Source organism: Lysinibacillus sphaericus (assembly GCF_006864135.1).
In the GTDB taxonomy this organism is placed as follows: Bacteria; Bacillota; Bacilli; order Bacillales_A; family Planococcaceae; genus Lysinibacillus.
Window position 1 is genome coordinate 1 of sequence record NZ_SADV01000002.1, and the last position, 57,671, is coordinate 57,671.

Here is a 57,671-nt window from a genome sequence, read left to right on the forward strand (position 1 = left end):
AAGTACAAAAAAGCACTTAATAAAATTCACTCTTGAAAACATTTTATTTTCATCAAATTCCTTACTATTATCCAAAAGAAGGTATGAATATACTGGAAATGTAAATGCTAGTACTATCCAATATTTCAATTCCCCAGTATTTCTAATTCCATCCATTATTCCATTCAAAATCGGAAACAATATCGCAAATAAAAAACCTTGTGTATATTTTTTAATATATCTCTTCATTTTTATCCTTCCTAAAAATAAATATTTATCCCTTCGTTCGGAAAATTTCCCATTGAATATTTAACCTATCAAATCTTAACAATATATTGCCTTAATTCATATATGTAATTTTTTCCTCATTCAACTAAACTGCCTCGTTAGTTGAATAAGAACTAAAGGCCTCTACTCTTGATTAAAATGCAATAATTTATATAATGGCATATCTGATTCTTTAAAACCATATTTCGTTAACATCATTTGCTCTATAGCTTTTTCAGGGTTCTCTTGATAAATCTTTATAATTACTTCACAAAGTGCCAAAGCTAAGTGTTCTGTAAGCATTTGTGCAAATTCACGCAGTATTTCTTTATGTTCATCTTTAACAGCTTCATCGGAGAAATATGTAGCAGAGACATAGTTTGCACGTTGGTCATCTTCTTCATAAATTAAATCTGGAATATCAAAATCATCAAATGTGGCAGGTCGAAATTCATCTAAAATGGCTAAAGCATAATGTTGGTCGCCAATTCGAACATCCCACACTTCAAAGTCCCTTAATCTAATTTTACGTTCAAAATAATCAATCAAACTAAAACGTCCCCTTTCAATTTATTTTACTGCTGGTAATCAATCAAAATTACATCTTCTTATTCAACTATTCTGCCCCGTTAGCCATCCATGTCGCGTACAATCAACACTACACCACAGAAAATGAAAGATTATTACGTTCTTTCATGGGAGTTGAATAAGGTACTATTTTACACCCAATAATACTATAATAAATTTTAAAAAATATTCCTAAATACGATTTTAATCACAAATAAAAGCTGAACTAATGCAGAAATTAGTTCAGCTTAAAAATAACTCGTTATAATGTTGCACATTTCATAAAGAATACTGATGTTACAAGCAAATTACTTTAACTCTTGACTTTTAATAAAATTTTATAGTCACCTTTTCACTTGTAAGTAGCAATTTAGTTATTGAATATTTGCTCGTAACGGTGGAAGAATGCCACTGTGTGCGCTCTTGTTAGAGAATCATTTGGTTTAAACTCTTCATTTGTTTTAGTAGTTGTTAAACCATTATCACGAAGGAATTTAATAGCTTCTGACTGAGATACAGTCTTACCATAATGCATTGAAACTAAGATACGAGCGAAGTTACCCCGTGTGATATCCTTACCTGCAATGGCTTGTTTGGATGCTGTGTTTGCACCTAGAACTGGTAGAGAGTATTTCGTAGCCAGTCGGTAGTTTACGTCACCATACCATGTAGTATTAGCATTCGTTGAAGCTAGTTCTGATGGTTTGAAGTAACGGAATAGGATAGTTAACATTTGGTTTTCCGTTAAGTTAGTGTACGGTTTAAGTAAGTTTTCGTACTTGCCTGTTGATGGGTTTTTCACGTTTAGGTAACCACTAATGATACCGATGTTGACTGCCCACTTAAAATCCTCAGCCCAGTATTGGTTTGCATTGTAATCAGCAAACTTTGATACATCAACGTTTCCCGTTGTTGGCGGTGTTACTGGAGGTGTTGGCGTTGGTGTTGAAGCTGAGTAGTTTAAATAACTTGATGCTACATACCCCTTTGTCCCGTCATTTCTTTTCACAGGATACCAAACAAAATGGTTTTTCTTCGTTGATACTTCTTCATATTCAAAAGGACCCGTAATGGTAACAATTTCGCCTTCACGTAAAGTACCCATAGAAGGACTATCAATAGAAGGTCTTGTCCTAAATTTTACGTTAGTTGTTGTTGCACTAACTTTCTGATTTGTTTTAAAAAAATACTTTGATTTTGTTAATGGTACATCAAATTTATAGTTCATCGCTGAAAATTTAATATTTTCCTTGCTGTTAGAATCATATTGAAAATGTTCGCGTTTAAAAGGCAGCACTGTTAAGTCTATTAATTCCAATTTCTCAATAATTCGAAGAATTCTTTCTTGATAGGCATTTGCATTTCTTTCATCAGTTGCTTGGACAATTGGACTATTTACTGGTTTAGTACCGTTATAAGCCATGATAGCGAAGTACCAATGTTCCAATACATCTCTTTCCCCACCGTTGATGCTAGGCAAATCCTTCCGCTTAAACATATTATCTAGAGTCTTTACACCAGCTTGAATATTATAGACAATATCGCTTTTTAGTTTATCTTGATCGTAGCCAGCTTGATTTGTAATTTGCATAATGCCAATTCCATTATCTGCTGTCACAATCGCTTCACCTTTACTATCGAAATGACGCCAATTTCCACTTTCACCTTCCGCTATTGCCTTCACAATTTCAGGTGGAACATTATAACTCAGTGCTGTTTCGGTTAACAAACAGTTCATTGTGGAATAATCAGGGTTTACATTCGATGCCGAATCATACTCACATGTATTTGCAATATTATTAGCTAATACATTTTTATCTATGTTTATAGATAGAGAGAGGGTACCAATGGCAATCACACTAATCAATGGTTTCAATATCTTTTTCATATGTGATTATTACACTTCCTTTCATATTTTTTAAAGATAAAAGATTCAGATATATATTATCATAAACCCAATATTTGAGATAGGGGTAATAGTCAACATTTCCTTCATTTAACATTTTTGAGCAATAAATGATAGCTCAAACATATATTGTTTAATTTTAATTCGGTGTAAATAGCGATTGTTGGATTTTTACTTTTTTGTGAAATAGGTAAGCTTCCTAAAGTCCATTGAAACAAGCCCAAGCAAAATCTATCACGCTCTGTAAGCTTTCTACGATTGTTGTTGTAAGCTGACTCAAAGTTGAAACAATTGAGTTACTTTTGGAATCTAAAAGCAACATACCAAAATGTCACCTTCGTACTTTAGTGGTATATAAAAAGAGGGAGGAATTGCCTCCCCTTATGTATGATTTTATAGGTATTGCTCTTAGCAAAAGAACCATCTTTCTTCGAAACCTTTCTATCAACCTCAATCAAACCTGCTAATTCTAAATTCTGAATCAATGCACGAATTCTTCTCTCATTTCACAAACAACGTCAATAATCTCATTGTTGAATACAGTTGCAGGAGCATAACCAAACATCTTGCTACGATATTTCAGATAACAGTAAATCATAAACCCATCAACCTCGATTTCATCACACAATACACAACGAGCAAATTCAAATACCTTATAGGTAATGTATCATCCCTTGAGAAAAATTAGACCTTCTTCTCCCTCTCGATTGTATTGTAGAAGTGGTTTCTTACATGTATATCGCCCACTATATCTTTTAAGAAATTCCTTCGATTGAGATTCGTCAATATCTGATAATTGTGTTACCTTAATACCATCTTTCCCTGTTTGGTCAGTGTATATTGCTTAAATTCTGTAACTCTTTCATATCTAAAAAATCTGCAATTGCAAATTTAAGCAACAAAAAACACCTCCTAGACTTTAACAGTCCAATGAGGTGTCATTACTTGAACACTATCCTAAATCAAACTTTATTCTCGAAATTAACTCATATACATGGAACGCTGATGATGAATCCATTTACGCATTGTTGTGAATAGTAATGCCATGATGATAGTAATTAAAATACCTTTCACAATGTTAAATGGCAAAATACCAGCTACGATCATTTTATATAGTGAATCACCTACAACAGGCTCCATACCTAAAAAGTAAGTGTACATAGGTAAAAATACAACATAGTTAAGAATGCTCATTCCTACTGCCATTACAATTGTTCCAGCAGCTAAACCTCCGACAAGGCCTTTAACTGTTTTGGAGCGATTAAATACAAAGCTCACTGGTAGAATAAATAAAATACCTGTTGCAAAGTTCGCGATATGTCCTACCGGTACTCCCGTTGGCGTGCCTGAGAAAACCCAGTCCAACACATTTTTAAATAATTCTACTAAAATACCGGCTACAGGTCCCATAGTAATCGCCGCTAGTAATGCTGGCATATCACTGAAGTCCACTTCCAAAAACGCTGGAAACGGCGGAATCGGGAAATTAAAAAGCATTAATAAAAACGAAATACTACTCAGCATGCCAATCGTAATATACGATTGAAGTTTAACATTTTTCTTCATTGAAAACTCTCTCCTCTTTGCTGATTCAATCTCGCAAGAAGAAAGGTTACGACCTAATCGATCATCATCATGAAAAAACCCTTATGCAAAAGAGCATAAGGGAGAATAGGCAAGATTAAAAAACGCCATTAACTAACTATTTTCTGAGCATACGCTGTGTGAAATCACATCGAAAAAACGCTCGTACATAGTTAAATTCATAACAATGAATGACGATCGTACCTCCATCTTCTCCCATCCAGACTTTAACTGTCGGCCTTGGAATCGCACCAAGTCAGCCATGCAAAAAATTTTTACACAGGTCGCGGGCTGAAGAGCCTTTCGTAAATATGCGAGCTAATATGTCCTAAAGGAAACATTAGCGATTTACAACTCTATTACCGCCGGTCGGGATTTTCACCCTGCCCCGAAGATGAATCATTATTTTTTTGTTTCATAGCCTTACTATAATGAATTATTAGAGAAAAGTAAATAGCTTTGCTTAAAAAAATTCCGATTAAACTTGTATGCTTTAAGCGCGTGAAAAGTAGCTTAAGTCCATATCCATCTCACCACCTATTGAGGTGAGAGACACTTCTATACAGGATGCTTTGCTTTCACTACAAAAAAATGGCAATAACAAGAGCATTCACGCACATATTGCGGCGAGAATGCTCCAAAAATTTCTTTATTCTATTTTTGTTGTTAGGCTGTTTATGGCATATAACGTTTATTGGCTCCTACAGGCTTTGGCAAGAATTTTTTTAAATCAAATCCTTCCCAGCTTTCCTGTACAACATTGTCTAGACGTATTTGTTGTTCAAAACTTGCGGCAGTAAGCATCATAGCTTCTATCATTTGAGTTGCACGAACAGTATCCATGGTCGTTAAATCAAGCGGCTCATCAAATGTAACAATAACACCTTCTGCTACTTCTTTCACAGTGTATGTTAAATTTTCCGGCACAACTGGAACGTATACATCATCATTTTTATTTCGCATAACGGTAAGCGCTTCTGTTACAGTGGAAAAAGTTTTACGAGTATCGGGTGATAAATATTCAGCTCCATTTTCATCTTTATATAAATAATAATTAAAATGATTTGAGCTTGTTAAGACCATAGGCTTACTTGACTCTTCATCCTTAGAAAATTTGTAGGCTGTACCATCAGAATTTTCAAACTCAACATCTTTATACTCTGAATCTGAGAATGTATCCTGTAAAGTGTCTAAATATTCATTCGTATCTGCTGAAGCAACATCATAATCATTTTTCTTCGGCAATACATGAACTAGTTTATCGCCCTTCTCCTTCAATTCTCCTTTATATGGATGATAGTTAGTAAAACCATTTGCTTTCTCATCAATTTGCGGCGCATACTTTTCATACATTTGTAATGTTGTAGGCTTTTTCTTCGGAAAATCAGTAGCAACTCGTTCATTTGGAATGATATACGTCATCGGTACGCTATTCTTATCACGATTTGCCAAACCAATATGAAACACTACTGCATCTGTTAAATCTTCCTCATAAACAGATGATCGTAGAGACATGATCCTTGAATGTTCTGCTACGATGTTGTTGGATTCCATCATCTTATCGTGGTTGACAGAGCTTTTCGCTACATGACTGTCTGGCGATGTTGAATATTGAGAGGTTTCAGGCGCATTAGCCTGGTCTATTTTTGCATCATTATGATTTAGCAACGTCGAGCTTGTAAATACTGTTAAAGCGAAAACTGCTGCAACACTCATAAAGATCGGCCATTTATGAACTTTCTTCTTTGTTGCTGTCTCTGTACTTTCTTGTTGTGTAGGATTACCGTGTTGTTGCTCTTGTGATATTATTTCATCATCTATTGGTTGTTGTATAGCTCCTTGAAGATGGGTATTATCCTGCAAGCGAGCATCTGTCAGTAATCGATTTAATATTTCTTCTTTCGAACGGCGGTCAGAAAGCTTAGGGGCATTATTTAATAGATGCTCAAGTTGGTCATCATCAAATTGGTTATGTGTCATTGCCATTTCGCCTCCTGTTCTCTAACCTGTTGTAGCTGTTGCCTTAAAAATTTAATAGCACGGTGCTGAGTAGTTTTTACCTTCGCTTCTGTCCAATCTAGTATTTGTGCAGTTTCTGCAATCGATAAATCTTGAAAGTAGCGCATAATAATGACCATTTTTTGATCACCAGTACAGTGTTCAAGCGCTGATTGTACCTGTATAAATTCATCACTGGCCTGCAGCACGTCTTCCGGTGATGGTGTGGTTGAATGCAGCTGTTCCGTTTCCCAATCAAAAAAATCAAGTGAATGTTTTTGGCGTACAGCCTGCTTTCTAAAATGATCAATAGCGACATTTTTAGCAATAGCAAAAAGCCAAGTCTTTTCGCTACTATTTCCTGCGAATTGATCATATGAACGCAATACACGAACATAAACCTCATGCGCTAAATCCTCAGCAAGTGTACGGTTTTTTACTAAATAAATAAGAAACTGGAACACATCTTGATGATATGCATCGTATAATCGATGGAACACGGAGTCATTCAAAGCACTCCACCCCCGTTCTCTTTATATTTGTCGTCTAAATGTCCACAGAAGTTACATCCAATTAATACCACTCTTTATTAGTATGAATCAAAAGGTAAATAAAAGGTGAAGGTAGTCCCCTCTTTCAGCACACTATCTACCATAATATTGCCTGAATGTGCCTTGACAATATTTCTAGCAATAGCTAAACCTAGGCCAGTTCCGCCTTTAGAACGTGTACGCGCCTTGTCTGCTTTATAGAAACGTTCAAAGACATATGGTAAGTCCTCTTGAGGAATACCATGCCCTGTATCCTGGACAGATATTTTGGCAAAGGTTGGCTCCTGCTCAACCTTCACTGTTACTGACCCTTCATCAGTATGACGGAGAGCATTATCAACTAAATTCGTTAATACTTGTTCAATTCGATCCTCATCTATACTAATCGAAGCTTCGTCATTAAATTCACTGTCAAATATTAGACAAACATGTTTCTCTTTTGCAACCTGTGCAAATTTTTGAGTAATACGTTCAAATGTTGAATTAATTGGGAGCTCATCCTTGTAAAGCGTCATATGCCCCGATTCCATACGCGCAAGGTCTAATAAATCTGTTACGAGACGGCCCATACGTTTCGATTCATCATAAATAATTTTTGTAATCTCATTACGTTCTTCTTGATCCTGTATAAAATCATCATCCATTAGAGCCTCTGAATAACCTTGGAGCATCGAAATTGGCGTCCGTAGCTCATGAGACACATTGGCAATAAAGTCTGAACGCAGTTTTTCTAAACGATGCTGTTCCGTCATATCACGAATAACCGCAACCGCTCCACGTATCGATTCCTCACTATAAAGAGGGCTAATCGTAAACGTATAGTAACTTCCATCCATCTCAATTTCTTCTTCAAGCTTATCCTCAAACATCAGTACATGATCGAGCATATGATAAAGCTCTGGCGGAATTGGTTTCGCACTTTGTGACCCCTTAGTAACAAACCATTTTTGCATTAAACGGTCCGCTGGTGGATTACTTAATAATATTGTACGGTCACGATTAAATGTAATAACTGCGTCTGTCATCGATGTTAATATATTGGAAAGCTGTTCATTTTCTTGATTGATCACTTCTAGATTGTGTTTCAATTGACGCCCCATTTGATTAAAGGCAACTGCAAGCTGGCCAATTTCATCATTTTGTGTAGTCGGCATCTTCGCTTCAAAATTCCCTTTAGAAATTTCAAACGCCAGCTCACGCATTTTACGTAATGGTGACGTAATACGAGATGAAAGGAAAAACGCAAAAAATGTCGTCAATACAAAGGCTATGAAAGCTGATAGAAAGACAATTTTCGTCGTCTCTTTCGATGTTTTATGCAGCGCATCTGGACTTTGATAAATAAAGACAGCTCCGTGCACAGCATTTTCCACATTTAGCGGGAAACCAAGCACAACATACGATTCCAATTTCTCTTCGTCCGTGGAAGAGGGCATCATCATTTCCTTAATAATCGGTTTATCTGATTGAAAAACTTCTTGGAACGATTTATTGGCTAAAATCATATCCTGTATTTCTTTTTTATTGACACCTTCCTGCATAGCGAAAGAAACTCTATCATGGTTAATAGCAATAAGTGCATTTGTACTTTCAGGTAAAATATCTTTTAATAATTCCGAAGTCGACTCTGCTGTTTCATTATCATCTATTATACTTGCAACTGTTGCTGCAGTTTGACGCAAGGAGCTTTCTGCTTGTTGCATATGGTAATTTTGAAGAAACTCAAGCATTAAAACCGTGAAAACAAACAATACAAATGAAACGAGAAGCAATATGGTTACCCATAGCTTCCCGACAACACTATTCCATATTCTATTCATTGACAACCTCAAATTTGTAGCCAACGCCCCATACAGTAACAATCATTTTTGCAGCGTTTTCAGATACACGGTTGAGCTTTTCGCGTAAACGTTTTACATGTGTGTCAACTGTACGTAAGTCGCCAAAGAAATCATAATGCCAAACTTCTTTTAGTAATTGTTCACGGTCAAATACTTTGTCTGGTGATTTAGCTAGGAAATAAAGCAATTCATACTCTTTAGGCGTTAAATTTACTTCAATACCCTCTGCTGTTACACGGTGAGCATCATGATCGATCATTAAATGTTGGAAGACAACTAAATCTTTTGAAGAAGAAGCATTTGTCGAAGGTGAGAATGCTTGTGAACGACGTAATATAGCCTTCACACGTAACACAACCTCACGAGGACTAAATGGTTTTACAATATAATCATCTGCTCCAAGCTCAAAGCCTTGTACACGATTCGCTTCCTCGCCTTTTGCAGTTAATAAAATAATTGGTGTTGCTGCTCGTTCACGGATTTCCGCACAAACTTCAAGTCCGTCTTTTTCAGGCATCATAATATCTAATAAAATACAGTGATACTCTTTTTCCAAAGATTTTTCGATCGCTTGTTCACCATTTTCTGCCTCGTCAACAAGGTACCCTTCTCGCTCTAAATACATTTTTAATAAGCGTCGAATACGATCCTCGTCATCTACTACTAATACTGAAATATTTTCTGACACTTTCACGATCCCTCTCTTCTAATCTTTCTCTACCTTCTATTGTACATGGTACAGCACATATTGAAAAGAAAAGAAAAGAAAGCCTTCTTGCCACAGCAAGAAGGCCTCTTCTTTCCAATACTAGCGACGTAAAAAATTTCATATGTGCTCAAAATCAACTTAGTCTATGCTGATGCGTATGAGTGTAAACCTGCAAGAATCAAGTTAACAGCAATTAAGTTGAATAAGATAATTCCAAAACCAATTAATGCTAACCATGCAGATTTTTCACCTTCCCAGCCTTTCGATAAACGTAAGTGTAGGAATGCTGCATAGAATAACCATGTAATAAGTGCCCATACTTCCTTCGGATCCCATCCCCAGAAACGACTCCACGAAAGTTGTGCCCAAATCATTGCAAAGATTAAAGCACCTAACGTAAATACTGGGAAGCCAATTAATACTGAACGATAACCAATTTCATCAACTAATTGTAAATTTACTCGTTTGACAAAAGGTTGGAAAATCGCACTAATTCGACGTCGTGCAATTAATCGAATCAATAAATATAAAACAGACCCTACTAATAATGACCACACAACCGATGTTAATTTCTTCGCATTAATGAGCGGAGGCATTTCTACTAACGGAGACATGCCATGTTCTTCAACCGCCTTATATTCATTCATACCAAATAGTGGCGGCATTTTGTATTCAATTTGACGTCCATTACCCTCTTTATCAACATAAGTATATGTTGAATCGTAACCCATCAAACTAAAAACAGATGTAGCAATTACGAAACCAAGGACTACAACAAGGAAGAACATTACCGATTCTAACCAGAAACGTTGTTTAGAAGGTTTCTTTAAATCAACTACTTTTAATAAATAAATTAGTCCTGCTACCGCACTAATTGCTAAAAGTGATTGCCCTAAAGCAGCTGTAATAACATGTATTGTTAACCAGTAACTTTGTAAAGATGGCATTAAAGGAGTTACTTCTTTCGGGAACATCGCCGCATAGGCAATTATTAATAACGCCACAGGTAATGCTACTAAGCCCAGAGCCGTCACGCGATAAATAAAATAAATCAAAACGAATGCCCCAACAATGAACATTCCAAACGCAGTCGTAAATTCAAACATATTACTAACAGGTGCATGCCCTGCATAAATCCAACGAGTGATAAAATAACCAAGCTGCGAAAGTAGACCTATAATCGTGACAACAATTGCAACCTTACCCCATTTTTCGGTATTTTTGCCTGTTGCATTCGATTGCTTTATCGAACCACCAAATAAAAAAGTCGCAACTAGGTAGGCTATGAATGCTACAAATAATAGGTTTCTACTTATGTCAATCAAACTCATAAGGTGTTGTCACCTTCCTTTTCCTTTGTGGATTTCTTGACATCTTCTGACGCATCTAACTGATCTTCATATGGTGGTAGACCAGCAAATGTAGTGACTGTATCTAAATCCTTTTTCATACTGAACATATTTTTATTCACATGGGCAGCCATCAACACTCGGCCATCAGGCTCCACCTGCAACCATAAACGTCGGTGGTTCCAATACGAGCCAATTACTACACCAATCATGAAAATAATACCGCCGACAAATAAAATTGGTATCGTACTATCCTTACGAATTGTAAAGTTTGATGAATTACGCGTCTCTACTCCTGTGAATTTCATTCTATATTTGTTTTCACCAAGTGGTTCAAAAGGCGGCTTCCTAATTTCTACAAAGCTTACTTCACCTTTTGGCGTTTCTGGTGTTGTCATTTTAAATATAAATGCTGGATTATTTGGTATTGATGTTTGTGTTTGTGGTTCACCATCTTTAAAACCAGAAAAATCTGGTGTATACACAAGAATCTGTACTGAAGAACCATTTCCTAAATCATATTCTTTTTTAGGATTCGTTAAATCAATTTCAATTTGTCCTAGTGAATCTTCTTCATTTGCTTTATTCACTAAATTAAAATTCATCTGTCTCAACTCATTGAGGCGATAATTCATTTGATACAGTGCAAAACTGTTTTCTTTTAACGGATGATTGACACGAATAGAGTAATCTCTCAATTTTTTAAGATTGTCTGTATCTCCAGGAAGAGCTCCGTCGGGTTGTTTGTATAATGTGATGTCTGTTTGATAGTTTTTCGCCATAGCATTGACACCTTGGTTTGCTTGCTCGTCCTGCGGCTTATTGTCATGGGTTTCCAAAATAAATTTATTATTTTTAATAAAATAGCCGTCCATCCCTGGTATAGCTCGTGTCTCACCTTCACGGATCCAAATCGTCTCATCCACATAAAAACCAGGTACTAAGCGCAGCATAACACCTGCTAAAAAGATAATGAGACCGACATGATTTATGTATGGGCCATATCGAGCAAAACGGCCGCGCTCTGCTAGCAATGCACTTCCATCACGACGAACGCGATATTTTAAGTCAGTCATTTTTTGCTCAACTTTATCTAGCGTTTCTTCAGGGTTTGGCACTTGTCCTTCCGCAACGATACGTTGACGCTTCATGAAACTTTCATGACGTTTAACGCGTTGATTTTTTAGAGACTTGTGTAATGGTAAACCACGGTCTAAACTCGCAACAATAATGGAAATCGCAAGCATACCCACTAAAATTTGGAACCACCAAGTGCTATACAAATTAGAAAGTCCTAAATTATTATAGAGTTTGCCCAACAAACCATACACTTTCTCATAATACTCCGCTTTACTAGGTTCAGGGGCATTAACATACATCGCTTGCGGTAGTATTGTTCCAATTGACGCTGCGACTAACGTTATAATAATAAGGGCAATCCCGACTTTTACATTCGAGAAGAAATTCCAAATTTTATCGACAATTGTTGTGTTATACGTTTTTGAGCGAATCGCCATTCCGTCGTAGCGCATATCAACAACTTTTGTTTGTTTACTTTCCTCAGTTAAAGGACGACCACATTTCTCACAAAGCTTCGTGCCATACGGGTTACTATGACCACAAGCACAAATAATGTTTTCCATAGTCATTTACTCCTTATTTCGGCTTCACTAATTCCATGTACGAAGCAATTTTTCCTTCCTCTATTTCACCAGTAATAATTTTGACTACTTTACCATCTGGATCAATAACAAGAGTTGCAGGTAAATTACCTACATTGTAGGTAGTACTAACGCTTTTCGTTTTGTCAATAACTACTGGGAACGTTAATTTATGTCTATCGACAAAATTTTGTACTTCAAAATCTGTTTGCGCAATATTGACCGACAATGTTTGTACACCCTGATCTTTAAAGGCTTGATACTGACGGTTTATTGCAGGCATTTCCCTCTCACAAGGCCCACAAAAAGTTGCCCAGAAGTTCAAAAATACTCCCTGCCCTTTAAAATCAGACAGCTTATGTTTTTCACCGTTTAAATCTACTAACGTGAAGTCTGGTGCTTTAGAGCCCACTGCTATTAACTCTACTTTATCCTTTGTTGCTGTTCCGTATACCGTGTAACCAATTGCTAAGACTAAGATTGCCAAAATAATGGTACGAATGACGAGACGTTTTTTCTTTTTCTCCAAGTTAATAAACCCCCTATCAATTTACGGCTTAGAGTAACTACAACTAACGCTAAGCTTTTCATACAAACATCCATATGTATAGATTTTACCGTCTAATTTTCAGCATTTACATGTTCACTCGTGCGTCAAACACCACCTCACAAAAAGTGGAAACGATTTCATCAGGATGCAACTAATCTAGGTTAGCTATTCTCACCTATTATAGCAAAATGAAACAGAAACGCTTAGCTAATAATTATGAATGATTTATGAACGATTTCACTAATAAGAAAGTGAATACATTGCTATTACACATAGAAGTATCACTTTCTCATAGAAAATGCGGATTTATCCGATTTTTCCTGTCTCCGCTAACACGCGCAATTGCTTCACTTCATGCTTTGTTAATTCACGATATTCCCCCGGAGCTAGCCCGAATAAATCTAAAAAGGCAAAGCGTTCACGTTTTAATTTTACTACTGGAGTACCGATCGCCTCGAACATGCGACGCACTTGACGATTTCGCCCTTCGTGGATCGTAATTTCACAGATTGCCTTACCTGCTTTTTCATCAAATGAAGTCATACTAACCATTGCAGGAGCTGTTTTGCCATCTTCTAACTTAATTCCTCGTTGAAGCTTTTTTAAACCTTCAATCGTTGGAACACCTTTAACACGAGCAATATATGTTTTGTCGATTTTAAATTTCGGATGCGTCAGCATATAAGAAAATTCACCATCATTTGTCAATAACAATAAGCCAGATGTATCATAGTCGAGACGGCCAACTGGGAAAATTCGTTGTGGGATATGCTTAAACAAATCTGTGACAGTTTTGCGTCCTTTGTCGTCTGTTACAGCTGAAATCGTTCCACGTGGTTTATATAGTAAATAATAAACCTTATCCTCTTTCTCAAGCTTCACGCCTTCTACTTCTATCGTATCTGAGTTGGATACCTTTGTACCTAACTCACGCACTACGACTCCGTTCACCTTAACTTTACCTTCTACAATCAATTGTTCTGCCTTACGTCTAGACGCCACACCAGCATACGCAATGACCTTTTGTAATCTTTCCATTCTTTCACCTCTAATTTTCTTTCACCTTGGTTTGACACCAAGCATTAAACCTCATTCGCACATTATGAATAAGGTTATTTTTCCCGCTAATCTGTGAAAATTATGTCATACTTTTATACATTATTAAAGAAAAACTAATTATGGATAAATAATTAAATGATTTGAAATAGTTTTTATCAACTAGTTTCTGGATAATTTGTACTTAAAATATTTAGGATTTTCACCATAGCGTGGGTTGTTTTCCGTTTCGGTTTGGCGCTTTTCTGGGGGGCGTACGATGAGCCGCTTGAGCCAGCAGATGTTTTTTGCTTTCGTCACAGAAAAATTGCCACAGGACGTGGCGTTCTTAGACTGAGCTCCTCTATTTCAGCCGATGTTTGAACACCCGCTAAAAAGGATGTTAAAACAGCATTCATCTCACCACCTAAAGAGATGGGAGAGACTTCTGTAGTTGACGCTTTGCTTTCGCTTCCAAAACACTTGCTGAAAGGAAAAACAAAAAAGCCCCATTATAGGCAGCATTTCAAAACTATTCATTGCCACTATATTTGTTTTCGATTTTAAGTCCATAGTTACTTAATTCTTTATTAATAAATTGCTTCGCGCTTGATAACTTTTCGGTTAAAGATGGTTCAATTATTGAACCATCCTGTATGTGAAAATCAATTTTTCTGGTAAACTGACACCGTTTTTTTCCACAATAGTCTGTTCAACCTTCACAATATCATAAACAAAAAAACAGCGAATCGCTTTTAACGATCCACTGATTCAACTTTTACTGGCACTGCATAGATACGCTCTTCACCTAGAAAGATGGACAGTACACCTTCCTTACGTTTTCTAGAAACATGCAAAACTTGCCTTACACTATCTTTTTCATCTTTATTTAGCTGTAAAAGAATTGGTTCCTCTAAACGAATGGAGAGGTTTTTATTGACTTTATATTTACCTTTTTTCACCACTGTTTCAAGGCTGTAATCTTGCCAAACCTTGTTGGCTAAACCCCGATGTACATTCCAGTCATCGGATTCATTCAAAGTGACGACAATACATGTTTGCCCGTCCTTTTGGAAGGCAGTTGCAAGGGTTCGACCAGCTACCTTTGTAAAGCCTGTTTTTCCGGCAAATGCTGAACCTTTAGCTGATTTTAATGCATTAACAGGTTGTTGTGTCTCATCGCCTATTTCGACGGCAACTCCTGACCCTTCTCGTAATAAACGGTGCTTATTTTCCCATAACATACCATTTTCAGTATTGGCACGATATAGAACTGTGGAGGCAATCTTTTTGAAAGTTTTATTTTGGAGAGCAATCCTCAACATTTCAGCAGTATCTCTCGCTGACGATAAGTGCTCATCATGGTGCAAACCGGACGGGTTCATAAATACTGTATTTGTGAGACCAGCAACAACAGCCCGCTCATTCATTAACTTTACAAACCCTTCTACCGATCCGCCGGCATGCTCTGCTAAAGCTGTTGCTGAGTCATTTCCTGAGCGAAGCATCAAACCATATAACAGTGTTTCTACCGTAACCTTTTCACCTGCTTGCAAGTAAATGGACGAGCCCTCAGCCGTTGCAGCCCTCGGTGAAATAACTACTTCATCTTGAAGATTGCTATTTTCAATAGCAACAAGTGCTGTCCAAATTTTTGTTAAGCTAGCGATTGGTAACCGTGCATCACTATTTGATTCAAATAAAACACGGCCCGTATCACCATCTAAAACAGCATATCCGCTACCCCCTCGTGCCAAACTGGTTTCTGGAAGCATTAACATTACCACGACTATCATGAACAATATTAAACGTACTAACCGAAGCAACGAGCCACTCCTTATTAAAAGTAATAGGAAAATATAGATTATATTTATGTTTCAAGATAAGTATTATACCAAACAATTATGCCCGACATAATTGCCACTGTCGCGCAGATAAACAATGCGTCCGGAATCGGCTTTGTGCTAAGGCCTGCAAATGTTTTTTGCGCGAAAGCGAAGCGGCAGCCGCAACAGCACGAAGTTGGTCACTCAGTCGTTGCCACAGGACGTGGCTCTCTTAGACTGAGTTCCTCTATTTCAGCGGATGTTTGGACATCTATAACTGTCGCTACGCTTTCGGTACAAGATATTTGCTGCAAGAAGTTATTATGCCTTGCTCATTTACTTTACTCCACTAAAGGTTTCTTGGAATTTCGTCATAAATAGATCTGTTTCTTGCTCTTGTTCAACTAACTCTTCTTCAGGTAAAGGCGGCATTTCATCCATACTATTTAATCCAAAGTAGTTTAAGAATTCTTTTGTAGTACCATATAAGATTGCACGTCCTGTCCCTTCCGAGCGACCAACTTCCTTAATTAGCCCTCTAGAAACGAGCGTTTGAATTGGTCTTTCACACTTCACACCACGTAAATCTTCAATTGCTACACGTGTAATTGGTTGTTTATATGCTACAATAGCCAATACCTCAAGTGAGGCTTGCGATAATGATTGAGCAGTTGGATTTTCTACTAATCTTTGAATGGTATCTGCTAAATCAGATTTTGTTATAAGTTGATATACTCCAGCCATTTCTTTTATAGTAACGCCTCTTGCTAAATCTTCTTCATATGTTGTTTTCAATACTTCCATTGTTTGTACGACTAACTCTTCCGGTTCGCCTAAAAGTTGTGACAATTGTTTAATGGTTAAGCCGTCGTCTCCAACAACAAATAATAAGGCTTCTATTCTACTCTGTAACATCATTGTTTTCGGCATCATCCCATTCCTCCTTCTGTAATGTAACTGTTAATTCTTCAAAGTTACCGTCTTGCTCTACGATGACGACCTGACGTTTCATCAGTTCAAGAATAGATAAAAACGTCAGAATAAGCGTTGGCTTATCTTCATAGGGAAAAAGCTCGAAAAATGATGCACGTCCACCTGTAGTTCGTAATGAATCGACAACTGAACGCATTTGGTCTCTCACTGAGCGTTCTTGCCTCGCCACAGTTGTTTTTAGTGGTTTCTTTAATTTTTTTCGACGCATTAGTTTTTGAAAGGCTCCAAGCATGTCATAGATGTTGACGTTCAGATCAAATAACGCCATTTGCTCATCTAATGCTAACTCTGATAAATCTGCCGGAGGCCGTGTAAATACCTGTGCACGATCTGTTTCAAGCTCTTGCAGGCTACTCGCTGCTTCTTTATATTTCTTATACTCTATTAAACGTTGCACCAGTTCTTCACGAGGGTCTGGGCCGTCGACTTCTAATTCGGCATCTTCAAGCTCACCTTCATGAATTGGCAAGAGCATACGACTTTTAATAGCTAATAATGTTGCAGCCATCACTAAATATTCACTAGCCTCATTTAACTCAAGTACCTGCATAGCATGTATATGGTCGATATATTGTTGAGTAATTTCAGCCATTGGGATATCATAAATATCAATTTCCAATCTGTGAATTAAATGCAATAATAAATCAAGAGGCCCTGAAAAGGCTTCTAATTTTACTTCATAAGACATTGTTTTACCACCCTGAGATTCTATGTTCTTTTAGTATAGTAGAAAGGAGTCCAAAATGCATCCACAGCATCACACTTTATTTATCGACTATTGTGCTTTTTTCAATGGAAATCAAGATTTTTTTGAATGCCATGAAGTCCTTGAGGAATACTGGAAGGATATTGCTCCATGTGATAAAATGCATCCTCTCGTTGGATACGTACAACTCGCAACAGGTTTATATCATTGGCGACGAGATAATTTTATTGGTGCTGCGCGAATTTTAGAAAAAGCACTTCATAATTTTCAACATAATAAAGGCCACATCTTTTTTGACGAAATCGACTACGAAATACTAATAACACAACTAACAGATTCACTTTCTGCTACCCAAAAGGGCAAGTCCTTTCAAGCATTTCTACTTCCTCTTTCAGCCATACTAGAGGAATTAGTTTTTACTCGCATACAGATTTTACCACCAAGTAACACTAACTATCTTCTTCATAAACATATGCTTCGAGATCGCTCACATATTCTTGCAGAGCGTCAAGAAAGCAAACAAAGAAAAAGCAGACGTCAATGATCGTCTGCTTCTTCATCGATACAATTTATACATTTTTGAACAATATTACGCGTTTCCTCTGTTGCACGCACACTTTCATACTGGCCAAGGTCTGCTACTTCCTGTAGCATTTCCTTCGCAACACCTTCACCTCTATAAGAAGGGACAACGGAAACATGTTGAATCATAGCTATATTATTACTGTCTGTTACAAGTCCAACAATGCCTACATACTCATCGTTCTTTTTCCATAAATATAAAACCCAATTATCATCATTTTCATAGGAGTGGATTGTCTCTTTGAGCTTTTTTATGTCTTTTTCGTTAGGCATAAACGAGAGTAGCCCCATTGCTATTTTCTCGAAAGCTTTTTTATATCGAATTAACATATTTGTCTATTCCCTCATTTTCTAGCTGTACATAATCTTTGACTATCCTACACGATTTGTACTTTTACCGCAAGTCAATTTCTGTCTTACGAACCAGGTCCGAGAATACCTTTAGACGCCAATACCCAATAGACAACGCCCCACAACAAAATAAAAGTTGAAATGGACGCTAGTAATACCCATTTGTTTTTTCTCATATTTACTCACCCTTTTTTAACGTTAGCGGGAGATCGTTTTGAACAATATCTTCATAACTTTCGCGTCGAATTGCTAATTGATGCTTGCCATTTTCTACAAATACAACTGCTGGTCGTGGCACACGATTATAGTTACTCGCCATAGAATATCCATACGCACCAGTACAGAAGATTGCTAGCACATCACCAGAAGCTGCTTCCTGAAGCTTAGCATCAATAATTAATTTATCGCCAGATTCACAAAGTTTACCAGCCACTGTATATGTTTCACTTTTCGATTCATTTGCTTTACTTGCAATGACCGCCTCGTACTTCGCATCATATAATGCTGGACGGATATTATCACTCATACCACCATCAACAGCAATATACTTACGAACATTAGGTACTGTTTTTTGTGAACCAATTGTATAAAGTGATGTTCCTGCATCGCCTACAAGTGAACGCCCTGGTTCAATCCAAATTTCCGGCATAGTTAGACCAAGTACAGTCGCTTTGTTCTTTACAACTGTAATCATATCCTCTACATATACTTGTGGCTCAAGCGGTGCATCTTCCTCAGTATAACGAATTCCGAAGCCCCCTCCTAAGTTTAACACAGTACATGTAAAATCGTGAGTTTTCTTCCAATCAGAAATCTTATCAATTAGTTTTTCTCCTGCTAAGCCAAAGCCCGCTGTATCAAAAATTTGTGAGCCGATATGGCAGTGTAATCCTAGAAGCTCTAAGTATTCATGGTTAAAAGTTTGTTGGAAAGCTTCATCTGCTTGACCATTATTTAAGTCGAAGCCAAATTTAGAATCCGCTTGACCTGTCGTAATGAAATCATGCGTATGTGCCTCAACACCTGGTGTGACACGTAGTAAAATACGCATTTTTTGTTGCCGGCGCTCTGAGATTTCTTGTAAAAGTTGAATTTCATAGAAATTATCCACGACTATACAACCGATTTTCGAGTCAAAGGCTAATTCTAATTCCGCAATGCTCTTATTATTACCATGGAAATGAATGCGCGCTGTAGGGAAACCAGCTTTTAAAGCTGTAAATAATTCTCCACCAGAGACCACATCTAAAGAAAGATTTTCTTCTGCCGCTAATTGGTACACAGCTACACATGCAAATGCTTTTGAAGCATAAGCTACTTCTGCTTTTACACCTAGTTTTTTAAACGTGTCAATAAAGCCGCGTGCACGCTTCCTAATAAGCGCTGTATCATACACAAATAAAGGTGTACCATACTCTTTTGCAAGCTTTAATGTATCTACCTGTCCAATCGTTAAATGACCATCTTCAGAAATCGCTTGTGTTCCATAAAAATGCATGTGCATCTCTCCCTTTTCACAACGTTCCATCTTATGATAAATTGCTCCCCATTTTTAGTAAGGATATAGGCAATCTTAGCCTACAATCCAATCCTTATTTTAGAGATGTATTGCTTCATTCAAGAAGGGTTCAAACAGTACACGGGAGCTAATATCACATATATGCCTACACCTTGTCGTGGTGAACCTTTTGATAAACGAAGACAATTTTCGCAAAAATCACAAAATACTATATGTGAACTTTATCACATGAAAAAAACGAGTGCAACGGCTTCTATGATCTTTTTCGCTGTGGGGAATCGACAACATATGGTCTCAATGCATCTGCAGTCATTGGGAAACGAACAAGTACGCGAAGCATCGCACTTGGGAAGAACGGAATAAGTGGCCATAAATATGGCGCTTGCATCGGACGTAATGAACATAAATACGTAAATAATATAAATAACCCGATAAATAGCCCATTAACTCCCCATATGCCAGTCATTATTAACAACACTAATCTAAAGAGTTTAATGGAGATACCTAGCTCATATGTCGGAATAATAAAGGTTAGAATAGCTGAAACGGCTGTATATAACACTACTTCTGGTGAGAAAACCCCAACATCAATAGCAATCTGACCAATAATTACACCGGCAACTAACCCCATCGCAGTAGATAATGGTGATGGGGTATGAATGGCGGCCATCCTCAAAAATTCTATCCCAACATCTCCAATTAATACTTGCAGTAAAAGTGGGATATGTGATTTTTTCTTTTCCCCTAAAAAGGATAACTCATCCGGTAAATGGATCCCGTGCGTTGCACATAAATACCACAAGGGCAATAATAATAAACCCATAATTGCTCCAAAATAGCGCATAAAACGGACGAAGGTTCCGACTGTTGGTGCCTGCCTATACTCCTCAGCATGTTGCAATAAATGAAAAGCCGTTGCTGGCACGATAATGACGGAAGGTGACGTATCGACAATAATGCCTATATGCCCCTCAAGTAGATGCGCCGCGGTAATATCTGGTCGTTCCGTATATCGTACAAAAGGAACTGGATGAAACTTCTGTTTAAACAGCCATTCCTCTAGTGATTTATCAGTCATAGTCAAGCCATCATGATTAATTTGTTCCATGCGCTGTCGTAATTTATCGAGCGTTTCATCACTCGCAATACCCTTTATAAACGCTAGCGCGACATCGGTTTGACCGATTTCGGATATTTTATGTAGCTCGAAACGTAAATTACTATTGCGAATTCTTCGGCGAATCAAAGCAGCATTTTGTGAAATACCCTCTACAAATCCGTCCCTAGATCCACGAATAACCTTTTCATTATCAGGCTCCGCAGGGGTACGTCCTGGATAATTTCGAATCTCAGCAACATAGCCATAACCACTTTTCGTTATAAAGGCTACTTGTCCACTTAATATGGATAATAAAATGGCTTCACGTTTGGTTTCCTCTGAACGACCTTGGAAATTAAAATAGGCTTCAAAATACTCCTTTTCATCCTCAATATCAATGTCCTCATCAGGCAACATATTAGAGAGTAATTGTGTTAACACTATTCCATCCACAAGTCCGCTTATATATGCACAAAGAACCGGCAAATCTTTGACAAATACATGCTTAATACTAATGTCAAATGATTCGCCGTCACCAAATTGTTCTTTAAGAAAATTTTCGGCTTCTTCTAAGCTGTTAAAAAGTTTATCTTTTTCTGTCATGCTGTCACCATTTTCTTAGATGTCTTTTTTTACTTCTTCCTCTTCAACTGTGGCACTTGTAGCCATCCAATTTTTTAATTGGGCAAGAATTTTTTTCTCTAATCGCGATACCTGAACTTGAGATATCCCGAGCCTATTAGCAATTTCAGTTTGGGTACAATCTGAGAAATACCGTAAATAAATAATGGACTGCTCTCTAGGCTCAAGTCTTGTGAGTACCTCTTTTAGTGGTATATAGTCAAATGGCTGCTCAGATTTTTCGTCCTTCATCTGATCCATTAATGTAATAGAATCCCCTTCGCTTTCATACAATTGTTCATGCAAGGAAGCGGGATCTCTTAATGCATCGGAAGCTGTTACAATTTCCTCAGATGTGACTCCAAGAACCTGTGCTAATTCATGAATGGTTGGTGGATGCTCATTTTTTTTAATGAATTCATCAGTTGCATGACGAATTTTAAAATTAAGCTCACGAATAGATCGGCTAACCTTCACCATACCATCGTCCCTTAAAAAGCGCTGAATTTCTCCGATGATCATTGGTACAGCATATGTCGAAAATTTAACATCATACGTTAGATCGAATTTATCCACAGACTTCATGAGCCCTATGCAGCCAATTTGAAATAAATCCTCGAGCTCCACGCCCCTGCTTGTAAAACGTTGGACGATAGACCACACAAGCCTCGTATTCCCTTCAATCATTCGTTTACGAGCCTCATGATCGCCCTGCTGTGCACGTGCAATTAAATCTCGCATTTCTCCCTGTGACAATAGCTTATCGGACGACTGTTCTAGCGGCTTCACAATCGTAGCCTCACATTACCGGTGTGCGAACCGAGTAAAATTTCTTCGTAAACGTGACAGTTGTACCTTCTTGCCACTTAGACATTACTGTCAACTGATCTGAAAAACTATCCATAATAGTAAAGCCCATACCTGAACGTTCCATCGCACTTTTCGTTGTAAATAACGGCTCCATCGCTTGGCTTACATCCTCAATACCAATACCTTTATCCATAACAGACACAGTTACAATATCATCCTCACGTTTTGCATGAACTGTAACAACGCCCCTACCATCCTCATCATAACCGTGAATAATAGCATTAGAAACAGCCTCTGAGACAACCGTTTTAAATTCGGATAGCTCATCAATTGTTGGATCTAATTGTGCGATAAAACCTGTCACAGCTACTCGCGCTAAGGCTTCATTTTCACTAATTGCTAAAAAAGTTAATGTCATTTCGTTATCCATTTACAATCCCCCTAACTCGATCAATCGCTTCTTCCTCAGTTGCATCCATCATCCACTGCCCTAAACCTGAAAATTGAAACACTTTTCGCATTGTCGGCGATGGATTCAATAAAATTGTTCGTCCAGCGACTGCTTCTAACTCACGCATTCGACCAAGCACTAAACCTACACCTGAACTATCCATAAAAGAAAGCCCCTCTAAGTTCCAAATGATAGTCGATACAGCGCCTTGAAAAATTGCTGTAGAAATTTTAGCTCGAATTTGCTCTACTGCATGGTGATCGAGCTCCCCAAATAAACGTATAACTACTGTCTCTTTTGTTACCATCTCTAATTGAAAATGCATGAACATCGCCTCCTCCTCGTGCAATTCCACATTCAATGTGGTGATTCCTTGCGGCTGACAGAACTAGTGCAAAGTCTTCCGAAATAGTGGCAAATCGACATACTTATAGCTTTTTAGGTTAAATTCAGTATGGGATAAATCAACATTTTTTAAACATGGCAACCATTTTTCACAAGAATTATTATGAGGATCAATTATGCCTCGGCATAATTGCGTCCCGAATCGGCTTTGTGCTTATGCCTACAATTGTTTTTTGTGCTACAGCGCAGTGCTATCGGAGCGGTAGCAACAGATGGTTTTTGTGCTACAGCGAAGCGATAGCGCAGTACTATCGGAGCGGCAGCAACTGATGTTTTTGTGCGATAGCGGAGCGATAGCGCAGCGATAGCGCAGCGACAGCAACAGTGTTTTTTGTGCAACAGCGGAGCGATAGCAACTGATGTTTTTTGTGCGACAGTGGCACTATGCAGGTCAATTAGCTGTTATCGCATGGATGCGATGATTTTAGGCAAACATCCTTTATTGATCTCCTTTTCGATTCCATGACATTCGCATGAGACTTTAACTTCTTTTAGCGAATGTTTGGACACCCGCTGAAAGAAGTCAAAAGTAACAAAACTTTTTTCTCTTCGTTCCGTCGCTTTGTCAGTTCTATCCACGACTTTAGCTGTTCTACCATCATTTTGTCAGTTCTATCCACGATTTTAACTGTTCTATCCGTCATTTTGTCGGTTCTATCCACGATTTTAGCTGTTCTATCCGTCATTTTGTCGGTTCTATCCACGACTTTAGCTGTTCTACAGTCATTTTGTCAGTTATATCCACGACTTTAGCTGTTCTACCATCGCTCTGGCTTTTCTTTCCGTCGCTCAGATCCTTCCTTCCGTCACTGCGACTTTTCTTTCCATCGCCGTGACCTCTTTCCGTCGCTTTGACTATTCTTTCTGTCACTTCGACTATTCTTTCCGTCGCTCAGACCCTTCTTTCCGTCACCCCGACTTTTCTTTCCGTCGCCCTAGCTTCGTTCCTTCGCTTCGACTTTTCTTTCCATCGTTCAGATCCTTCCTTCCGCCGCTTCAATTCCCCGCCTTTCCATAGAACAAAAAAAACGAGAACCCCCTTTATTAAAGAGAGTTCTCGCTTCGTATTTTTTATGCAATTGTATAAGCGTTTAGTACTTTTTCCATTGTTTCCTCATCGATTTGACTATTCGAATATAAATAAGCAATCGTTTCGCCAGTACGTACATGGTCGCCTTTTTTGGCAATCAATTGAATACCAGCATCATAATCAAGCTCAGATTCCTTAGTTAATCGACCTGCACCAAGACCAACACTAGCTTCTCCGATTAATAATGCATTAATCGTCCCTACAGTGCCTTCAGTAGGTGCATTGATAGCTACTTTATTTGCTGTGTCTTTTTGCACGATATCTGCTAAATCGCCACCCTGTGCTACGATAAATTCTTCAAATTTTGAAGCTGCTGAACCATCCTCTAACACTCGTTTAACAGCAGCTGTTGCTTCAGTCTCATTTACACCTGCTGCAACTTGGTACATAAGCGAAGAAATAATAATACATTCCTCAAGCAGATCCTCATGCGTTTCGTCCATACGTCCACTTAATAAAGCAAATGCTTCTACTACTTCAAGCTTATTACCAATCATTTTACCTAGTGGATTATCCATATCACTAATATGCGCAACTACTTTACGCCCTAGCTTTTCACCGATTGCAGTCATCGTATCAGCTAAAACCTGCGCTTCTTCTTGTGTTTTCATAAATGCACCTGAGCCACATTTGACATCGAGTACAATGCCGTCTGCACCACTTGCTATTTTCTTACTCATGATAGACGCAGCAATAAGTGGAGTGGAATCGACAGTACCTGTTACATCTCGCAATGCATATAATTTTTTGTCAGCCGGTACAAGATTACCTGTTTGACCAGCCACTGCAATTTTATGTTTATTAACATTGTCGATAAATTCTTGTGATGAAAGCTCTGTTTTAACGCCACGAATCGATTCTAATTTATCGATTGTACCACCTGTAATGCCTAGACCCTTACCACTAAATTTCGCCACTGGAATATCTAATGCAGCAATTATTGGCGTAACAATTAGTGTGACTTTATCGCCTACACCGCCTGTCGAGTGTTTATCAATTTTAAAACCTTCAATAGATGATAAATCAATAATGTCTCCAGATTCTATCATTGCTTTTGTTAAATAAAATGTTTCATCATATGTCATACCTAATAAACGAATTGCCATTAGAAGGGAGCTTGCTTGATAATCAGGAATTACACCAGTAGTGTAACCCTCTACAAAATATTGAATTTCAGCCTGTGATAGCTCCTTGCCTTGCTTTTTCTTTTCAAATAGTTGCGCCATATTCATATCGAAAATCCCCCTTACTTCAGATTATTTAAGAAGCTTTTACCAAACTCTGGTGCTTCTACTTTGAAGTTTTCAGCAACTGTTGCAGCAATATCTGCAAAAGTTTCACGTAGTGCTAGCTCACTACCACCATTAAAGCGTGGTGAATAGACAATTAACGGTACATATTCACGTGTATGATCTGTCCCATGGAATGTTGGATCATTACCGTGGTCCGCCGTAATGATTAGTAGATCATCTTCTGTCATTGCCTCAGTAATTTCAGGTATACGTTCATCAAATTCTTGGAGTGCGTTACCATAACCTAGTGGGTCACGACGATGTCCAAAATTCGCATCAAAGTCCACTAAGTTTAAGAAGCTTATACCATGGAAATCACGGCGTACTACCTCTGCAAACTTATCCATACCATCCTTATTATTTTTCGTACGTACTGCATCAGTGACACCTTCACCGTTGAAGATATCAGAAATTTTTCCGATTGCTATAACATCTAAACCTGCATCCTTTAAGACATTCATCGTTGTGCGACCAAATGGCTTTAACGCATAGTCGTGACGATTAGATGTACGCGTGAAGTTTCCTGGTGTACCAACAAATGGACGAGCAATAACACGGCCAACTAAATATTCTGGTTGTAATGTTAACTCACGAGCAATTTCACAAATTTTATATAATTCCTCTAGTGGAATAATTTCTTCATGTGCAGCTATTTGCAAAACAGGATCAGCAGATGTATAGACAATAATCGCTCCTGTCTCCATATGCTCCTTGCCGAAGTCCTCGATTACTTGTGTTCCGCTTGCAGGTTCATTGCAAAGGACTTTGCGGCCTGTACGTTTTTCTAGCTCTGCAATAAGTTCAGCCGGGAATCCCTCTGGATACACTTTAAACGGTTTATCGATATTTAACCCCATGATTTCCCAATGACCTGTCATAGTATCTTTACCAACAGATGCTTCTTGCATTTTTCCGTAATATGCTTTTGGTTTGTCGGTAGCTTGCATACCTTGTAATGGTTCAATGTTTGCTAAGCCGAAAGACTCCATATGTGGCATTGTAAGCCCATTCATTTTTTCAGCGATATGTCCTAGAGTATGTGAACCTACATCTCCAAAATTAGCTGCGTCTGGAGCTTCACCAATTCCAACTGAGTCCAATACTACTACATGGATTTTTTTAAATGGTTTATTCATAATTTTGCCTCCTAATCTCATGTCTCTATTTTACCAAAAAACAGCGAAAAATAAAGGTCAGACCTCCGACTGATAAATTTCTCACTTAAGCGCGTGGATGAAATTGTTTATAAACCTCTGATAGTCGGGACTTACTAATATGTGTATAAATTTGTGTTGTGGAAATATCGGCATGTCCAAGCATCTCTTGCACTGCTCGTAAATCCGCACCATTCTCCACTAAATGTGTTGCAAAGGAATGACGTAATGTATGTGGCGTTAATTCATGTTGGATGCCTGCTTTTAAAGCATGCTCCTTCATTAATTTCCAACAACCTTGCCTTGTTAAACGTTTTCCTCTTTGATTGATAAAAAAAGCTTCTGTTTTTGGAGATTTCCCTTGTAATTGACTTCGTGCGCCATCTAAATAAGTACTTAATGCAGAAAGAGCGCTTTTTCCAAGGGGAATGATACGCTCCTTGCCTCCCTTACCAAAAACGCGTACGAAGCCCATTGTTAAGTGAATATCTGCTAAATCCAATGCAATCAGCTCACTAATGCGCATCCCTGACCCATATAATAGCTCTAGCATTGCCACATCGCGAATGCCCTGCGGTTTGCTGCGATTTGGTGCCATTAATAGCGCTTCTATTTCTTCTATAGAGAGGACATTTGGTAGCTTTTGCTCAATTGTCGGCATTTCTAAATGGACTGTCGGATCTGTTTCTGCTCGCTTTTCTCGGAGTAAAAATTGATGGAAACTGCGAATGGAGGAGATATGGCGGGCAACAGTACGACTTGTCTTTCCTTGCATACGCAACTGCTCTAAATGACGCAAAATGGTCGTTCTTTCCACTTTACGAAAATCAGACATCCCCTCCACTTCTCGTAAAAAATTCGCGTAATTTTCTAAGTCTCGGCGATAGGATGCTAATGTATTATCGGATAATTGTCGTTCTACTTGGATAAAATGGATATAATCCTCTATTGCATATTGAAATTCATTCATCACAGCGCCCCCTTTACAATCTATTATCTTTCATAATAACATGTTCAATAAACCAAATGCTTTCTCTACAAAGAAAAACCTCCCTTCACTTCAAAACATTAGGGAAGCAGTTTATTTTATTTTTTCAATTGATACGATTGCAAAAAATACCAGCGGCAAAATTGAAAATTTTTTTATCATTACAGATATCCAAGACCACATAAAACAACAAAATTTTGCTAATAAAAAAAGATGCTCCAAAAAGTCATAAAACTTTTTGGAACATCTTTTTTATTTTTCTTCTGATACCTCGTCGTTTTTATCATGACAGCGCCAGCAAATGCCGTGGAAAGTTAGTCGGTGATCCTTTATGATAAAGTTCCAACGTTTTTCAACAACGGCTTCCACATCTTCAAGTAAATCTTCCTGAATTTCATCAACTGCACCACATTCGATACAAACTAGATGATGGTGGAAATGCGCAGCTCCCTCTTGGCGAAGATCATAGCGCGAAACGCCATCGCCAAAGTTGATTTTGTCGACAATTTTGAGCTCAGTTAGTAATTCTAACGTTCTATAGACAGTCGCAAGACCAATTTCCGGTGCCTTTTCTTTTACTAAAAGATAAACATCTTCTGCACTCAGGTGATCTTCCTCGTGCTCAAGCAGTACAGCAACTGTTGCTTCTCGCTGCGGCGTCAGCTTATAACTAGCACTATGCAACTGTTTTTTTATACGATCAATTCGGCTCTCCATGTGACGCCCCCCTAAACTCTTTCCATTATACCAAAGGAGTAAATCCTATTACAAGATAGTGAGTAGATTTCGAATATGCTTTTGTATGTTTTTACCTAATGCTAAATTTCTATAGCTCATCACCATAACATGTGGTTGATTTCCATTCTGACTGGGCGCTTTCCTGGGGGCGTCCAGTCTTCACTCTCATCAACGTTATAAAAGGTAAACGTTTTAACAAATGCCATCCACAACCTTTGGTGATGAGCCATTTTCATGTTGTATTTATCAATTTAATACATAAGAAATAACAATAAACTCAGCAACTATTATGATGAAAAATGCGATAAAATTCAACAAAATTGTCCGACCATGTATCATTTTCCCGATTTTTCTCTTTGACCATGCTGGTACAAGTAAATTGCATAGGTTTAGCAACAATATACAATAGATGAGCTGAAATGGAAACCACCAAATCGTATAAACCCAGAAAGCTTCAAGCTTCTGTAATAAAAAAACGGAGCTAAAGCCAAAAAAGGTAGCACGTATCGCCACTGTTACACGTACTAGTACCTTCAGGACACTATGTGTTGCAAGCAATAGTACAAGCGCTATTGAAACAGCAACAGGCAACACTAAACGAATTAGAGAATGCCTGTCCCCATTTGTTAATCGAGGCTCTATAAATGAAATAAAAGGCTCTGCATTCGGCCCACCAATAATATGAAATAAGATAACGCCACAAACAAAACTCATAGCAATAATGGAAGCGTGATAAAATATAGACACCGTACGAGACATAAACATGCTCCTTTTCTATCAAGGTTTGTACAGCTTATGCTCGTCCGCTTCTATTATGCTAAAGATATTTTCTTATTGTGTCGCGAGCCAAAGTACTGCAAACGCTGTCTTGGCGTCGAATATACGCTCATCTGCAACCATTTGCCCCGCTTCTTCCAACGAAACTTCTAATAGTTCGACAAATTCATCCTCATCTAGCTCTGCTTTGTTTTCAATTTTATATAAATCCTTTGCCACAAATAGATGGATGATCTCATCTGCGAAGCCTGGGGATGTTGCAAACGCTTGTAAATAAGTGAAGCTTTGTGCACCGTAGCCTGTTTCTTCCTCTAATTCGCGGCGCGCGGTCACAATCGGCTCCTCACCAGGTTCTAACTTACCAGCTGGAATTTCAATAATAGAACGCTCTAAAGCTTTGCGATATTGCTCCACTAAAACTAATTTGCCTTCATCGGTAACAGTTATAACTGCAACTGCGCCTGGATGCTTAATAATCTCCCTTTTTGCAACATTACCATTCGGTAAAGTGACATCATCAACCTGTAGTTTCACAATTTTCCCGTCATAAATGGGTGTAGTCTTTGTCGTTTTTTCCTCAAACTTTTTCATTGACATAACCTCGCTTGTTCTTCAGATATGTTCATTGTACCATTACAAGTAGAGAAATCGAAGGAGGGCATTGGCATGAAAAAAAGACAGCTTGGTTCAAGTGAATTGTTTATTTCAGAAATTAGTTTAGGGGGCATGTCTCTTTCGACAGATAAGAAAAAGGCTGCTGAAATCGTTGCTATGGCACTAGATGCTGGCATTAATTACATCGATACAGCCGATTTATATGATTTTGGATCAAATGAAGAAATGATTGGCTCTATTTTAGGGAAACGCCGTCAAGATGTTATAGTCGCTACGAAAGTTGGGAATCGATGGACAGAAGGTGTAGAAGGCTGGCATTGGGATGCATCTCCGTCTTATATAAAGAAAGCTCTACACGCTAGCTTAAAACGACTAGGAACTGACTATATTGATGTTTATCAATTACATGGTGGGACGATTGAGGACGATTGGGATGGCATTATCGACACTTTTGAAGAGTTGAAAAAGAATGGATTGATTCGAGAATATGGTATTTCCTCTATTCGACCAAATGTACTAAAGCGTTTTTTACCAGCAAGCTCTGCAAAAAGTGTCATGATGCAATACAGTGCTTTAGACCGTCGACCAGAAGAATGGCTCGATTTTATTGCAAGTGAAGGGGCTTCTGTTGTAACACGCGGGACTGTTGCAAAAGGTTTACTAACAAATAGCTGGAAAGAACGTTTACAACGTGTCAACCGCTTTAACACATATACAGCGGACGAATTAACAGCCGTATTAACAGGCTTATCTTCACATTATGACGATTTACATGCACTAGCAATCGCCTTTAATCTAAAGGAACCTACTATAGCCTCGACAGTGATTGGTGCCAGCTCACAGGAACAGCTGGCGCAAACACTCGCTGCCTATGAAAAAATTGCTTCAATAATAGATTTTAAAGCAGTAAAAGAGCTAACAAAAGCCGATCATTATATGGAGCACCGATGAAAAAATGGCTTATCTTATTAGCGTTTTTAGTAATACTTGCAATCTCCTCTAGTATGACCTATGAACAACAATCTATTATTCCTGAATTGGAGCAAGTATTAGCAAATAAACCGTTTGAAAAGCAATTATCCGTTTTAAAAATTCCTTATTGGGACACAGTTGTTTCTGTTGAAGAACGTGGTTACTTTAAGTTTGTAGAATTTTTAATTAGGAAATTAACACATTTTGTTGGATTCGGCTGCATTGCACTTGGCATTTACTTTGCATGGGGAAAACGTCGGTTCGCCGCAGGTGTCGCTATTGCTGGGACAGCTCTTATAGCAATGCTTGATGAAATGCGTCAAAGCTTTACACCAGAACGTATGATGAGCGGACAGGATGTTATGTTGGATACAGCTGGAGCGATTGTTTTTGTTGGGATTGTCGTGTCGGTGAGGAAGATTCATTGTAAAATTAAAGACAAGTAAATTTATGATAATGCAGTCCTATCAATAGAGTCATGTCCTATTAAATAATTAGTACATCACATATATAGTGGTGTACTTTTTGTTTGTAAATGACCACATTAATTAATGGAAATTTATACAAAACTAAGAGGAAAGCTGATTTAATCAGAATTAGTTTATTTAAAACAGAGAAACACCATAATAAATGTTTCTCTGTACAATTGATGTGGACCAACTAGTGTTACATCCGGTCAAATTCACGTGGCATAGCTTCTATCCCCCGTTTGCTCAATAAGAAAAGTTCCCTTGACTTCGGTAGCTTAATGTTAAACGCTTGCACCTCGTTAGTTTAATAAGAGGATCTGTGAATTCTATCTGTGTCTATCACAAAATCAACTTCAATTTCGCTATCATAAGGAATAAGTTCAAAGTTATGAAGCCTGCAAAATAATTTAGGAAAGTCCCTTATTTCATCAGTTAATTCTTTTGCTAGCAGATACTTGTAATTTAATTGCTGTTTAGAACACTTTTTACCTATAACTAATGCTTGATGAATGTAACAATCTATTTCAATAATCAACACTCAACACTTCTGTTTGCTAAACAGAAAATATAGCTTAAATTTCAACCTAAGTATAACTGATACTCTTGTAAAACTCACCTGCGCCATTCGTTCTTCAAGCAAAGATCCTTGTTACAATTTCTTGTAATTGCCCCGGAAGTTGTAGTAATTTGAGAATCAATCGTAAATTACATTTTGTCCTTGTTCACTTAATTTTTTTAACGATGTAAGCATATGATTTATTTCTTCATCAGAATGTCTCTCCCACGAACTTAATTCAGCGATTATTTTCAAAGGTGATTTAGACCTATAAGAACGTGTTGGGTTTCCAGGAAATCGTTTGTCAGTTAAGTTCGGATCATTTTCAAAATCACCTAATGGCTCTACAATATAAATTCTCTCTTTTGATGTAGATCTTGCTAATTCAGCACCCCATTTCGCCGCGTCTAATGTTGCAGTAAAATATATATAGTTAGATTTTTTATCCTGATAATTGGATAAGTGCAAAGGTTCAAGCAGGTCTCCGATTTTCAGGTCTGCTTTAGTACCATGAAAGAACGGACCTGGATCCAAGATATTTTTTTTGTCATTCATTTAAACGCACCCCTTATACTTTTTTGACTTGCGTATAACAGTATAAGTAGAGTAAGGAACATTATTGTTCCGATAAATCTAAGAATCTTTCCGATAAAATATAAAATTGTTCCGATAAATCTCGAAATCTTTCCGATAAAACATAAAAAAACAGTGAATCCGTATTATTTGGATTCACTGTTTCTCTTTAGAATTTTGAGCCTTTATCGCCGTATTCGTTTAGTAGTTCTTCAAACGATTTGTTTTTTTCGCGTTGTTTGCGCTCAAAAGCTAGCTTTGCTTGGCGCTCTTCTTCAGCGGCTTGTTCTTTCGCTGTTAAATCTTGCTTTGCAGCTTTTAGTTTGGCTAGCACGTCACCGCCTAGTTGATCGGCTAATGTCACTGCCTCCTGCTTTGGTAGACTAGCTGTTACGCTACTATCTACACGTTGCTGCTGTTTTCGTTTTTTTCCCATTGCATTTCACCTTCTTATTCACTTCAAGGACGCTTGACAACTGTTGCTACGCCTTGTCCACCACCGATACATAGTGTTGCGAGACCTGTTTTTGCATCCCGCTTTTCCATCTCGTGTAAAAGCGTTACTAAAATACGCGCTCCACTTGCACCAATTGGGTGACCAAGAGCAATTGCGCCCCCGTTCACATTTAGTTTATCATGATTAAAGCCTAGTTCGCGATCTACAGCGATAGATTGAGCTGCAAAAGCTTCATTTGCCTCAATTAAATCTATATTATCTAACGTTACATCAGCTTTTGCCAATACTTTCTTTACGGCCGTTACAGGGCCAGTTCCCATAATAGCAGGATCAACACCCGCGCTTGCATTCGCTGTAATTAGTGCGATTGGTCGAATACCTAACTCGTCCGCTTTTTCTTTCGACATGACAACGACAGCCGCTGCACCATCGTTAATGCCCGATGCATTTGCTGCTGTTACAGAGCCATCCTTTTTAAAGGCAGGTCGTAGTTTTGATAGCGACTCAGCTGTAACGCCTTGACGCGGGAATTCATCTTTATCAAAAATAAGAGGATCGCCCTTGCGCTGAGGAATTTCCACTGCTACGATTTCTTCGTTAAACTTCCCTGCTGCCATTGCCGCTTCTGCACGTTGTTGTGAACGTGCCGCAAAGGCATCTTGTTCCTCTCGAGAAATCTCATAGGCATCACATAAATTTTCAGCTGTAACGCCCATATGATAGTCACTGAAGGCACACCATAATCCGTCATGAATCATCGTATCGATTACTTTTTGATCCCCCATGCGGAAGCCTTCTCGTGCGTTTTTCAAGACATATGGTGCCTGGCTCATATTTTCAAAGCCACCTGCAACGACAATATCCGCATCACCTGCTAAAATGGCTTGTGTCGCTAAATGAACCGCTTTTAGTCCTGAGCCACAAACTTTATTAATCGTTAATGCAGATACTTCATGTGGTAAGCCTGCTGCAATCGCTGCTTGACGAGCCGGATTTTGCCCGAGTCCAGCCGATAAGACATTCCCCATAATGATCTCGTCAACTTGTTCACCTGCTACACCAGCACGTTCTAATGCATCTTTAATAACAATACTCCCTAATTTTGTTGCTGGTACGTCCTTTAATGTTCCTTGGAATGCACCAATAGCTGTACGTACAGCACTTACTATTACTACCTCTTTCGTCATAAACATTCTCCCCTTTTCCCCGTTCAAAAATGAACACTGCATGCATATGCTACTAGCAGATATATCTATTTTAACAAATATTTTGACGATTTTCGATAACAGAAATAATCGCAGTTTTGCTAAAGATAATGTAAAATGTTGACGTGTTTTAAACAATCTCAGTTGGGAACATTACAATTAAGAAAAGGGCATACATACGAGTGACGTCGCTTGTATGCCAAGACAACAAAAGAAACAGGACGTGGAGGTGTTAATAATGAAAAAGAAAATGCTGTTATTTTCAGGTATAACAACGACGATTGCCGCAGCAGCAACTGGTCTGTTCGGCTTCGCGCTTTCCAATAAATTAATGTACATTAAGCAAAAGGATCCTGAATTTGTTCGCGAACGTGAAACCACTGCTAAACGTTTTGATGAAGCTTGGTACAATAAAAATTTAAAATGTGAATTAAATATTGACTCGCCAAATGGCTATACAATCCGCGGCATTATGTTTCAGCCATTGGAAACAAATAATACCATCATTATTTGCCATGGCGTAACAGAAAATAAAATCAACTCCGTCAAATATGCTCGACTTTTTGAACGCCTTGGCTACAATTCCGTTATTTTTGACCATCGCAGACATGGGGAGACAGGTGGAAAAACGACTAGCTACGGCTATTATGAAAAAAATGACCTTGATGCAGTAGTCAAAACGATAAAGGCCATGATTGGCGAAGATGCCATTCTTGGTATCCATGGTGAATCGATGGGTGCCGCAACAATGTTACTATATGCAGGAACTATAGAGGATGGTGCGGATTTCTATATTTCTGATTGTGCGTTTGCTGATTTTTCAATGCTGCTGAAACAAATTGCGAAAACAGAATTTAAATACGGCTCGATTATTCCAATTCGTTTTGCAGATTTTTTTGTCCGCTTACGAGACGGTTATTCCTTTAAAAGCGTGACACCTTCTGAGGCAGTAACAAATATCGAAAAGCCTGTGCTCTTTATCCATAGTATTCCGGACACATTTATCCCAGCTTCCATGTCTCTGGATTTATACAATAAAAAAACCGGTCCTAAAAAACTGAAGCTATTTGATAAAGGTGCTCATGCACAATCCTTTAATGAAAATATGGCTGAATACGAGGATTTAATCCATGACTTTTTAGAAAATTTCATTTACCAAAAAATTAATCGTGATTCTTCTTCATCTAATGTCATTCCATTTCATTTTTAAAAACGAGGGATTGATTATCTTTCCGATTGGTGGCTTCTGTGAACCGCTTCACTCTCGCTCCAAGGCTCACCTTGGACAGAAATAATTACAAAGATTTTTTAGCCATTTTAGACACCATGAAAAACCTTGCATACGCAAGGTTTTTCAATCTTTTATTCAGCAAAAACAATATGCCATTCATCACGTTTGGCTAAAAATTCTTTGGCTAACGCTTGTGCACCTTCTAGACTATGGCTAGCTGCCCAGCCGCATTGCACTTCATTGCATGCTGGGACTGCAGTGGCCTTTGTTACATCTGTAAATGTTTTTTCTAAAATATTCAATAAGTCTTCATAATCATTGTGATTTATTAGCGATACGTAGAAGCCTGTTTGGCAACCCATTGGACTGAAATCAACAATATGGTCGGAATAATTGCGGATAATGTCAGCCGATAAGTGCTCTAGGGAATGTAATGCAGGCATTTCCATATGCTCTTTATTTGGCTGTTTAAATCGAATATCATATTTGTACACTTCATCGCCATTTTTTCCGGTTTTAGCACCCGCTAAACGTACATATGGCGCTTTTACTTTCGTATGATCTAAATCAAAGCTTTCAACATTTGTTTTTTCTTTCTGCAATACAAACAACTCCTTTATATAGAATATTGCTATTATAACTAGTTTTCCGATAGATTTATATGGTTTTTAACGAATTATTCAAATAATTTATAAAAATCAATTTTATCTCAGCGTAATTGTTGCTGTCGCTTCGCTTTCGCACAGAAAAACATTTGTTGCTGTCGCTTCGCTTTCGCACAGATAGTATTCGCTATAAGAAGTTAAAAAAACAACCAGCCCTGGCTTGGACTAGTTGCTCTTTAAAATTCCAATTACTTTTGGAATTTATTCATTTGTGACATCATTTGACGTACTTGCTTTTCAGACGGCGTACGACCCATCTGCGCCATCATCATACGAATCATTTGTTCGTTAATTGGTGGGTTCTCTTTTAAATATTTCATCATAGCTTGGCGAGCTAAATAGAAACCAAGTGCCGCGCCCGCTGCTAATGCGATAATTACGATAATAATCCAGCCCCATGTAGGCATACAACCAACCTCCTCCACTACAATATATACCGAGAAAAAACTCTCCACGCTCCATTATACACCAAATATTAGCGTGTTACTATATATTGTAGTGAAATTTCCTAATGCATTGTATACTTCATTGGCTTTAACCACCCACACTCATTATCTTGTTTGTTAAATGCAATAAAGCGCTCGCTCATCTTCGCAAGCATTTGGAATAGATCCAAATCAAGCATTCGTGAACCCTCACAATAAACACAAATTTTGCGTTCCACTAAATAAATAGCCATTTTTCCTTTTATAGGATGTTCTAAAAATAAAGCATTACGAGCTCTCTCTAAATGTGCATACTTGGAATCTAGTTGCGCCTCAAGCATCGTAGCAATCTCATCGAAACGTACGCTTTCACATATATATGCAAGCTCTTTTAAGGATTTCTCGTTAGCGTCTTCACAGCCTTGCATCATTTCTAATAACTTACGCTCTCTGCCGAATATAAACGTTAAATGCTCTTCTTTTATTTTATATATGGAATAGGTTCTCACTAGAAATCCTCCTTCGCTCATTGCTTTTTCATAAGTATAGCTCATCCTAACTTTTTAATTTGTCAAACGAAGGAGGCATTCATCTTCTATTTTTGTCGAAAACTTTCTACTTTCCGTTCTATCAAATGCTTTATGGCTAATTAAGCTTTTACAATTTTAAGCTTCTTCTATAGTACTTAGAATATTCTCAGCCTCAAGACCTAGAGTAAAATCAATTTCCAGTCCGTTTTAGCAAAGCTTTCTAATAGGTAATATAAAGGTATCAACGAAAGGAGCTAAAACATATGAGAAAATTTTTTCTACTAATAGGAGGCTTTATCGCAGGATGTGTTGCACTCGCTTTAACTGGACCACTTGCAGGTCTACTATTTTCTGGATTGTTTGTAGCACTCGGTATGCACTTTTACACTTCAAGTAAATCGACATTCGGCAAAATCTTGTGGTTTACAGTAGGTCTGATTGGTGTGCTATCAGCAATATCTAATATCCCAGCAATGGTTGGTTTAGCAGCAATCGCTGTCATCTATGTTATCTATAAAAAATGGAATGGCGAAGATGTAAAAATCCCAACAATTGAAGCTAAAGAAGAAGATCCATTTAAAAACTTTGAAAAAGAATGGTCTAACTTAACAAAATAAAAGGAGCGAATTTACATGAACTTATTTCAACGTTTTAAATATACAGTAGAGGCAGATTTACATCAGTTATTTGATAAGAAAGAACAAAAAAATCCAATTGCGATGTTGAACCAATACATTCGCGAAGCAGAAAAACAAACAGAGCAAACTGGAAAATTATTAGAGCGTCAAGGTCAGTTAAAAGAAAAACTAGAGCAGGAATTTAAACAAAATGCTGAATTACTAGCTAAACGTGAGGCTCAATTAAAATTAGCTACTACTAGCGGGGAGCAAGATTTAATCGATTTCGCTTCTGATGAAGTTACTGCATACACAGCACGTAACAATACATTACAAGCTAGTATTGAAGCAAGTACACGTGAATACTTCGAACTTGAACGTAAATTTGAAACGATGAAACACAAAATTAAAGATATGAAAGTGCGTCAATTACAGCTAATGGGTAAAGAAAACGTCACACGCGCTCACCATCAAATGGACGGTATGATTGCTAAAAACAATAAAACCAACTTTGAAGATTTAGAATCGTATATCGATAAGCTTGCTTACCAAATCGACAAAGATCATGAAGTAACATCTTTCGAGTCTCGTCTTGCCCAGCTAGAAAAAAATGTCGCAGAAGATAACACACCACTACTAATTGAAAACAAATAAGAATAAGGGATGCCTCAATTATTGAAGCATCCCTTTTCTTTTAAAAAACTTTTGATGGTGACCTAAAAGAGATAGAGAAAATAATTTTAATAAAAAATTGTAAATAGAAAGTGTTTTAGTCCTATGATTAAAATATGTATTGATCGCTCATTTCTTTTTCATACGTATAGGTCATCTCTACTCTTTAATTTGTAAAACTAAGGAAGCTTTCATCTTCTATTTTCGGTTCTATCAAATACTTTATCTTTTACCAATTTAGCTTCTTCTATAGTGCTTAGATTACTCTCAGCCTCAAGACCTAGAGTAAAATCAATTCCCAGTCCGTTTTAGCAAAGCTCTCTAATAGGTAATATAAAGGTATCAACGAAAGGAGCTAAAACATATGAGAAAATTTTTTCTATTAATCGGAGGCTTTATCGCAGGATGTGTTGCACTTGCTTTAACCGGACCGCTTGTAGGTCTACTATTTTCTGGATTGTTTGTAGCACTCGGTATGCACTTCTACACTTCGAGTAAATCGACATTCGGTAAAATTTTATGGGTTACAGTGGGTCTGATTGGAGTTCTATCAGCAATATCTAATATCCCAGCAATGATTGGTTTAGCAGCAATCGCTATCATCTATGTTATCTATAAAAAATGGAACAATGAAGATGTAAAAATCCTAACAATTGAAGCTAAAGAAGAAGATCCGTTTACAAACTTTGAAAAAGAATGGTCTAACTTAACAAAATAAAAGGGGCGAATTTAAATGAACTTATTTAAACGTTTTAAATATACAATTGAGGCTGATTTACATCATGCATTTGATAAGAAGGAACAAAAAAATCCAATTGCGATGTTAAATCAATATATTCGTGAGGCAGAAAAACAAACAGAGCAAACAGGAAAATTATTAGAGCGTCAAGGTCAATTAAAGGAAAAACTAGAGCAAGAATTTAAGCAAAATGCAGATTTACTAGCTAAACGTGACGCTCAACTAAAATTAGCTACTACTAGTGGAGAGCAAGATTTAATCGATTTTGCCTCTGATGAAGTAGCTGCTTATACAGCACGTAACAATACATTACAAGCTAGTATTGAGGCAAGTACACGTGAATACTTCGAGCTTGAACGCAAATTTGAAACGATGAAACACAAAATTAAAGATATGAAAGTGCGTCAATTACAGCTTATGGGCAAAGAAAACGTCACTCGCGCTCACCATCAAATGGACAGTATGATTGCTAAAAACAATAAAACAAACTTTGAGGATTTAGAATCATACATCGATAAGCTCGCTTACCAAATCGACAAAGATCATGAAGTAACATCTTTCGAGTCTCGTCTGGCACAACTCGAAAAAAATGCTGCAGAAGATAACGCGCCACTGCTAATTGAAAACAAATAACATGTTATAATGAAAGAAATGCGCCATATTTAGAGGCGCATTCTTTCCGTTTTGAAATAGAGGGACCCATTCCCTCTCTTATACTCTTAGTAGAAAGAAGGGTGACCCTCTTGCAAAATTTCACAACTAATAAGCTCACATTTTTAGTACTATGCTTCTTTTTACTCGTTTTTGTGGAGCTTACAATCTTTAATAACGGTGGCGCCTTTTGTCTTTTGATTGGGGTAGGACTTCTTTATTTAAGTTTCTCGAAAAAAAATCGTTTCTTTAAATGGACAGGAATTTTCTTTATCTCGATTGCACTCTTTACGATGTGGAGTTTACGCTTATTTATTGTCATCATTCTCTTATATATGCTCTATCAATACTTGCAAAGAGAAAACGAAGCCAAAGTTGTTGGTTCGGAGCTTTTCGAAAAACTTCCTGCTACGAAAAACGAATTATTCGGTACAATGCCTGCACCATTAGATGCCTACAAATGGCAAGATGTTCAAATTCAGCGACTTGCAGGTGACATTACGATTGATACTACACAAACAATTTTGCCTACCGGCACAAGTATCATTACGATTCGTCAAGGCATTGGTAAGGTTCAAATTTATATCCCATATGAAATTCCATTCCGCTTACACTATACGACATTGTTTGGTGAGATAAAATGCCTAAATGTTGGACCGCAACGCATACTCAATGAAAGTGTAAATTTTTCAGATGGAAACCCTGAGGATGCAAAACGTACACTTGTGATACATGTTGCAACATGGCTTGGGAACTTGGAGGTGCTACGTAAATGATTGCCTTTATCTCAAGAATATTTACTATACTTTTTATGTTGATGAGTGCTGCATTCAGCCTTCTTGTCGCTGTTTGGGGCGAGCCAAACGAGAAAACATGGGAGCCATTATGGCAGCAGAATTATAATAATATCCCACTCGGTGGGTTTATTGTTGTCATTCTTTTTGCGCTTAGTTTGCTGATTGCAAGTTGGATTAGTATGACAGCCCGCGCAAGAGAGGCTCAGGCAACCAAAATCGTGAAACAATTAGTTGAACCTGATTTTGTATTACCTAAAAAACAGCCTTTACCAAAACCTTTGAAAAAAGCTTTAGTTCAAACAAGTGAATTAATCGATACCCAACGAAAAAGCTTACAGCGCTTATCCAATGAACGTGCAGAAGCTAATGATATAATTATTCAGGAGCGCATTATTGCTGAACGTCAACGCCTTGCTCGCGAGCTCCATGACTCTGTATCACAGCAATTATTCGCAGCTTCGATGTTGCTTTCCGCATTGACCGAAACTGATGAAAATGCTCCAAGATTAAAGCAAGTCGAAAAAGTTGTACAACAGGCACAGCTTGAAATGCGCGCATTATTATTACATTTGCGTCCAGTAGCTCTGCACAATAAAACACTTGCACAAGGTCTTGAGGAGCTTATTATTGAACTGCAGCAAAAAGTATTTTTTCATATTGAATATGAACTTGAAGAAATGTCATTATCCAAAGCAGAGGAGGACCATTTATTCCGTATTGCACAAGAAGCGTTATCGAATACGCTACGCCATGCAAAAGCAAGCGAAGTTGAATTACTGCTCGTTGCCCGCGATGATTTAGCCATTTTACGTATTCAGGACAATGGCCTCGGCTTTGATGTCGAAGCCGATAAATCTACTTCATATGGACTGCAAAATATTGCTGAACGCGCTGTAGAGATTGGCTGTACGTACAAAATTGTATCAGTGCCTGGAGAAGGTACAATTGTAGAGGTTAAAATTCCACTACAAAAGGAGGTTGAAGTGAATGATTCAAGTGTTAATAGTGGATGATCATGAAATGGTGCGAATTGGTGTTTCTGCCTATCTATCAGCACAACCAGATATCAATGTTGTAGGAGAAGCTGAAAATGGTAAAGAGGCAGTGGAACGTGCTCTTGAGCTGCGTCCAGACATTATTTTAATGGACAATGTGATGCCCGTCATGACAGGAGCTGAAGCGACAGCTGAAATTTTAGCTGCATGGCCAGAAGCAAAAATTATGATGGTGACAAGTTTTTTAGATGATGATAAAGTCTACCCTGCATTAGAGGCTGGTGCAGTCAGCTATATTTTAAAAACGTCCAATGCGAAGCAAATCGCCGATGCCATTCGAAAAACAATGGGCGGCGAAACCGTTTTAGAGCCAGAAGTAACATCAAAAATGATGCATCGCATGCGCCACGGCTCTAGTACTCCACTGTATGAGCAGCTAACCGAGCGCGAAATGGAAGTATTATTGCTAATGGCTAAAGGCAAAGCCAATCAGGAAATCGCCGATGACTTATACATTGCTTTAAAAACCGTAAAAACACATGTCAGCAATATTTTAGCGAAGCTCGATGTTCAAGATCGCACACAAGCAGTTGTCTACGCTTTTCAAAACGGGCTTGCGAAGTAGTTTTTCTTAGGTCGTTTGGTTTATTAGCGATTTTGCTGGGGCTATCAGCGATTCTACCCGGGTTATCAGCGATGAAAGATCTGAAGCGGCGGAATTTCGGGTTTTAGCGGCGTTCTTCCTTTGGTTAGCGGTGCAACTCACACATTTAGCGGCGAATTCCAACATAAGCTGGACAATTTGACAAAACTAAAGTCAGAGTTGAAGAACATTGTATAGAATTTTACACAATATTAAGGACTTGACTCGATTCTACCTGAGCTATCAGCGATTTTCACTCTTTTATCAGCGATTCTACCTGAGCTATCAGCGATTTTCACTCTTTTATCAGCGATTCTACCTGGGTTATCAGCGATTTTACCTCTTTTATCAGCGATTACGTCTGTTTTCCAAAAAATACGAAACTGCATTTCTATCAATGCAGTTTCGTATTTTTTAACTCAATCTATTAAAAAATTTTTGCAGCTCGTTTACACTGTTCACTATGTATGTTGCTTGTGCTTCCGTCAATTCCTCAAGTGAGCCATAGCCATAAGTAACACCGATAGAATCGATTTGATTTTCATGTGCCCCAACAATATCGTATTTACGATCTCCAATCATAATTAATTGATTGATATTCACTTCATTAAAATGTTCGCGTACATATGCGATAACTTCTCCTTTAGCTGACCGTGTACCATCCAAATTGCTGCCTGCGACAAGGTCAAAAAAATGTTCAAGGTTAAAGTATTGTATAATTTGTTCTGCAAATACAGTTGGCTTAGATGTGGCTATTGCTAACTGATAACCATCCTTCTGTAAATATTCTAATAAAGATGATATATTTTGATACAATTTATTCTCATACATGCCAGTTTTGATAAAACGTTCACGGTAATAAGCAATCGCTTGTTCAATTTGAACATCATCCATTCCATATATTTCTCGAAATGATACTTGCAGCGGCGGCCCAATAAACGTTTCAAGCTGATCAAGGTCTTCTTCAACTATACCCATTTTCCCTAAAGCATATTGAACAGATTTTGTTATCCCTATTTTAGGATCAGATATTGTACCGTCTAAATCAAATAACACTACGCTATACTTTTTCATTACTAGCCCTCCTTTTATTATTAAAGAATTGATTGATACACGGTTGATCCAAAATCATGAATATCTTTAATGTAATCAAACCCTTCAGGTGAGCCAAAGCTGTTAAATCCACGAACTGCCACAATATTTTCTTTAGGAATTACCAATAGAGCAACACTTGTGAAACCAAGTAATTGAAAGCTTCCTTGTGGTAATATTGGGCTTAACTCTGTAACCCCTTCTCTCTGTTGTGGCTGAATGAACCAGAAAAAGCCATTAGTTGGCAAGTTCTTTGGTTTAGAATTTGGGGATTGAATTGTCGTTAATAACTGTATGATTTCTTCAGGTATAATTTGTTTTCCATGTAATCTCCCTTTATCAAGATGCACTTGTCCCCACTTAGCTAGCTCTCTTAATGTGCTATACATATTCATTTTACTACCATCACATAAGTCGCTTTCATACCAAAAGGGGTTATCATTATGTATTACTTCTATATGCTGTTCGTTTTTTTCACTAAACCAATTTGTTTCAGTTAAAGACAATGGCTGAAATACTTGCTCATCTACAATTTCTGCAATAGTTTTTCCAGTAGCTTTAAAAATGACTTTTGCAAGTAGTTCTACATTAATATCTCGGTATGCCCAGTTATAACCTGCTTTGAATTCCTTCATTACTTTTTCATTTTGCCGACGTAAACCGTGAGTATGGGTGAGTAGATGTCTAATTGATACATCAGCAAAAACTATTTCATTCTCTAAATAATCACTTAGTTTATCATCTATTGAAGCAATATAGTTATGATAAATTGCATATGCTACAGCAAATCCTACATATGTTTTACGAACAGAAGCAAGATGAAAAAGAGTATGGGGTCCTATCCTTTTGGCATCTTGTTGTTGTCCTTGCACACCAAAATATTCTTCTAATACTGTTTGACCATGCTTATTAATAATAACTCCGCCACCTGTACAATCTAATTGTGAGAAAGTTTTCTTTACTTGTGTGAGTATTGCTTGTGAATTCATTTAAACACCTCTCAACATTTCTAGTTCGATGCCTACACTTATCATTGTATACCTATTGGGAATTAATACTAGATGAGTTTCTTAATTTCCGAAACCTTTTATTACCAAAATCGTTATTATTTTTAAGGAGGGGTTGTGTGGATACTCAATTTACTTATAAGCATTTTGTAAATGAAAATACGTTTTCACTTCTAGATCCGATTTTTGAAGCTACCCTACTTTTTGCTGTTTTGCTACTCATTATTGTGATTGTAAAAAAAGTATCTATTTGGTTTTGTTTACTTTTGGCAAGCCTCTCAGCAATTATCACAGGTCAGCTTCTTTGGTTTAGTGGCATTATAGCTGATGAGCTAAACATTGAAGGAAGTTCCAAAGGCTTTTACTGTTTTGTCATTATGCTGCTAATTCATTGTGCAGCTATTTGGATTTCTTTAGTGAAATCCTCTAAACACGAAAAAATACCGCAGTACTCAGAGGAGATTTAACCTACTGAGTATGCGGTATTTTATGAATTAAAGCGCTTTTACCTTCGCTACAACATTTTCTACTGTGAATCCGTATTTTTCCATCACTATTTCACCTGGTGCAGAAGCGCCGAACTTGTCAATTGCAAGAACGTCCCCTTCAAAACCAGTGTATTTATGCCAGCCGAATGATGAGCCCATTTCGATTGCAAGACGTTTTGTTACAGCTTTTGGAAGAATAGATTCTTTGTACGCTGCGTCTTGTTTTTCGAAGCGATCCATAGATGGCATTGAAACAACTGCCACATCTACACCATCAGCTTTTAATGCTTTTTGTGCTTCGACTGCAAGTGAAACCTCAGAGCCTGTTGCAATTAAAATGGCATCTGCCACTTCTTTTGTAGCAGGAGACACTGTATAAGCACCTTTAGTAACACCTTCACGTACTGTATCAATAGATGCGTCAAGAACAGGTAAGTTTTGACGGGACAATACTAAAACAGTTGGTGTTTTTTCAGATGCTACTGCTAGCTCCCATGCAACGGCTGATTCATTTGCATCTGCTGGGCGAACAACAGATAAATTCGGCATTGCACGTAAAGATGCAAGGTGTTCGATTGGTTCATGTGTTGGGCCATCTTCCCCTACAGCAATTGAGTCATGTGTAAATACATAAGTAACAGGAAGACCCATTAATGCAGAAAGACGTACAGCTGGACGAACATAATCAGAGAATACGAAGAATGTACCACCAAATACGTTAAGACCACCGTGAAGTGCCATACCGTTCATAGCAGCACCCATTGCAAACTCACGTACACCGAACCAAATATTACGGCCAGCATAATCGTCTGCAGAGAAATCTCCAGCGTCTTTCATCGTCGTTTTATTTGAGCCAGCAAGGTCAGCTGAACCACCGAAGAATGATGGAGTTTTCTTTGCAATTGCATTGATTGCATCTCCAGAAGAAGAACGAGTAGCTACTGATTTACCTGCTTCATAAACTGGTAATTCAGAAGCAAAATCTTCTGGTAATTGACCATTCATTGCCTTTTCAAATTGCGCTGCTAATTCCGGGAACTCTTGCTTATATGCTTCAAACTTAGCATTCCAAGCTTCTTCAGGTTGTGCCCCTTGAACTTCAGCAGCTGCTGCGAATGTATCATATGCTTCAGCAGGAATTTGGAATGGCTCGTGTGCCCATTCATATGCTGCTTTTGTTAAAACAACCTCATCTTGACCAAGTGGTGCACCGTGAGATGCAGCTTTACCAGATTTGTTTGGTGAACCAAAACCGATAACAGTTTTTACTTCAATCAGTGTTGGCTTGCCAGTTGATTTTTTAGCTTCTTCGATTGCTGCGTTAATTGCTTCAACATCTGTACCATCTGCAACTTTTAAATAGTTCCAGCCATAAGATTCGAAACGTTTTTGAACATTTTCTGAGAATGATTTTTCTAAATCACCATCTAAAGAAATATCGTTTGAATCGTATAAAACGATTAACTTTTCAAGTTTTAAGTGACCTGCTAAAGAGATAGCTTCAGCTGCTACACCTTCCATTAAATCGCCATCGCCACAAAGTGCAAATGTATAGTGATCAACGATGTCATGTCCTGGTTTATTGTAAGTAGCTGCTAAATGGCGTTCAGCCATTGCCATACCAACTGTCATAGCAATCCCTTGACCTAGAGGCCCTGTTGTTGCCTCTACCCCAACAGTATGACCATATTCAGGATGCCCTGGAGTTAATGAATCCCATTGACGGAAGTTTTGAATTTCTTCCATTGGTAAGCCGTAGCCACCTAGATGAAGTAGGCTATATAAAAGCATAGAGCCATGACCTGCAGAAAGTACAAAACGGTCACGGTTAAACCATTTTGGATTAGCCGGATTATGGTGAAGTTGTTTTGTCCAAAGCGTATAAGCCATTGGCGCAGCCCCCATCGGTAAACCTGGGTGACCTGAGTTTGCTTTTTCAATTGCATCAATTGACAAAGTTCGGATAGCATTAATCGCTAGTTGATCCGCATGTTGAGTCATTATTTTGTGACATCCTTTCTCGTCCTATATATTGTTCTTATACAGTTTAGTCAACATTGCTTCAGAAAACAATGGTTTTGTTATACTATTAACGATTTATAACATACTTTATCTTTATTCAGCGAAAAATCCCCCACATTATAAAGCCAGCGATGGGGCCAACTGAATAAAGATAATGCCTCAGGCGGGATGTCACGGATTTTGAAAGGAATTAACATAAGGATGTTAGCCTAAACCTTCGCATCCTGCGAAAACGGCTAACTGACCTGCATCGCGCAAGCCTAAGCACAATTCAAAATCCGGACACAATTACGTCGAGGCGTAATTGACCTAAATGTGTCATATTAATTGAGAAATTTATTTTTTTTCGCTTGTTTAACTTTTTCTGGTGTTACATCATTTCCTTCAGCATCTACCACTTTTACGTTTTCAATTGTATCTCGCATCGTTGATCTAAATGTATCTAGATATTCTTTACGAAGCGCTGATCGTTCCTTAGCTTCTGCCTCTGTTAATGTACCACTTTTAGCCTTAGCAGAAAGTTCATTGATTCGGTTAATTTTTTCTTTTGATAACATAATTACACACCTTTCAATACATATCTTAATGAATATTATATGCAAAGTATAGCATGTATCCCCTTGAAATGCAGTTATACCAACCTTTTAAGTATCCTTATATTTTTGAAATAAATTCCACAAATTGCATGACTTTGAGAAATTACAAGTGTATAACTAATTATAGGGTTCCAAAACAAAATTAATTTATGCTTGGAGGAATATAAATTGTTTATCAAAACGAACAGACTTTTAATAAGAGAATTTGAGATTCAAGATTGGCAAGCTGTCTATGAATATACTTCGAATCCAAATGTAATGAAGTATATTCCCGAAGGAGTTTTTAATGAAGAAGAAGCTAAAAAGTTCGTATCAGAAAATAGCGGTGAACAAGCAAAATACTTCCCTGTTATTTTAATAAGCGAAAATATTGTCATTGGTCATATTGTTTTCCATCAATATTTTGGTGACCATACGTATGAAATTGGCTGGGTATTGAATCCGAACTATTACAATAATGGCTATGCCTCTGAAGCAGCAAAAGCTGTACTGAATTACGGATTTAAAGAAAAGAAACTTCATAGAATTATTGCTACATGCCAACCAGAAAATATCCCATCTTATCGAGTGATGGAGAAAATCGGCATGAGACGCGAAGGTTATTTTAAAAAATGTATACCAAATGGAGATGAGTGGTGGGATGAATATTACTATGCTGTCTTAAAAGAAGAATGGGCATAAGATCCTTTTAGAGATTATCGATTTCTAGAGGAGATTTATATGAAAAAGACCGCTGTATTATTGTATCCCAAATTTAGTAAATTGAGTGTAGCATTATCTATATTAATACAAGGAAATAAACCCGTCATAACTGTGGATTAAACAGCGCAAAAATTAAAGGGGAATCTGGGTTATCTTGTATAGCAGATACACAAATAAGTGATATTAATCTTGACGAAGTTGATAGCTTGATATTACCAGGGTGTATGGATATAGCTTTATTAATACACGAGCAAAAATTAATAGATTTTATTAGTCATGTAAATGCCAAAGGAGCTATCATTGCAAGTATTTCTAGCACGCCATCTCTTTTAGCAAAAGCAGGAGTATTAAAGAACAAAAAATATACTGTAGGATTATCTCCAGAAGGTATGGATAAGCTGGGCTTCTTTGATCTTAGTCATCTCTCTGAAGACTTAGTTGTACAAGACGGCAACATCATAACTGCAAGAGGCAAAGGTTTTATACAATTTGGCATTACTGTGGGTAAAGCCCTGCAGCTCTCTTTTGATGAAAATTGGTACAGGGCATAACAAAAAAATCGCTAAAGAGAGGTAGAAATCACTACTTCTCTTATTTTTTTACTATTCATTCTATTTGTTGATCGGGTATACCCGTCACTTTGGAACTTAACCTTTAAAAATTAAAAAATCAGCGGGACGATAAAAACCCCACTGATTAATACGTTACTTTATTTTGCCCGCTTCCCTCTTGATGTTCCCGATATCTCCTATGGACTGTAGCTTTGCTTACTTCAAAGCCTAAACCTCTAAGTGTCATGGCGATTTCCTCAAAGGTGAAGCCTCGATTACGTAGGTTGACAATTTCGTCTATAGGAACATCCTTACGTTCTTGACCATTTGGATTTCCACGGTTAGATAAATTGTTTTCAGGGCGATAGCCATTTTCAACGGCACGACGCATGCCACGTCGTATTTTAGCATTATGGATTCTACGCTGGTACTCCTCTACGATTGCTAAAATTTCTAAGAGCATCGTATCCATTTCATTTAATTGTATAGGTCCCTCGTCTCGCATAGAAAAAACATTAGTTTCAGTTTTCTGCAATAAATGCAATACTGCCATTCGAGCATTTCCACGTCCTAAGCGTGTTTCATCCTGTACAAATAATGCTTCTATTTCTTTTTCTTTAATGAAATCAAGCATTTCTAGTAAACCTTCACGTTCCACATCATAACCACTATGCTTGTCCTTAAAAACATGCTTAACTTCGTAGCCCTGTTCTTTAGCATAGCGCATCAACTCCTCCTGCTGACGCTCTAACGAGGAACTTTGTGTCTCTTTTTCTGTACTCACACGGCAATAGACAACGGCCGATTGTTGATTCATTTTCATTTGTCGTTTCTCGCAATTTCAATTGAATTTATAGGGGATGGGTCACCCACTACTGGAATCACTAAGGATTTACCTGCAATAATTTGTGCGTTTGATAATTCATTTTCTGTTTTCACAAGCTTAATCCATTCATCCGTTTTCATTTTACCACGGTATTGATCGGCTAACGACCATAAGCTATCACCATGTGCGATTTCAATTTCTGTGTACGTTACATCGCCTGGGTCTGTTATAAAAAGGTATGCCGCAAAAAGCAAACAAGCTCCTAATAAAGTTGTAATATGTGGATTTTTCTTTAACCAGTTCATGTTTAAAACCCCTTTTCTAGAATGTTTGTTCGGAATATATGTTCTCATATTAATACGAACAAACGTTTTTGTCAAACACTTTTCGAACCTATGTTTGCTTAAGTGTTCGCATTCTGTTATACTACTAATTAGTAAAATGATTAAAAAAAGAGGTGAGCAATTATGAAAAAAGTTTCGAAAAGACAAGAGGCCATATTAGAGTTCATTAAAGAAGAAGTACGAGCAAAGGGGTATCCACCATCTGTACGTGAGATTGGGGAGGCAGTTGGACTTGCTTCAAGCTCAACAGTTCATGGGCATTTAGCTCGTTTAGAACAAAAAGGCTTGATTCGACGCGATCCAACTAAACCACGTGCTATTGAAATTTTAGAGCCAGAAGATTCTATCCAAAAGCAACACGTTATTCATGTCCCATTAGTTGGGAAGGTTACTGCAGGTTCTCCAATAACTGCTGTTGAAAATATCGATGAATATTTCCCACTCCCAGATATTTATGGTACAAGTGAAGATCAATTATTTATGCTTGAAATTATGGGTGAATCAATGATTGAAGCTGGCATTTTAGACGGAGATTTAGTTATTGTTAAACAAAAAGCAACAGCTGATAATGGTGATATTGTCGTAGCAATGACTGAAGAGAATGAAGCAACTGTAAAGCGCTTCTTTAAGGAAAAAAGTCATTTTCGTTTACAGCCTGAAAACTCAACAATGGAGCCAATTATCGTAGATCAAGTTTCTATTTTAGGGCATGTTGTAGGTCTATATCGTCGTGTACATTAAAAGTATCTCAATATTAAAGTATAAAAGGAGGTTATTATGTTCACAAATGGGCATATACCTCTTTTTCTTATCTTTTGAGTGTTATTTTAATCACTAAAAAAGAACCCACTTGAAAATGGATTCCTTACACCTAGCAATGTATTCATGTTCATCACCAAGGTTATCTTAGTAAAGTTTATGCCTCTACCTTAAATTTCAAACTTGCCTTTACAAATGCAGCAAATAGTTTCTTTGATATTTCATCTCCTGCAATAGCTAACTCTTCAGGATGCCATTGAACTGCTAAACAAAATGGTAAATCATCATGCACTACCGCTTCAACGATACCATCACTTGATTTTGCTACCACTTTCAGCTTTTCTGCTACTACGTTTATTGCCTGATGATGAAATGAATTCACAGCAATTTTTTCTTCCTCAATAATCGTTTTTAATAATGTATCAGGTGATAGGTTAACATAATGTGTTGTAACACCTCTTGCTGCTTGTTGCACATGCTTTATTAATTTTTTACTATGATACTCACTTTCAATATCCTGATAGACTGTGCCTCCAAATGCAACATTTAGGATTTGAAGCCCTCGACAGATTCCGAGAATCGGCATTTTCCGAATAGAGGCTGCACTAATTAAAGCAAGCTCCACTGCATCTCGTTCGGGATGAACCTTCCCTAATTTTGGTGTAGGTTCTGCGTCAAAGAGGAATGGATGTACATCATAGCCACCCGATAGTAATAATCCGTCCGTCAACGATAAAATTTGTGCTACATCCTCTTCAACGCCAATTGGAATTATTAGTGGAACTCCCCCTGCCTCCATTATACTTTTGCTATAAGCAGCATTTAATCTTGAGGACAAATCATCCTCCGCAAAAGCCGTTATTCCGATAATTGGTTTCATCCTATCCCCTCCATGATCTTTAGCTTGCATTCACTGCCTATGAAAGAATCCGTCAATGATTACTTACCAAAACCCAAGATACCAATTCATCAACGCATCTCCATAGAAATAGATGATAATAGCTGCGAGAGCAATAGAAGGTCCGAATGGTATAGGCGTTTTCCTTCCCTGTCCACGTATCTTTAATACAACGATGCCAACAATCATGCCAATTACTGCCGCTACAAAAAGCGTCAAAATGGTATGTATTGTCCCGAGTACGAGACCAAGTAAAAAGAATAATTTAATATCGCCACCACCCATTCCACCTCTTGATAGAACAGCTATACAATATAATATGCCAAAACCTACGACAGCACCAACTATACTGTCCCACCAAGGAGACAACGGAGAGATCACGCGTCCAAAAACTAGCAATGGTAAAAAGAATAATAGCACCTTATCGGGAATAAGCATATACGCAAAATCCGATACAACAATAATGACTACTAATGAAATTAATAATAGCGCCACAAAAAATTCTGCACTAAAGCCTAATTGCCAATAAGCAAAAGCAAATAATAGGCCTGTAATAAGTTCCATCAATGGATAAATCCAAGAAATTTTTTGCCCACAGCTACGGCATTTTCCACCTAAAAATAAATAAGACAAAACAGGCACCAAATCAAGCGCCGTCAACTGTCTCTTACAAGAAGTGCAATGCGAGGGTGGGTGCACAACGGACTCCTTCATAGGCACACGTAAGCCAACTACATTAAAAAATGAGCCAAGAACGAGCCCAAATAGTAAAACTGTAATGGTATAAGCGATTTCCATTTTTATGTCCTCCTATACTAATAGACGCCCATACACTTAAGTATGCGCGCCATCTAGATTATTGTTGTCCTTCATAATAGAACGTCGTTACTTGTATAGTTGCTTTTAAGGTTGTATCAGCGTCTTCCTTGAATTTCGCTTCTTCACCAGTTAATGTGAAATCGATCGCATCAATTTTCATCACACGATCAATTTTTTCAATTTCTTTTATAAACTCAACCATAGCTTTATTATCCAATGCGACAACTTCAATATCAAATGTTACGAGTTTTAATTCCTTTGGTAAAGAGTCTTTATTGAGAGTAGCAGTTGGTATTTTATCTTTCACTTCAGGTGTTTCATCATTTTTAGCAATAGCTTGTTCATCCGCTTCAGTTGCAGATTGCTGTGTATCAGCCTGTTCCTCAGAATTTGTCGAGTTAGGATCTGTAATAGCTGACTCCATTACGAGCGAATCATAATTATTAAAGTCCATAGCTTCTACCCGCGTGCCTGTCACCACTTCAATCTCTTCAATATTTCGAATTACTTCGTCAATCGCTCGAGTTTGAGGTACTTTTTTACGTAATGTTAAGTTACTTGTACGATTAGATTTACCGTTCTTTTCAATTAAAGCAATCTGCTCCTGAATTGTAGATACTTCTTGTTGAAGCGCGATATTCGAGCTTTCTTTCGCATCCACTTCTTCTAATTTAGGTGTTACTATATAGTAATAAAGCGCAAATAAAATGGCTGCAATTAAAGCTGTTAAGATAAGAATCGTTGAATTTTTACTACTTGTCATGATTCTCTACCTCCAGCGAGAAATTTAAAATCAATTCCTAATGTAATAGTTGCCGAATAACGTGGTACTTCCTTAAACTTGTTCTTAGGACTTTTTTCCTCTTGGTTCTCAATAGCAACATCAAAATTAGAAATAGTATCGACCTGTATATCATTGAAATAAGGGCTTGCAGTTAGCTTTTCTAAATAAGATGATATAGCTGACATCGTTTCAAAATCAGCCGTAATTTCAACATTTTTCTCACCAAATACATAGTTCCTTAAATACGTTTGCTCTGGTAATAATACTTGCGTTTCATCCATTAAAGGTGTCACAGGATAGGATACTTTTTCCACAAATTGTACGGATTGCTCCAATGAGCCTTTATTCGCATTTTGCTTACTATCTAACTCTATTTGAAGTTGTTCGCGTTGCGATGAAAGCTCCACTTCCTGCGCATTTAATGTTGTAAGATCACTTTTTGCTTGGAAAAACAGGAAAATCATATATCCTACTATGATACCAATAAGAATAATAAATACTACATATATTAAAGTAGGCGTTGAATGCTTCTTTTCCAAATTCGGCAAGAGGTTAATGTCTGGTACCATTAGTTAACCTCCTTTAATGCAAGTCCTAATAAGCTTGCAAATTGCTCTGAAAATTGAGGGAAAGATTTTTGAATGATTGAATCATTTAACATAATAATTGGTATCGAAAAATTATTTTCTAAAAACTCTTTAACGGTTGAAAGTAGTGGATTATCTCCTAAAATGATAATCTCATCTACACTTTTCTCACCTTTATGTAAGGAAAACTTAAAAAAATTCATAATACGATCGATTTCAAGCATTTGATCGGTAAGAATCATACGATATTCATCTTCAACTTCTGAATGATAAGAAAAACGATACTCTTCAATTTCTTCAGGCTTCCATTTCGATAAATCTGTATCAAATGATTGGTATCGTAAAAACTCCAGTTGCCCAAATGAAAAAATACTTATCGATAATTCATTGATTGACCAATCCGCTATTAAATAAGTTCGATCATCCTTTATTAGCTGCAAATACTCTAACAGACGAATATTACACAATGCTCGAATATCTGCTGCTTGTGGATCTAATGTAGCATCGAGTAAAAGTCCAATCATTTTCGTCACTTCTTCTGAAGGTGCTGCAAATAACATAGCCTGTCCATCATTAGGATTCGGGTCATACACATCGATAAGAGGATCTTGAAACGGAAGATGGATGGACTGACCAAGCTCCATTTCCACATAACCTTTTAATTCATTCCACTCTATATCATCAGGATGCTCAAAGCTCTTTAACAAAACGGAAGTATCCGGTACAAAAATACGCGCATTTTGCTTTTTGCCAGCCCATTTTGCCACATCATTTTTCATGACATCAAACAATTCCATTTCATTCTGAATAACAGATCCTTCAACAATCCCCTGTGCTAATGGCATTTCATAGCCTTTCCATTGCGACGGATCAGCACCTTTTGCCACAATCGCACGCAATATATAATCCTTTATTTCAATCGACACATGCGATTTTTTCTTTTTTGTAAACATGTGAAAAGATGCCTCCTTCTGAACTTTAGCTTTAATAATTAACCATCCATTTCCCAACCAGAAGCACAGATTAAACTGCACTTCTGAGTAGGTTGGGAGGGTTTATTTCGAAATCCATGAAAACTTATCTGTGTCAGTATCAGGTTTATCAACCTCTAATTCTGATAATGTTGATGCATCAATTTTATATTCTTTTTTGCCTGCAACAATACCTTTTGTTACTGTAATTTTCCCTTCGCGAGTTACCGTGAATTCTTTAACTGTACCTGAATCTTTTACATAATCAGTTAAGTTAGTTGTAGTATTTGTGAAGGTTGCGGAAGGTTCAGTATTGTCCGTATAATAAATATTTGCTGCACTTATTAAGTTTGCTGCATCTGATTTAGCACCTTTCACACGGCTATTTTCGATTATATTCCCAATAGCAGGAATAGCAATCGCCGCAATAATCGCTAGAATGACGATTACTGCTAATAGCTCGATTAGTGTTAAACCTTTTTGATTTTTTAATAGTTTTTTGTTTAAGAGTTTTTTGAACATCGGTGTTCCTCCTTATAAATTGTTATGATTAGTCCGAAAATATGTACACCTACTACTACAACAACTACTACTGTCTTTTCTATACCACCCCCTTTAAAGTTCGTAAGCTTACATATTTTCGTATAATGCGAACATTGGTAGGAAAATTGCCGCGACAATCACACCTACAACCGCTGCTAAAATTAATATCATCAATGGTTCGACGAGCGATTTTAATGTATCGACGGAGCGATCCACCTCATCCTCATAGAAATCTGCTATCTTCTCGAGCATATAATCAAGAGAACCTGTTTTTTCTCCGATAGATGTCATTTGAGTTACTAAAGGAGGAAACAGCCAACTTTTTTCTAATGGCTCAGATAAGGTACCGCCTTTTTCTAGATTATCTCTTGCCTCCAGTACAACCTGTCCTACTACTGGATTCCCTACAACCTTTTCGACAATTGTTAGTGCCTGTAGAATTGGCACCGAACTACTGAATAGAGAGGATAAGGTTCTAGTCATTCGAGCAATTACATTTTTTTGCATTAAAATACCAAATACAGGAATTCTCAATAATGCATAATTCACATTGTAATGAAATTGCTTATTATTTTTATAGAAAAATCTAAATAGCAGAATCGATAATATGAGAATCCCAATCGCAAAATACCAGTATGCTATTAACCAATCCGAAATACTGACAACAACGACAGTTAAGATCGGCATTTCGATGTCCATTTCTTCAAAAGTAGCCATAAACGTTGGCACGATAAAAACCATTAAAAACAAACCTACAGCGATTGTCAGAACTGATAAGATAGCCGGATATGCCAATGCCGATTGTACTTTCTTCTTAATTTTAAATTGTTTTTCCAGTGTCCCGGCTAAACGCTCTAAAGTCTCATCGATATTCCCTGTTGCCTCACCTGAGCGCATCATATTCACAAACATGACAGGAAAAACCTTTGGGTGTTTGGCCGCAGCGTCTGAAAACGCTGTCCCCCCGCGTATATCCTCTTCCACTTGTTCTAATGCTTTTTTCAAGGCTTTACTTTTCGTTTGACCACTTAAAATATGTGTTGCCTCTACAATTGAAACGCCAGCACGGATTAGTGTTGCATATTGACGACAGTAAATGACGAAATCCTGGTGCTTCACTTTACCGCCAATGTTTAAGTCTTTGTGCAAAATGCTTTTAGACTCTTCCAGCTCACGAGCATTAATGCCTTGTGCTCGTAATTTTTCTAGTGCTACTTTTTTGTTAGTCGCGTCAATAATTCCTTTTTTGTGTGCACCTGTTTTTGTGCGTCCACTATATCGAAAAACGGTCAATTATAATCCCCCGCATTCATATATGGCCTTGCTTCTTCCAAAGAAATTTTTCCCATTGCTATTAGCTGCTGCATAGAAGATTCCAAAGTATGCATGCCTAAAGCTTTACTCGTCTGCATAACAGTAGGAATTTGGTGAACTTTTTCATTTCGAATTAAATTTGAAATAGATGGTGCTTGTACTAATATTTCAGTTGCAGCAATACGTCCCTTAGCGTCCTTACGTACAAATAAACGCTGTGAAACAATGCCCACTAAAACATTGGCTAGTTGTACACGAATTTGTCCTTGCTGATGTGGTGGAAAAACATCTATAATTCGATCAATCGTAGTCGGAGCACTACTTGTATGTAATGTCGCCATCACTAAATGGCCCGTTTCTGCCGCTGTAATAGCTGTTGAAATCGTTTCGTAGTCCCGCATCTCGCCTACTAAAATAATGTCAGGGTCCTGACGAAGCGCGGCACGCAAACCATTGGCAAAGCTCTGCGTATCGACGCCTACTTCACGTTGATTAATAATGGATTTTTTGTGTGTATGTAAATATTCAATCGGGTCTTCAAGCGTGATAATATGCTTTGATTTTGTTTCATTAATATGATCAATCATTGCCGCAAGTGTTGTTGATTTTCCAGAACCGGTTGGCCCAGTTACTAAAATAAGTCCCTGTGGTTTTTCTGCTAATTGATACAGCACCTGTGGCATATTTAACGATTCAATAGAAGGAATTTTTGCTTCAATTAAACGGGCTGCTATTGTCACTTCATTGCGTTGATGATACGCATTTACACGAAAACGACATTTCCCGGGCAATGAATAGTTAAAATCAGTTTCCCCTTTATCATGAAATTCTTGTAATTTATGTTCTGGTAAAATAGCTTTCACCATTGTCTGTAATTCTTCAGAAGTTAGTAGTTCACTCCCATAATGATCTAGCTGCCCATGGATACGATAAACCGGCGGGATCCCTTTTGTTAAATGGAGGTCAGACGCTTTTTCTTCAAATGCGCGTGTTAATAGCTCATCAATATTTCTACATGTTGTCATGAACATTCACCTCCTAATCTACATTTGCTACACGCAATACTTCTGAAGTAGTTGTTAGTCCCTCTACTACTTTTAACAACCCATCTACAAGTAATGTGTAATAACCTTCTTGTTTCATATAATCACGGATC

Annotated in this window: 63 protein-coding genes and 1 riboswitch (1 of these 64 running past the window's edge); of the genes, 15 read left to right on the top strand and 48 right to left on the bottom strand. The window is 37.6% G+C overall.

All coding sequences use genetic code 11. The features are described 5' to 3' along the window. The 15 genes from C7Y47_RS25210 to C7Y47_RS02350 all read right to left on the bottom strand — a co-directional run. On the bottom strand, nt 1-228 hold a 228-nt coding region (locus tag C7Y47_RS25210; RefSeq protein WP_221887662.1), incomplete at its 3' end, for a hypothetical protein. A gap of 162 nt (nt 229-390) precedes the next feature. Then, a complete protein-coding gene (locus C7Y47_RS02285; protein ID WP_142507301.1) occupies nt 391-795 on the bottom strand; it encodes a hypothetical protein in 405 nt (134 codons plus the stop codon). A 388-nt stretch (nt 796-1,183) separates the two neighbouring features. After that, entirely contained in the window at nt 1,184-2,701 is a 1,518-nt protein-coding gene (locus C7Y47_RS02290) for an SH3 domain-containing protein (RefSeq protein ID WP_142507302.1), read from the bottom strand. Between the two features lie 999 nt (nt 2,702-3,700). Beyond that, nucleotides 3,701-4,285, bottom strand: coding sequence for an ECF transporter S component (locus tag C7Y47_RS02295; protein WP_142507303.1), 585 nt, complete (start codon nt 4,283-4,285; stop codon nt 3,701-3,703). Between the two features lie 222 nt (nt 4,286-4,507). After that, nucleotides 4,508-4,703, bottom strand: a riboswitch (FMN riboswitch). A 275-nt stretch (nt 4,704-4,978) separates the two neighbouring features. Beyond that, the gene (locus C7Y47_RS02300; protein ID WP_142507304.1) at nt 4,979-6,283 is read right to left on the bottom strand and encodes an RNA polymerase subunit sigma; all 1,305 of its coding nucleotides are present in this window, start codon (nt 6,281-6,283) and stop codon (nt 4,979-4,981) included. Continuing rightward, nucleotides 6,280-6,813: an RNA polymerase sigma factor SigX gene (gene sigX, locus C7Y47_RS02305; protein ID WP_142507305.1), complete on the bottom strand. Its 534-nt coding sequence runs from the start codon at nt 6,811-6,813 to the stop codon at nt 6,280-6,282. The genes C7Y47_RS02300 and sigX overlap by 4 nt, the downstream gene beginning before the upstream one ends. A gap of 77 nt (nt 6,814-6,890) precedes the next feature. Further along, nucleotides 6,891-8,672 carry an ATP-binding protein gene (locus C7Y47_RS02310; RefSeq protein WP_142507306.1) on the bottom strand — a complete coding sequence of 594 codons (1,782 nt, stop codon included), beginning with the start codon at nt 8,670-8,672 and terminating at the stop codon, nt 6,891-6,893. Further along, nucleotides 8,665-9,381 (bottom strand): response regulator transcription factor, encoded by a 717-nt coding sequence (locus C7Y47_RS02315; protein ID WP_049668637.1) that lies wholly within the window; start codon nt 9,379-9,381, stop codon nt 8,665-8,667. The genes C7Y47_RS02310 and C7Y47_RS02315 overlap by 8 nt, the downstream gene beginning before the upstream one ends. A gap of 164 nt (nt 9,382-9,545) precedes the next feature. Then, on the bottom strand, nt 9,546-10,733 hold the full coding sequence (gene ccsB / locus C7Y47_RS02320; RefSeq protein WP_142507307.1) for a c-type cytochrome biogenesis protein CcsB: 1,188 nt from the start codon (nt 10,731-10,733) through the stop codon (nt 9,546-9,548). Next, a complete protein-coding gene (gene resB / locus C7Y47_RS02325; protein ID WP_142507308.1) occupies nt 10,730-12,394 on the bottom strand; it encodes a cytochrome c biogenesis protein ResB in 1,665 nt (554 codons plus the stop codon). Before resB ends, ccsB begins: the two co-directional genes overlap by 4 nt. Nucleotides 12,395-12,407: 13 nt before the next feature. Further along, complete coding sequence (gene resA, locus C7Y47_RS02330; RefSeq protein WP_142507309.1) at nt 12,408-12,941, bottom strand: thiol-disulfide oxidoreductase ResA; 534 nt, start codon at nt 12,939-12,941, stop codon at nt 12,408-12,410. Nucleotides 12,942-13,268: 327 nt separating this feature from the next. After that, complete coding sequence (locus C7Y47_RS02335) at nt 13,269-14,000, bottom strand: pseudouridine synthase (RefSeq protein WP_132363137.1); 732 nt, start codon at nt 13,998-14,000, stop codon at nt 13,269-13,271. A gap of 752 nt (nt 14,001-14,752) precedes the next feature. Beyond that, entirely contained in the window at nt 14,753-15,823 is a 1,071-nt protein-coding gene (locus tag C7Y47_RS02340; RefSeq protein ID WP_142507310.1) for a D-alanyl-D-alanine carboxypeptidase family protein, read from the bottom strand. A gap of 336 nt (nt 15,824-16,159) precedes the next feature. Further along, nucleotides 16,160-16,753, bottom strand: coding sequence for an SMC-Scp complex subunit ScpB (scpB, locus tag C7Y47_RS02345; protein ID WP_142507621.1), 594 nt, complete (start codon nt 16,751-16,753; stop codon nt 16,160-16,162). After that, entirely contained in the window at nt 16,725-17,504 is a 780-nt protein-coding gene (locus C7Y47_RS02350) for a segregation/condensation protein A (RefSeq protein WP_142507311.1), read from the bottom strand. Before C7Y47_RS02350 ends, scpB begins: the two co-directional genes overlap by 29 nt. Before the next feature lie 55 nt (nt 17,505-17,559). Here C7Y47_RS02350 and C7Y47_RS02355 point away from each other — a divergent pair, with 55 nt between their 5' ends. Beyond that, on the top strand, nt 17,560-18,066 hold the full coding sequence (locus tag C7Y47_RS02355) for a DUF309 domain-containing protein (protein WP_142507312.1): 507 nt from the start codon (nt 17,560-17,562) through the stop codon (nt 18,064-18,066). Here the strand turns inward: C7Y47_RS02355 and C7Y47_RS02360 are convergent. The 12 genes from C7Y47_RS02360 to C7Y47_RS02420 form a co-directional block, all read right to left on the bottom strand. Further along, nucleotides 18,060-18,434, bottom strand: coding sequence for a GNAT family N-acetyltransferase (locus C7Y47_RS02360; protein ID WP_132363147.1), 375 nt, complete (start codon nt 18,432-18,434; stop codon nt 18,060-18,062). The two genes, C7Y47_RS02355 and C7Y47_RS02360, sit on opposite strands and share 7 nt — an antisense overlap. Nucleotides 18,435-18,633: 199 nt before the next feature. Beyond that, on the bottom strand, nt 18,634-19,953 hold the full coding sequence (gene lysA / locus C7Y47_RS02365) for a diaminopimelate decarboxylase (RefSeq protein ID WP_142507313.1): 1,320 nt from the start codon (nt 19,951-19,953) through the stop codon (nt 18,634-18,636). Nucleotides 19,954-20,227: 274 nt separating this feature from the next. Further along, nucleotides 20,228-21,676: a spore germination protein gene (locus tag C7Y47_RS02370; RefSeq protein ID WP_142507314.1), complete on the bottom strand. Its 1,449-nt coding sequence runs from the start codon at nt 21,674-21,676 to the stop codon at nt 20,228-20,230. A gap of 15 nt (nt 21,677-21,691) precedes the next feature. Beyond that, nucleotides 21,692-22,483, bottom strand: coding sequence for an RNA polymerase sporulation sigma factor SigF (gene sigF / locus C7Y47_RS02375; RefSeq protein ID WP_053483127.1), 792 nt, complete (start codon nt 22,481-22,483; stop codon nt 21,692-21,694). Between the two features lie 10 nt (nt 22,484-22,493). After that, nucleotides 22,494-22,934, bottom strand: a complete 441-nt coding sequence (gene spoIIAB, locus C7Y47_RS02380) for an anti-sigma F factor (protein WP_142507315.1) — start codon at nt 22,932-22,934, stop codon at nt 22,494-22,496. Then, nucleotides 22,927-23,280 (bottom strand): anti-sigma F factor antagonist, encoded by a 354-nt coding sequence (gene spoIIAA, locus C7Y47_RS02385; protein WP_142507316.1) that lies wholly within the window; start codon nt 23,278-23,280, stop codon nt 22,927-22,929. Before spoIIAA ends, spoIIAB begins: the two co-directional genes overlap by 8 nt. Before the next feature lie 1,151 nt (nt 23,281-24,431). Beyond that, the gene (locus tag C7Y47_RS02395) at nt 24,432-25,682 is read right to left on the bottom strand and encodes a thymidine phosphorylase (protein ID WP_142507318.1); all 1,251 of its coding nucleotides are present in this window, start codon (nt 25,680-25,682) and stop codon (nt 24,432-24,434) included. A 14-nt stretch (nt 25,683-25,696) separates the two neighbouring features. Continuing rightward, complete coding sequence (deoB, locus tag C7Y47_RS02400) at nt 25,697-26,878, bottom strand: phosphopentomutase (RefSeq protein WP_142507319.1); 1,182 nt, start codon at nt 26,876-26,878, stop codon at nt 25,697-25,699. 85 nt (nt 26,879-26,963) lie between these two features. Then, a complete protein-coding gene (gene xerD, locus C7Y47_RS02405; protein WP_142507320.1) occupies nt 26,964-27,866 on the bottom strand; it encodes a site-specific tyrosine recombinase XerD in 903 nt (300 codons plus the stop codon). Nucleotides 27,867-28,136: 270 nt separating this feature from the next. Next, on the bottom strand, nt 28,137-28,601 hold the full coding sequence (locus C7Y47_RS02410; protein ID WP_132363163.1) for a Fur family transcriptional regulator: 465 nt from the start codon (nt 28,599-28,601) through the stop codon (nt 28,137-28,139). Nucleotides 28,602-28,868: 267 nt separating this feature from the next. Then, nucleotides 28,869-29,381 carry a hypothetical protein gene (locus C7Y47_RS02415; RefSeq protein ID WP_142507321.1) on the bottom strand — a complete coding sequence of 171 codons (513 nt, stop codon included), beginning with the start codon at nt 29,379-29,381 and terminating at the stop codon, nt 28,869-28,871. 72 nt (nt 29,382-29,453) lie between these two features. Then, on the bottom strand, nt 29,454-29,990 hold the full coding sequence (locus C7Y47_RS02420) for an NUDIX domain-containing protein (RefSeq protein WP_142507322.1): 537 nt from the start codon (nt 29,988-29,990) through the stop codon (nt 29,454-29,456). Nucleotides 29,991-30,065: 75 nt separating this feature from the next. Between C7Y47_RS02420 and C7Y47_RS02425 the strand changes: the two genes are divergently transcribed. Together C7Y47_RS02425 and C7Y47_RS02430 are read left to right on the top strand one after the other, a co-directional pair. Beyond that, a complete protein-coding gene (locus tag C7Y47_RS02425; RefSeq protein WP_142507323.1) occupies nt 30,066-30,965 on the top strand; it encodes an aldo/keto reductase in 900 nt (299 codons plus the stop codon). After that, the gene (locus C7Y47_RS02430) at nt 30,962-31,432 is read left to right on the top strand and encodes a VanZ family protein (protein ID WP_142507324.1); all 471 of its coding nucleotides are present in this window, start codon (nt 30,962-30,964) and stop codon (nt 31,430-31,432) included. Before C7Y47_RS02425 ends, C7Y47_RS02430 begins: the two co-directional genes overlap by 4 nt. Before the next feature lie 718 nt (nt 31,433-32,150). On the opposite strand, the gene arr is transcribed toward C7Y47_RS02430, so the two are convergent. The 3 genes from arr to C7Y47_RS02450 all read right to left on the bottom strand — a co-directional run bounded on the left by arr (nt 32,151) and on the right by C7Y47_RS02450 (nt 34,229). Next, nucleotides 32,151-32,567 (bottom strand): NAD(+)--rifampin ADP-ribosyltransferase, encoded by a 417-nt coding sequence (gene arr, locus C7Y47_RS02440; RefSeq protein WP_142507326.1) that lies wholly within the window; start codon nt 32,565-32,567, stop codon nt 32,151-32,153. A 187-nt stretch (nt 32,568-32,754) separates the two neighbouring features. Then, nucleotides 32,755-33,021, bottom strand: a complete 267-nt coding sequence (locus tag C7Y47_RS02445) for a YqkE family protein (RefSeq protein ID WP_132363177.1) — start codon at nt 33,019-33,021, stop codon at nt 32,755-32,757. A gap of 23 nt (nt 33,022-33,044) precedes the next feature. Next, nucleotides 33,045-34,229: an acetyl-CoA C-acetyltransferase gene (locus C7Y47_RS02450; protein WP_142507327.1), complete on the bottom strand. Its 1,185-nt coding sequence runs from the start codon at nt 34,227-34,229 to the stop codon at nt 33,045-33,047. A 256-nt stretch (nt 34,230-34,485) separates the two neighbouring features. Here C7Y47_RS02450 and C7Y47_RS02455 point away from each other — a divergent pair, with 256 nt between their 5' ends. After that, a complete protein-coding gene (locus C7Y47_RS02455) occupies nt 34,486-35,457 on the top strand; it encodes an alpha/beta hydrolase (RefSeq protein WP_142507328.1) in 972 nt (323 codons plus the stop codon). A 152-nt stretch (nt 35,458-35,609) separates the two neighbouring features. On the opposite strand, the gene C7Y47_RS02460 is transcribed toward C7Y47_RS02455, so the two are convergent. The 3 genes from C7Y47_RS02460 to sirA all read right to left on the bottom strand — a co-directional run bounded on the left by C7Y47_RS02460 (nt 35,610) and on the right by sirA (nt 37,077). Then, nucleotides 35,610-36,080 carry an S-ribosylhomocysteine lyase gene (locus C7Y47_RS02460; protein ID WP_142507329.1) on the bottom strand — a complete coding sequence of 157 codons (471 nt, stop codon included), beginning with the start codon at nt 36,078-36,080 and terminating at the stop codon, nt 35,610-35,612. A gap of 251 nt (nt 36,081-36,331) precedes the next feature. Then, a complete protein-coding gene (locus tag C7Y47_RS02465) occupies nt 36,332-36,550 on the bottom strand; it encodes a YneF family protein (RefSeq protein ID WP_132363185.1) in 219 nt (72 codons plus the stop codon). A gap of 101 nt (nt 36,551-36,651) precedes the next feature. After that, on the bottom strand, nt 36,652-37,077 hold the full coding sequence (gene sirA, locus C7Y47_RS02470) for a sporulation inhibitor of replication protein SirA (protein WP_049668606.1): 426 nt from the start codon (nt 37,075-37,077) through the stop codon (nt 36,652-36,654). Nucleotides 37,078-37,361: 284 nt separating this feature from the next. Between sirA and C7Y47_RS02475 the strand changes: the two genes are divergently transcribed. The 7 genes from C7Y47_RS02475 (at nt 37,362) to C7Y47_RS02505 (ending at nt 42,194) form a co-directional block, all read left to right on the top strand. Then, nucleotides 37,362-37,715, top strand: coding sequence for an ABC transporter permease (locus C7Y47_RS02475; protein ID WP_142507330.1), 354 nt, complete (start codon nt 37,362-37,364; stop codon nt 37,713-37,715). A gap of 15 nt (nt 37,716-37,730) precedes the next feature. Continuing rightward, on the top strand, nt 37,731-38,369 hold the full coding sequence (locus tag C7Y47_RS02480) for a PspA/IM30 family protein (RefSeq protein WP_142507331.1): 639 nt from the start codon (nt 37,731-37,733) through the stop codon (nt 38,367-38,369). Nucleotides 38,370-38,751: 382 nt separating this feature from the next. Continuing rightward, on the top strand, nt 38,752-39,105 hold the full coding sequence (locus C7Y47_RS02485; protein ID WP_142507332.1) for an ABC transporter permease: 354 nt from the start codon (nt 38,752-38,754) through the stop codon (nt 39,103-39,105). A gap of 15 nt (nt 39,106-39,120) precedes the next feature. Then, complete coding sequence (locus C7Y47_RS02490; protein ID WP_142507333.1) at nt 39,121-39,759, top strand: PspA/IM30 family protein; 639 nt, start codon at nt 39,121-39,123, stop codon at nt 39,757-39,759. A gap of 101 nt (nt 39,760-39,860) precedes the next feature. Then, nucleotides 39,861-40,553, top strand: a complete 693-nt coding sequence (gene liaF, locus C7Y47_RS02495) for a cell wall-active antibiotics response protein LiaF (RefSeq protein WP_255504982.1) — start codon at nt 39,861-39,863, stop codon at nt 40,551-40,553. Then, a complete protein-coding gene (locus C7Y47_RS02500; RefSeq protein WP_142507335.1) occupies nt 40,550-41,587 on the top strand; it encodes a sensor histidine kinase in 1,038 nt (345 codons plus the stop codon). Before liaF ends, C7Y47_RS02500 begins: the two co-directional genes overlap by 4 nt. Continuing rightward, nucleotides 41,562-42,194: a response regulator transcription factor gene (locus C7Y47_RS02505; protein ID WP_142507336.1), complete on the top strand. Its 633-nt coding sequence runs from the start codon at nt 41,562-41,564 to the stop codon at nt 42,192-42,194. The genes C7Y47_RS02500 and C7Y47_RS02505 overlap by 26 nt, the downstream gene beginning before the upstream one ends. A 432-nt stretch (nt 42,195-42,626) precedes the next feature. Here the strand turns inward: C7Y47_RS02505 and C7Y47_RS02510 are convergent, their stop codons facing one another. Both C7Y47_RS02510 and C7Y47_RS02515 read right to left on the bottom strand, forming a co-directional pair. Continuing rightward, entirely contained in the window at nt 42,627-43,286 is a 660-nt protein-coding gene (locus C7Y47_RS02510) for an HAD family hydrolase (RefSeq protein ID WP_142507337.1), read from the bottom strand. 20 nt (nt 43,287-43,306) lie between these two features. Then, a complete protein-coding gene (locus tag C7Y47_RS02515; protein ID WP_142507338.1) occupies nt 43,307-44,293 on the bottom strand; it encodes a serine hydrolase domain-containing protein in 987 nt (328 codons plus the stop codon). 137 nt (nt 44,294-44,430) lie between these two features. On the opposite strand from C7Y47_RS02515, the gene C7Y47_RS02520 reads away from it, so the two are divergent. Beyond that, nucleotides 44,431-44,778, top strand: a complete 348-nt coding sequence (locus tag C7Y47_RS02520; RefSeq protein WP_142507339.1) for a hypothetical protein — start codon at nt 44,431-44,433, stop codon at nt 44,776-44,778. 27 nt (nt 44,779-44,805) lie between these two features. Here the strand turns inward: C7Y47_RS02520 and tkt are convergent, their stop codons facing one another. Further along, on the bottom strand, nt 44,806-46,800 hold the full coding sequence (gene tkt / locus C7Y47_RS02525; protein ID WP_142507340.1) for a transketolase: 1,995 nt from the start codon (nt 46,798-46,800) through the stop codon (nt 44,806-44,808). Between the two features lie 344 nt (nt 46,801-47,144). Further along, the gene (locus tag C7Y47_RS02530; RefSeq protein WP_132363207.1) at nt 47,145-47,378 is read right to left on the bottom strand and encodes a DUF896 domain-containing protein; all 234 of its coding nucleotides are present in this window, start codon (nt 47,376-47,378) and stop codon (nt 47,145-47,147) included. 207 nt (nt 47,379-47,585) lie between these two features. Between C7Y47_RS02530 and C7Y47_RS02535 the strand changes: the two genes are divergently transcribed. Together C7Y47_RS02535 and C7Y47_RS02540 are read left to right on the top strand one after the other, a co-directional pair. Beyond that, nucleotides 47,586-48,098, top strand: a complete 513-nt coding sequence (locus C7Y47_RS02535) for a GNAT family N-acetyltransferase (protein WP_142507341.1) — start codon at nt 47,586-47,588, stop codon at nt 48,096-48,098. A 194-nt stretch (nt 48,099-48,292) separates the two neighbouring features. Further along, on the top strand, nt 48,293-48,670 hold the full coding sequence (locus C7Y47_RS02540) for a DJ-1/PfpI family protein (protein WP_255504994.1): 378 nt from the start codon (nt 48,293-48,295) through the stop codon (nt 48,668-48,670). Between the two features lie 145 nt (nt 48,671-48,815). Here the strand turns inward: C7Y47_RS02540 and C7Y47_RS02545 are convergent, their stop codons facing one another. After that, complete coding sequence (locus tag C7Y47_RS02545; protein WP_132363215.1) at nt 48,816-49,493, bottom strand: YneB family resolvase-like protein; 678 nt, start codon at nt 49,491-49,493, stop codon at nt 48,816-48,818. Next, entirely contained in the window at nt 49,490-49,801 is a 312-nt protein-coding gene (yneA, locus tag C7Y47_RS02550; RefSeq protein WP_142507342.1) for a cell division suppressor protein YneA, read from the bottom strand. Before yneA ends, C7Y47_RS02545 begins: the two co-directional genes overlap by 4 nt. A 162-nt stretch (nt 49,802-49,963) precedes the next feature. On the opposite strand from yneA, the gene lexA reads away from it, so the two are divergent. Then, a complete protein-coding gene (lexA, locus tag C7Y47_RS02555) occupies nt 49,964-50,581 on the top strand; it encodes a transcriptional repressor LexA (RefSeq protein ID WP_132363219.1) in 618 nt (205 codons plus the stop codon). 175 nt (nt 50,582-50,756) lie between these two features. On the opposite strand, the gene C7Y47_RS02560 is transcribed toward lexA, so the two are convergent. From C7Y47_RS02560 to C7Y47_RS02600, 9 genes are all read right to left on the bottom strand, one after another. Continuing rightward, nucleotides 50,757-51,479, bottom strand: coding sequence for a gamma-glutamyl-gamma-aminobutyrate hydrolase family protein (locus C7Y47_RS02560; RefSeq protein ID WP_142507343.1), 723 nt, complete (start codon nt 51,477-51,479; stop codon nt 50,757-50,759). A 63-nt stretch (nt 51,480-51,542) separates the two neighbouring features. After that, nucleotides 51,543-52,295: a prepilin peptidase gene (locus tag C7Y47_RS02565; RefSeq protein WP_142507344.1), complete on the bottom strand. Its 753-nt coding sequence runs from the start codon at nt 52,293-52,295 to the stop codon at nt 51,543-51,545. A gap of 58 nt (nt 52,296-52,353) precedes the next feature. Then, on the bottom strand, nt 52,354-53,079 hold the full coding sequence (locus tag C7Y47_RS02570) for a potassium transporter (protein WP_142507345.1): 726 nt from the start codon (nt 53,077-53,079) through the stop codon (nt 52,354-52,356). Further along, nucleotides 53,076-53,669: a PilN domain-containing protein gene (locus C7Y47_RS02575; RefSeq protein WP_142507346.1), complete on the bottom strand. Its 594-nt coding sequence runs from the start codon at nt 53,667-53,669 to the stop codon at nt 53,076-53,078. Before C7Y47_RS02575 ends, C7Y47_RS02570 begins: the two co-directional genes overlap by 4 nt. After that, nucleotides 53,669-54,640 (bottom strand): type IV pilus biogenesis protein PilM, encoded by a 972-nt coding sequence (gene pilM, locus C7Y47_RS02580; RefSeq protein ID WP_142507347.1) that lies wholly within the window; start codon nt 54,638-54,640, stop codon nt 53,669-53,671. The genes C7Y47_RS02575 and pilM overlap by 1 nt, the downstream gene beginning before the upstream one ends. Before the next feature lie 102 nt (nt 54,641-54,742). Continuing rightward, nucleotides 54,743-55,180, bottom strand: a complete 438-nt coding sequence (locus tag C7Y47_RS02585; protein ID WP_142507348.1) for a prepilin-type N-terminal cleavage/methylation domain-containing protein — start codon at nt 55,178-55,180, stop codon at nt 54,743-54,745. A 108-nt stretch (nt 55,181-55,288) separates the two neighbouring features. Then, nucleotides 55,289-56,494 (bottom strand): type II secretion system F family protein, encoded by a 1,206-nt coding sequence (locus tag C7Y47_RS02590; protein WP_142507349.1) that lies wholly within the window; start codon nt 56,492-56,494, stop codon nt 55,289-55,291. After that, the gene (locus tag C7Y47_RS02595; protein ID WP_142507350.1) at nt 56,491-57,540 is read right to left on the bottom strand and encodes a type IV pilus twitching motility protein PilT; all 1,050 of its coding nucleotides are present in this window, start codon (nt 57,538-57,540) and stop codon (nt 56,491-56,493) included. Before C7Y47_RS02595 ends, C7Y47_RS02590 begins: the two co-directional genes overlap by 4 nt. A 13-nt stretch (nt 57,541-57,553) precedes the next feature. After that, nucleotides 57,554-57,671: the final stretch of a GspE/PulE family protein gene (locus C7Y47_RS02600; RefSeq protein WP_142507351.1), read on the bottom strand. Its footprint extends 1,553 nt past the window's final position; the window shows 118 of its 1,671 coding nt (coding positions 1,554-1,671); the start codon falls outside the window, past its right edge; its stop codon occupies nt 57,554-57,556.

Bases quoted from the DNA above. Each gene is read 5' to 3' on its own strand.
- C7Y47_RS02430 (WP_142507324.1), top strand. From the start codon at position 30,962: ATGAAAAAATGGCTTATCTTATTAGCGTTTTTAGTAATACTTGCAATC.
- tkt (WP_142507340.1), bottom strand. From the start codon at position 46,800: ATGACTCAACATGCGGATCAACTAGCGATTAATGCTATCCGAACTTTG.
- lysA (WP_142507313.1), bottom strand. From the start codon at position 19,953: ATGCATTTTTATGGAACACAAGCGATTTCTGAAGATGGTCATTTAACG.
- xerD (WP_142507320.1), bottom strand. From the start codon at position 27,866: ATGAATGAATTTCAATATGCAATAGAGGATTATATCCATTTTATCCAA.
- C7Y47_RS02505 (WP_142507336.1), top strand. From the start codon at position 41,562: ATGATTCAAGTGTTAATAGTGGATGATCATGAAATGGTGCGAATTGGT.
- C7Y47_RS02465 (WP_132363185.1), bottom strand. From the start codon at position 36,550: ATGCCTACATGGGGCTGGATTATTATCGTAATTATCGCATTAGCAGCG.
- C7Y47_RS02370 (WP_142507314.1), bottom strand. From the start codon at position 21,676: ATGACAGAAAAAGATAAACTTTTTAACAGCTTAGAAGAAGCCGAAAAT.
- C7Y47_RS02510 (WP_142507337.1), bottom strand. From the start codon at position 43,286: ATGAAAAAGTATAGCGTAGTGTTATTTGATTTAGACGGTACAATATCT.
- C7Y47_RS02530 (WP_132363207.1), bottom strand. From the start codon at position 47,378: ATGTTATCAAAAGAAAAAATTAACCGAATCAATGAACTTTCTGCTAAG.
- C7Y47_RS02475 (WP_142507330.1), top strand. From the start codon at position 37,362: ATGAGAAAATTTTTTCTACTAATAGGAGGCTTTATCGCAGGATGTGTT.
- C7Y47_RS02445 (WP_132363177.1), bottom strand. From the start codon at position 33,021: ATGGGAAAAAAACGAAAACAGCAGCAACGTGTAGATAGTAGCGTAACA.
- pilM (WP_142507347.1), bottom strand. From the start codon at position 54,640: ATGTTTACAAAAAAGAAAAAATCGCATGTGTCGATTGAAATAAAGGAT.
- C7Y47_RS02295 (WP_142507303.1), bottom strand. From the start codon at position 4,285: ATGAAGAAAAATGTTAAACTTCAATCGTATATTACGATTGGCATGCTG.
- yneA (WP_142507342.1), bottom strand. From the start codon at position 49,801: ATGAACTGGTTAAAGAAAAATCCACATATTACAACTTTATTAGGAGCT.
- C7Y47_RS02570 (WP_142507345.1), bottom strand. From the start codon at position 53,079: ATGACAAGTAGTAAAAATTCAACGATTCTTATCTTAACAGCTTTAATT.
- spoIIAB (WP_142507315.1), bottom strand. From the start codon at position 22,934: ATGGATAACGAAATGACATTAACTTTTTTAGCAATTAGTGAAAATGAA.
- C7Y47_RS02425 (WP_142507323.1), top strand. From the start codon at position 30,066: ATGAAAAAAAGACAGCTTGGTTCAAGTGAATTGTTTATTTCAGAAATT.
- C7Y47_RS02595 (WP_142507350.1), bottom strand. From the start codon at position 57,540: ATGACAACATGTAGAAATATTGATGAGCTATTAACACGCGCATTTGAA.
- C7Y47_RS02415 (WP_142507321.1), bottom strand. From the start codon at position 29,381: ATGTCTCGTACGGTGTCTATATTTTATCACGCTTCCATTATTGCTATG.
- C7Y47_RS02360 (WP_132363147.1), bottom strand. From the start codon at position 18,434: ATGTTAATTCGATATAAAAAAGCTTTCGAGAAAATAGCAATGGGGCTA.
- C7Y47_RS02335 (WP_132363137.1), bottom strand. From the start codon at position 14,000: ATGGAAAGATTACAAAAGGTCATTGCGTATGCTGGTGTGGCGTCTAGA.
- ccsB (WP_142507307.1), bottom strand. From the start codon at position 10,733: ATGAGTTTGATTGACATAAGTAGAAACCTATTATTTGTAGCATTCATA.
- resB (WP_142507308.1), bottom strand. From the start codon at position 12,394: ATGGAAAACATTATTTGTGCTTGTGGTCATAGTAACCCGTATGGCACG.
- lexA (WP_132363219.1), top strand. From the start codon at position 49,964: ATGAAAAAAGTTTCGAAAAGACAAGAGGCCATATTAGAGTTCATTAAA.
- C7Y47_RS02350 (WP_142507311.1), bottom strand. From the start codon at position 17,504: ATGTCTTATGAAGTAAAATTAGAAGCCTTTTCAGGGCCTCTTGATTTA.
- C7Y47_RS02490 (WP_142507333.1), top strand. From the start codon at position 39,121: ATGAACTTATTTAAACGTTTTAAATATACAATTGAGGCTGATTTACAT.
- C7Y47_RS02455 (WP_142507328.1), top strand. From the start codon at position 34,486: ATGAAAAAGAAAATGCTGTTATTTTCAGGTATAACAACGACGATTGCC.
- C7Y47_RS02485 (WP_142507332.1), top strand. From the start codon at position 38,752: ATGAGAAAATTTTTTCTATTAATCGGAGGCTTTATCGCAGGATGTGTT.
- C7Y47_RS02420 (WP_142507322.1), bottom strand. From the start codon at position 29,990: ATGAAAAAGTTTGAGGAAAAAACGACAAAGACTACACCCATTTATGAC.
- C7Y47_RS02480 (WP_142507331.1), top strand. From the start codon at position 37,731: ATGAACTTATTTCAACGTTTTAAATATACAGTAGAGGCAGATTTACAT.
- deoB (WP_142507319.1), bottom strand. From the start codon at position 26,878: ATGAATAAACCATTTAAAAAAATCCATGTAGTAGTATTGGACTCAGTT.
- C7Y47_RS02395 (WP_142507318.1), bottom strand. From the start codon at position 25,682: ATGAATATGGCGCAACTATTTGAAAAGAAAAAGCAAGGCAAGGAGCTA.
- C7Y47_RS02310 (WP_142507306.1), bottom strand. From the start codon at position 8,672: ATGAATAGAATATGGAATAGTGTTGTCGGGAAGCTATGGGTAACCATA.
- spoIIAA (WP_142507316.1), bottom strand. From the start codon at position 23,280: ATGCATTTTCAATTAGAGATGGTAACAAAAGAGACAGTAGTTATACGT.
- C7Y47_RS02450 (WP_142507327.1), bottom strand. From the start codon at position 34,229: ATGACGAAAGAGGTAGTAATAGTAAGTGCTGTACGTACAGCTATTGGT.
- C7Y47_RS02410 (WP_132363163.1), bottom strand. From the start codon at position 28,601: ATGGAGAGCCGAATTGATCGTATAAAAAAACAGTTGCATAGTGCTAGT.
- C7Y47_RS02355 (WP_142507312.1), top strand. From the start codon at position 17,560: ATGCATCCACAGCATCACACTTTATTTATCGACTATTGTGCTTTTTTC.
- C7Y47_RS02290 (WP_142507302.1), bottom strand. From the start codon at position 2,701: ATGAAAAAGATATTGAAACCATTGATTAGTGTGATTGCCATTGGTACC.
- C7Y47_RS02500 (WP_142507335.1), top strand. From the start codon at position 40,550: ATGATTGCCTTTATCTCAAGAATATTTACTATACTTTTTATGTTGATG.
- arr (WP_142507326.1), bottom strand. From the start codon at position 32,567: ATGAATGACAAAAAAAATATCTTGGATCCAGGTCCGTTCTTTCATGGT.
- C7Y47_RS02560 (WP_142507343.1), bottom strand. From the start codon at position 51,479: ATGAAACCAATTATCGGAATAACGGCTTTTGCGGAGGATGATTTGTCC.
- C7Y47_RS02300 (WP_142507304.1), bottom strand. From the start codon at position 6,283: ATGACACATAACCAATTTGATGATGACCAACTTGAGCATCTATTAAAT.
- C7Y47_RS02565 (WP_142507344.1), bottom strand. From the start codon at position 52,295: ATGGAAATCGCTTATACCATTACAGTTTTACTATTTGGGCTCGTTCTT.
- C7Y47_RS02515 (WP_142507338.1), bottom strand. From the start codon at position 44,293: ATGAATTCACAAGCAATACTCACACAAGTAAAGAAAACTTTCTCACAA.
- C7Y47_RS02575 (WP_142507346.1), bottom strand. From the start codon at position 53,669: ATGGTACCAGACATTAACCTCTTGCCGAATTTGGAAAAGAAGCATTCA.
- scpB (WP_142507621.1), bottom strand. From the start codon at position 16,753: ATGCCGAAAACAATGATGTTACAGAGTAGAATAGAAGCCTTATTATTT.
- C7Y47_RS02545 (WP_132363215.1), bottom strand. From the start codon at position 49,493: ATGAAAATGAATCAACAATCGGCCGTTGTCTATTGCCGTGTGAGTACA.
- C7Y47_RS02585 (WP_142507348.1), bottom strand. From the start codon at position 55,180: ATGTTCAAAAAACTCTTAAACAAAAAACTATTAAAAAATCAAAAAGGT.